This window comes from Caloramator mitchellensis (assembly GCF_001440545.1).
GTDB classification, from domain to species: Bacteria; Bacillota; Clostridia; order Clostridiales; family Caloramatoraceae; genus Caloramator; species Caloramator mitchellensis.
In genome coordinates this window covers 230,687-288,357 of the sequence record NZ_LKHP01000002.1, presented here as the reverse complement: position 1 = coordinate 288,357, position 57,671 = coordinate 230,687, and the positions used below count along the sequence as shown (strand labels likewise).

The 57,671-nt window shown below is 33.3% G+C and carries 67 protein-coding genes (2 of these 67 running past the window's edge); 59 read left to right on the top strand and 8 right to left on the bottom strand.

Annotated elements, in window-relative coordinates; translation table 11 throughout:
• The 4 genes from ABG79_RS03010 to hepT all read left to right on the top strand — a co-directional run.
• Positions 1-1,250 carry the 3' portion of an AAA family ATPase gene (locus ABG79_RS03010; protein ID WP_057976970.1) on the top strand. It extends 421 nt beyond the left edge of the window, so only the last 1,250 of its 1,671 coding nucleotides appear in the window; its start codon lies beyond the left edge, outside the window; the stop codon is at positions 1,248-1,250.
• A gap of 114 nt (positions 1,251-1,364) precedes the next feature.
• Positions 1,365-1,943: a Uma2 family endonuclease gene (locus ABG79_RS03005; protein ID WP_057976969.1), complete on the top strand. Its 579-nt coding sequence runs from the start codon at positions 1,365-1,367 to the stop codon at positions 1,941-1,943.
• Positions 1,944-1,999: 56 nt separating this feature from the next.
• On the top strand, positions 2,000-2,449 hold the full coding sequence (gene mntA / locus ABG79_RS03000; RefSeq protein ID WP_057976967.1) for a type VII toxin-antitoxin system MntA family adenylyltransferase antitoxin: 450 nt from the start codon (positions 2,000-2,002) through the stop codon (positions 2,447-2,449).
• Complete coding sequence (gene hepT / locus ABG79_RS02995; RefSeq protein WP_057976965.1) at positions 2,430-2,864, top strand: type VII toxin-antitoxin system HepT family RNase toxin; 435 nt, start codon at positions 2,430-2,432, stop codon at positions 2,862-2,864. The genes mntA and hepT overlap by 20 nt, the downstream gene beginning before the upstream one ends.
• 6 nt (positions 2,865-2,870) lie before the next feature.
• Here hepT and ABG79_RS02990 read toward each other — a convergent pair whose 3' ends face one another.
• Both ABG79_RS02990 and ABG79_RS12460 read right to left on the bottom strand, forming a co-directional pair.
• Complete coding sequence (locus tag ABG79_RS02990; protein ID WP_057976963.1) at positions 2,871-4,475, bottom strand: recombinase family protein; 1,605 nt, start codon at positions 4,473-4,475, stop codon at positions 2,871-2,873.
• Positions 4,476-4,643 (bottom strand): hypothetical protein, encoded by a 168-nt coding sequence (locus ABG79_RS12460; RefSeq protein WP_160318208.1) that lies wholly within the window; start codon positions 4,641-4,643, stop codon positions 4,476-4,478. It abuts the gene before it with no gap.
• Positions 4,644-4,838: 195 nt separating this feature from the next.
• Between ABG79_RS12460 and ABG79_RS02985 the strand changes: the two genes are divergently transcribed.
• The 5 genes from ABG79_RS02985 (at position 4,839) to ABG79_RS02965 (ending at position 8,261) form a co-directional block, all read left to right on the top strand.
• Positions 4,839-5,033, top strand: a complete 195-nt coding sequence (locus tag ABG79_RS02985; protein WP_057976961.1) for an AAA family ATPase — start codon at positions 4,839-4,841, stop codon at positions 5,031-5,033.
• Between the two features lie 71 nt (positions 5,034-5,104).
• On the top strand, positions 5,105-5,638 hold the full coding sequence (locus ABG79_RS02980) for a GNAT family N-acetyltransferase (RefSeq protein WP_057976959.1): 534 nt from the start codon (positions 5,105-5,107) through the stop codon (positions 5,636-5,638).
• Positions 5,639-5,684: 46 nt separating this feature from the next.
• Positions 5,685-6,167, top strand: coding sequence for a hypothetical protein (locus ABG79_RS02975; RefSeq protein WP_057976957.1), 483 nt, complete (start codon positions 5,685-5,687; stop codon positions 6,165-6,167).
• Between the two features lie 170 nt (positions 6,168-6,337).
• A complete protein-coding gene (locus tag ABG79_RS02970) occupies positions 6,338-7,774 on the top strand; it encodes a hypothetical protein (RefSeq protein WP_057976956.1) in 1,437 nt (478 codons plus the stop codon).
• A gap of 142 nt (positions 7,775-7,916) precedes the next feature.
• Positions 7,917-8,261, top strand: a complete 345-nt coding sequence (locus tag ABG79_RS02965) for a hypothetical protein (protein ID WP_057976955.1) — start codon at positions 7,917-7,919, stop codon at positions 8,259-8,261.
• A gap of 253 nt (positions 8,262-8,514) precedes the next feature.
• On the opposite strand, the gene ABG79_RS02960 is transcribed toward ABG79_RS02965, so the two are convergent.
• The gene (locus ABG79_RS02960; protein ID WP_057976954.1) at positions 8,515-9,618 is read right to left on the bottom strand and encodes a glycosyltransferase family 4 protein; all 1,104 of its coding nucleotides are present in this window, start codon (positions 9,616-9,618) and stop codon (positions 8,515-8,517) included.
• 122 nt (positions 9,619-9,740) lie between these two features.
• On the opposite strand from ABG79_RS02960, the gene ABG79_RS02955 reads away from it, so the two are divergent.
• From ABG79_RS02955 to ABG79_RS02940, 4 genes are read left to right on the top strand one after another with little or no spacing between them, the layout of a single operon-like run.
• On the top strand, positions 9,741-10,745 hold the full coding sequence (locus ABG79_RS02955; protein ID WP_057976953.1) for a CotS family spore coat protein: 1,005 nt from the start codon (positions 9,741-9,743) through the stop codon (positions 10,743-10,745).
• A complete protein-coding gene (locus tag ABG79_RS02950) occupies positions 10,742-10,927 on the top strand; it encodes a hypothetical protein (RefSeq protein ID WP_057976951.1) in 186 nt (61 codons plus the stop codon). Before ABG79_RS02955 ends, ABG79_RS02950 begins: the two co-directional genes overlap by 4 nt.
• Positions 10,928-10,939: 12 nt before the next feature.
• The gene (locus ABG79_RS02945; protein WP_057976949.1) at positions 10,940-11,794 is read left to right on the top strand and encodes a protein kinase family protein; all 855 of its coding nucleotides are present in this window, start codon (positions 10,940-10,942) and stop codon (positions 11,792-11,794) included.
• Positions 11,795-11,806: 12 nt separating this feature from the next.
• Positions 11,807-12,805 (top strand): CotS family spore coat protein, encoded by a 999-nt coding sequence (locus ABG79_RS02940; RefSeq protein ID WP_057976947.1) that lies wholly within the window; start codon positions 11,807-11,809, stop codon positions 12,803-12,805.
• Positions 12,806-12,858: 53 nt separating this feature from the next.
• On the opposite strand, the gene ABG79_RS02935 is transcribed toward ABG79_RS02940, so the two are convergent.
• The 4 genes from ABG79_RS02935 to ABG79_RS02920 all read right to left on the bottom strand — a co-directional run bounded on the left by ABG79_RS02935 (position 12,859) and on the right by ABG79_RS02920 (position 16,743).
• Positions 12,859-13,410, bottom strand: a complete 552-nt coding sequence (locus ABG79_RS02935) for a DUF5317 domain-containing protein (RefSeq protein WP_057976945.1) — start codon at positions 13,408-13,410, stop codon at positions 12,859-12,861.
• 3 nt (positions 13,411-13,413) lie between these two features.
• Positions 13,414-14,691: an HD-GYP domain-containing protein gene (locus ABG79_RS02930; protein WP_057976943.1), complete on the bottom strand. Its 1,278-nt coding sequence runs from the start codon at positions 14,689-14,691 to the stop codon at positions 13,414-13,416.
• A 222-nt stretch (positions 14,692-14,913) separates the two neighbouring features.
• A complete protein-coding gene (locus tag ABG79_RS02925; RefSeq protein WP_057976941.1) occupies positions 14,914-15,531 on the bottom strand; it encodes a hypothetical protein in 618 nt (205 codons plus the stop codon).
• Between the two features lie 96 nt (positions 15,532-15,627).
• A complete protein-coding gene (locus ABG79_RS02920) occupies positions 15,628-16,743 on the bottom strand; it encodes a glycosyltransferase family 4 protein (protein WP_057976939.1) in 1,116 nt (371 codons plus the stop codon).
• A 144-nt stretch (positions 16,744-16,887) separates the two neighbouring features.
• On the opposite strand from ABG79_RS02920, the gene ABG79_RS02915 reads away from it, so the two are divergent.
• The 12 genes from ABG79_RS02915 to spoIIR all read left to right on the top strand — a co-directional run bounded on the left by ABG79_RS02915 (position 16,888) and on the right by spoIIR (position 28,978).
• Entirely contained in the window at positions 16,888-17,877 is a 990-nt protein-coding gene (locus ABG79_RS02915) for a CotS family spore coat protein (protein ID WP_057976937.1), read from the top strand.
• A gap of 99 nt (positions 17,878-17,976) precedes the next feature.
• Positions 17,977-18,834, top strand: a complete 858-nt coding sequence (yabG, locus tag ABG79_RS02910; protein ID WP_057976936.1) for a sporulation peptidase YabG — start codon at positions 17,977-17,979, stop codon at positions 18,832-18,834.
• Positions 18,835-18,846: 12 nt separating this feature from the next.
• Positions 18,847-20,178 (top strand): N-acetylmuramoyl-L-alanine amidase, encoded by a 1,332-nt coding sequence (locus ABG79_RS02905; RefSeq protein ID WP_057976935.1) that lies wholly within the window; start codon positions 18,847-18,849, stop codon positions 20,176-20,178.
• 208 nt (positions 20,179-20,386) lie between these two features.
• Positions 20,387-20,644, top strand: coding sequence for a Veg family protein (locus tag ABG79_RS02900; RefSeq protein WP_057976933.1), 258 nt, complete (start codon positions 20,387-20,389; stop codon positions 20,642-20,644).
• A gap of 247 nt (positions 20,645-20,891) precedes the next feature.
• Entirely contained in the window at positions 20,892-22,448 is a 1,557-nt protein-coding gene (locus ABG79_RS02895) for a DUF3794 and LysM peptidoglycan-binding domain-containing protein (RefSeq protein WP_057976931.1), read from the top strand.
• Positions 22,449-22,626: 178 nt separating this feature from the next.
• Complete coding sequence (ispE, locus tag ABG79_RS02890; RefSeq protein ID WP_057976929.1) at positions 22,627-23,490, top strand: 4-(cytidine 5'-diphospho)-2-C-methyl-D-erythritol kinase; 864 nt, start codon at positions 22,627-22,629, stop codon at positions 23,488-23,490.
• Between the two features lie 3 nt (positions 23,491-23,493).
• Entirely contained in the window at positions 23,494-24,219 is a 726-nt protein-coding gene (locus tag ABG79_RS02885; protein WP_057976927.1) for a nucleotidyltransferase family protein, read from the top strand.
• A 76-nt stretch (positions 24,220-24,295) separates the two neighbouring features.
• Complete coding sequence (locus tag ABG79_RS02880; RefSeq protein ID WP_057976925.1) at positions 24,296-24,505, top strand: CLC_0170 family protein; 210 nt, start codon at positions 24,296-24,298, stop codon at positions 24,503-24,505.
• A 21-nt stretch (positions 24,506-24,526) separates the two neighbouring features.
• Entirely contained in the window at positions 24,527-26,074 is a 1,548-nt protein-coding gene (locus ABG79_RS02875; protein ID WP_057976923.1) for a spore germination protein, read from the top strand.
• Positions 26,061-27,155, top strand: a complete 1,095-nt coding sequence (locus tag ABG79_RS02870) for a GerAB/ArcD/ProY family transporter (RefSeq protein ID WP_057976921.1) — start codon at positions 26,061-26,063, stop codon at positions 27,153-27,155. The genes ABG79_RS02875 and ABG79_RS02870 overlap by 14 nt, the downstream gene beginning before the upstream one ends.
• Positions 27,152-28,294, top strand: coding sequence for a Ger(x)C family spore germination protein (locus ABG79_RS02865; RefSeq protein ID WP_057976919.1), 1,143 nt, complete (start codon positions 27,152-27,154; stop codon positions 28,292-28,294). The genes ABG79_RS02870 and ABG79_RS02865 overlap by 4 nt, the downstream gene beginning before the upstream one ends.
• 57 nt (positions 28,295-28,351) lie before the next feature.
• Positions 28,352-28,978 (top strand): stage II sporulation protein R, encoded by a 627-nt coding sequence (gene spoIIR, locus ABG79_RS02860; RefSeq protein ID WP_057976916.1) that lies wholly within the window; start codon positions 28,352-28,354, stop codon positions 28,976-28,978.
• A 57-nt stretch (positions 28,979-29,035) separates the two neighbouring features.
• Here the strand turns inward: spoIIR and ABG79_RS02855 are convergent, their stop codons facing one another.
• A complete protein-coding gene (locus ABG79_RS02855) occupies positions 29,036-30,148 on the bottom strand; it encodes an MGDG synthase family glycosyltransferase (RefSeq protein ID WP_057976914.1) in 1,113 nt (370 codons plus the stop codon).
• Between the two features lie 155 nt (positions 30,149-30,303).
• Between ABG79_RS02855 and sleB the strand changes: the two genes are divergently transcribed.
• The 34 genes from sleB to ABG79_RS02680 form a co-directional block, all read left to right on the top strand.
• Positions 30,304-30,984: a spore cortex-lytic enzyme gene (gene sleB / locus ABG79_RS02850; RefSeq protein ID WP_057976912.1), complete on the top strand. Its 681-nt coding sequence runs from the start codon at positions 30,304-30,306 to the stop codon at positions 30,982-30,984.
• A gap of 11 nt (positions 30,985-30,995) precedes the next feature.
• Positions 30,996-32,351: a germination protein YpeB gene (gene ypeB, locus ABG79_RS02845; protein WP_057976910.1), complete on the top strand. Its 1,356-nt coding sequence runs from the start codon at positions 30,996-30,998 to the stop codon at positions 32,349-32,351.
• Positions 32,352-32,435: 84 nt separating this feature from the next.
• Positions 32,436-32,618 (top strand): small, acid-soluble spore protein, alpha/beta type, encoded by a 183-nt coding sequence (locus tag ABG79_RS02840; RefSeq protein WP_057976908.1) that lies wholly within the window; start codon positions 32,436-32,438, stop codon positions 32,616-32,618.
• Between the two features lie 146 nt (positions 32,619-32,764).
• Positions 32,765-33,571, top strand: coding sequence for a glutamate racemase (murI, locus tag ABG79_RS02835; RefSeq protein ID WP_057977057.1), 807 nt, complete (start codon positions 32,765-32,767; stop codon positions 33,569-33,571).
• Positions 33,572-33,590: 19 nt separating this feature from the next.
• Positions 33,591-34,016 carry a YwiB family protein gene (locus ABG79_RS02830; RefSeq protein WP_057976906.1) on the top strand — a complete coding sequence of 142 codons (426 nt, stop codon included), beginning with the start codon at positions 33,591-33,593 and terminating at the stop codon, positions 34,014-34,016.
• 402 nt (positions 34,017-34,418) lie between these two features.
• Positions 34,419-35,321 carry a sigma-54 interaction domain-containing protein gene (locus tag ABG79_RS02825; RefSeq protein ID WP_057976904.1) on the top strand — a complete coding sequence of 301 codons (903 nt, stop codon included), beginning with the start codon at positions 34,419-34,421 and terminating at the stop codon, positions 35,319-35,321.
• Positions 35,322-35,426: 105 nt separating this feature from the next.
• On the top strand, positions 35,427-36,068 hold the full coding sequence (locus ABG79_RS02820) for an MBL fold metallo-hydrolase (RefSeq protein ID WP_057976902.1): 642 nt from the start codon (positions 35,427-35,429) through the stop codon (positions 36,066-36,068).
• A 118-nt stretch (positions 36,069-36,186) separates the two neighbouring features.
• On the top strand, positions 36,187-37,797 hold the full coding sequence (locus ABG79_RS02815) for a CTP synthase (protein WP_057976900.1): 1,611 nt from the start codon (positions 36,187-36,189) through the stop codon (positions 37,795-37,797).
• Positions 37,798-37,851: 54 nt separating this feature from the next.
• Positions 37,852-38,526, top strand: coding sequence for a glycosyltransferase family 2 protein (locus tag ABG79_RS02810; protein WP_057976897.1), 675 nt, complete (start codon positions 37,852-37,854; stop codon positions 38,524-38,526).
• Positions 38,527-38,828: 302 nt separating this feature from the next.
• Complete coding sequence (locus tag ABG79_RS02800) at positions 38,829-40,031, top strand: ArnT family glycosyltransferase (RefSeq protein WP_057976893.1); 1,203 nt, start codon at positions 38,829-38,831, stop codon at positions 40,029-40,031.
• Between the two features lie 33 nt (positions 40,032-40,064).
• Positions 40,065-40,457, top strand: coding sequence for a hypothetical protein (locus ABG79_RS02795; RefSeq protein WP_057976891.1), 393 nt, complete (start codon positions 40,065-40,067; stop codon positions 40,455-40,457).
• A 2-nt stretch (positions 40,458-40,459) separates the two neighbouring features.
• Positions 40,460-41,107 (top strand): fructose-6-phosphate aldolase, encoded by a 648-nt coding sequence (fsa, locus tag ABG79_RS02790; protein WP_057976889.1) that lies wholly within the window; start codon positions 40,460-40,462, stop codon positions 41,105-41,107.
• Positions 41,108-41,405: 298 nt separating this feature from the next.
• Positions 41,406-42,773, top strand: a complete 1,368-nt coding sequence (gene rho / locus ABG79_RS02785; protein WP_057976887.1) for a transcription termination factor Rho — start codon at positions 41,406-41,408, stop codon at positions 42,771-42,773.
• A gap of 195 nt (positions 42,774-42,968) precedes the next feature.
• Positions 42,969-43,184, top strand: coding sequence for a 50S ribosomal protein L31 (gene rpmE, locus ABG79_RS02780; RefSeq protein ID WP_057976885.1), 216 nt, complete (start codon positions 42,969-42,971; stop codon positions 43,182-43,184).
• Between the two features lie 48 nt (positions 43,185-43,232).
• Positions 43,233-43,808, top strand: coding sequence for a thymidine kinase (locus ABG79_RS02775; RefSeq protein ID WP_057976883.1), 576 nt, complete (start codon positions 43,233-43,235; stop codon positions 43,806-43,808).
• A 52-nt stretch (positions 43,809-43,860) separates the two neighbouring features.
• Positions 43,861-44,070, top strand: a complete 210-nt coding sequence (locus tag ABG79_RS02770; protein ID WP_200956782.1) for a DUF3006 domain-containing protein — start codon at positions 43,861-43,863, stop codon at positions 44,068-44,070.
• 106 nt (positions 44,071-44,176) lie between these two features.
• Entirely contained in the window at positions 44,177-45,091 is a 915-nt protein-coding gene (locus ABG79_RS02765; RefSeq protein WP_057976882.1) for a transposase, read from the top strand.
• Between the two features lie 416 nt (positions 45,092-45,507).
• On the top strand, positions 45,508-46,350 hold the full coding sequence (locus ABG79_RS02760; protein WP_242859297.1) for a DUF1385 domain-containing protein: 843 nt from the start codon (positions 45,508-45,510) through the stop codon (positions 46,348-46,350).
• A 13-nt stretch (positions 46,351-46,363) separates the two neighbouring features.
• A complete protein-coding gene (gene prmC / locus ABG79_RS02755; RefSeq protein WP_057976880.1) occupies positions 46,364-47,221 on the top strand; it encodes a peptide chain release factor N(5)-glutamine methyltransferase in 858 nt (285 codons plus the stop codon).
• 82 nt (positions 47,222-47,303) lie between these two features.
• Positions 47,304-48,380, top strand: a complete 1,077-nt coding sequence (gene prfA, locus ABG79_RS02750; protein WP_057976878.1) for a peptide chain release factor 1 — start codon at positions 47,304-47,306, stop codon at positions 48,378-48,380.
• A 9-nt stretch (positions 48,381-48,389) separates the two neighbouring features.
• Positions 48,390-48,998 (top strand): hypothetical protein, encoded by a 609-nt coding sequence (locus tag ABG79_RS02745; protein WP_057976875.1) that lies wholly within the window; start codon positions 48,390-48,392, stop codon positions 48,996-48,998.
• Positions 48,999-49,055: 57 nt separating this feature from the next.
• Positions 49,056-49,787: a ZIP family metal transporter gene (locus ABG79_RS02740; protein ID WP_057976873.1), complete on the top strand. Its 732-nt coding sequence runs from the start codon at positions 49,056-49,058 to the stop codon at positions 49,785-49,787.
• Between the two features lie 10 nt (positions 49,788-49,797).
• Positions 49,798-50,832: an L-threonylcarbamoyladenylate synthase gene (locus ABG79_RS02735; RefSeq protein WP_057976871.1), complete on the top strand. Its 1,035-nt coding sequence runs from the start codon at positions 49,798-49,800 to the stop codon at positions 50,830-50,832.
• 10 nt (positions 50,833-50,842) lie between these two features.
• Complete coding sequence (locus ABG79_RS12610; RefSeq protein ID WP_057976870.1) at positions 50,843-51,289, top strand: low molecular weight protein arginine phosphatase; 447 nt, start codon at positions 50,843-50,845, stop codon at positions 51,287-51,289.
• Between the two features lie 54 nt (positions 51,290-51,343).
• Complete coding sequence (gene rpiB / locus ABG79_RS12605; RefSeq protein WP_057976868.1) at positions 51,344-51,793, top strand: ribose 5-phosphate isomerase B; 450 nt, start codon at positions 51,344-51,346, stop codon at positions 51,791-51,793.
• A gap of 12 nt (positions 51,794-51,805) precedes the next feature.
• Positions 51,806-52,438: a uracil phosphoribosyltransferase gene (gene upp, locus ABG79_RS02720; protein WP_057976866.1), complete on the top strand. Its 633-nt coding sequence runs from the start codon at positions 51,806-51,808 to the stop codon at positions 52,436-52,438.
• Positions 52,439-52,446: 8 nt separating this feature from the next.
• The gene (locus ABG79_RS02715) at positions 52,447-52,890 is read left to right on the top strand and encodes a deoxycytidylate deaminase (protein WP_057976864.1); all 444 of its coding nucleotides are present in this window, start codon (positions 52,447-52,449) and stop codon (positions 52,888-52,890) included.
• A gap of 351 nt (positions 52,891-53,241) precedes the next feature.
• Positions 53,242-54,264, top strand: coding sequence for a glycosyltransferase family 4 protein (locus ABG79_RS02710; RefSeq protein WP_057976862.1), 1,023 nt, complete (start codon positions 53,242-53,244; stop codon positions 54,262-54,264).
• Positions 54,265-54,273: 9 nt separating this feature from the next.
• Entirely contained in the window at positions 54,274-55,428 is a 1,155-nt protein-coding gene (gene wecB, locus ABG79_RS02705; RefSeq protein ID WP_057976860.1) for a non-hydrolyzing UDP-N-acetylglucosamine 2-epimerase, read from the top strand.
• 205 nt (positions 55,429-55,633) lie between these two features.
• Positions 55,634-55,990: a hypothetical protein gene (locus tag ABG79_RS02700; protein WP_057976858.1), complete on the top strand. Its 357-nt coding sequence runs from the start codon at positions 55,634-55,636 to the stop codon at positions 55,988-55,990.
• A complete protein-coding gene (locus tag ABG79_RS02695) occupies positions 55,977-56,678 on the top strand; it encodes a F0F1 ATP synthase subunit A (RefSeq protein ID WP_057976856.1) in 702 nt (233 codons plus the stop codon). The genes ABG79_RS02700 and ABG79_RS02695 overlap by 14 nt, the downstream gene beginning before the upstream one ends.
• Before the next feature lie 15 nt (positions 56,679-56,693).
• Complete coding sequence (gene atpE / locus ABG79_RS02690; RefSeq protein WP_423230083.1) at positions 56,694-56,945, top strand: ATP synthase F0 subunit C; 252 nt, start codon at positions 56,694-56,696, stop codon at positions 56,943-56,945.
• A 42-nt stretch (positions 56,946-56,987) separates the two neighbouring features.
• Positions 56,988-57,467, top strand: a complete 480-nt coding sequence (locus ABG79_RS02685; RefSeq protein ID WP_057976854.1) for a F0F1 ATP synthase subunit B — start codon at positions 56,988-56,990, stop codon at positions 57,465-57,467.
• Position 57,468: 1 nt separating this feature from the next.
• A protein-coding gene (locus ABG79_RS02680; RefSeq protein WP_057976852.1) for a F0F1 ATP synthase subunit delta crosses the window boundary here: on the top strand, positions 57,469-57,671 show its 5' end (the start). Its footprint extends 352 nt past the window's final position; 203 of the gene's 555 nt are visible here — the first part of the coding sequence; its start codon is at positions 57,469-57,471; its stop codon lies off the right edge, out of view.

Genomic DNA, 57,671 nt, shown 5'->3' with positions numbered 1-57,671 from the left:
AGATAATTAGAAGAGAAATTGACAATGTTGAACTTTCTAAAAGCATATTGAATTTATGTGAGCTTTTATACAGGCATCACAATTCTAAAGTGGTGATATTAGTTGATGAATACGATGTTCCAATCCAAAGCGGATACATACATGGATTTTATGATGAAATAATTGAATTTATGAGGAATTTCTTAAGCGGTGGTTTAAAGGACAATCCTTATCTTGAAAAAGCAGTTATAACTGGCATATTAAGAATATCTAAAGAGAGCATTTTTTCAGGTCTTAACAATCTGAAGGTCAATACCATGCTCAACGAGCAGTATAGTGAGTATTTTGGCTTTACTGAAGGTGAAGTAGAACAGATTTTAGATTATTATGGTCTTAAGTTTAAATTTGGAGATATTCGAGATTGGTATAACGGTTATTTGTTTGGGAAAGATGTAATATATAATCCATGGTCAGTTCTTTATTATACAGCAAATTATAATGAAGGATTAAAACCATATTGGGTTAATACAAGCACAAATGACCTTGTAAAGATTCTCCTGACAAATGGCGGTCAAGAGATTAAGAAGGACCTTGAAGATTTGATTAAAGGTGATAAGATACTGAAAAGAATTGATGAGAACATTATATTACCTGATGTTGATAAAAGCTCTGAAAGCGTATGGAGTTTCTTACTCTATAGTGGTTATCTTAAGGCTAGCGATAAAAATTTAAAAGAAGGTAAGCTCTATTGTAACTTAACAATCCCAAACAATGAAGTAATGTATCTTTATAAAGAAGTTATTTTATCATGGATTACGGATAATATAAGTATTAATAGATTTGAAACAATGATTAAGAGTCTTTTGAAAAAGGATATAGAAACATTCGAGGAAATACTGAGCGATTATGTATTCAAAAGCGCAAGTTATTTTGACATAGAAAGAGAAAGTGAAAAATTTTATCATGCTCTGGTTTTAGGCATGCTAATTGCAACTGAAGAATATTATCATATTAAATCCAACAGAGAGAGTGGACTTGGAAGATATGATATAATGATGATTCCTAAAGAAAGCACTAACCCTGGAATAATAATTGAATTTAAAAAAGTGAATACAAGAAAAAATGAAACTCTTGAAACTGCGGCACAAAATGCATTGACGCAGATTGAAAATCAGAAATATAGACAAGAACTTGTCGATTTAGGAATAAAAGAAATAATAGAAATGGCAGTTGTTTTTGAAGGAAAGGAAGTTCTTGTTAAGATAAAATAAGCATAAGTGACATTCACTTGATTTCTTGACTTCTTGAATTGTTTGACAATTTATGTGTTTGTTTATCTTTTTAGTGTGGTAAAATTAAATAAAGGATAAATGTGGGGTGATGATATGGCACTTCCTAAGAAAATAGATTTTTATACTTATAAGGACTATATAAATATTGATGGTGATTCAAGAGTTGAGCTTATAGATGGTCAGTTTTTTGCAATGTCACCCGCACCATCAAGAATTCACCAGAAAATAGTGACTGAAGGAGCGAGAATTATTGGGAACTTTATAGCTGAAAAAGGCTTAAACTGTGAAGTCTATGTAGCACCTTTTGATGTAAGATTAATTGATGAAGGTGGAAGTGAAGATACCTGTAAAAATGTTGTTCAGCCAGATATTTCGGTGGTGTGCGATAAAAATAAATTGGATGATAAGGGCTGTAAAGGTGCCCCAGATTTTATCATAGAAGTTGTTTCACCATCAAATGCTTCAATTGATTATGTAAAAAAGCTTTATTTATATGAAAAGTTTAAGGTTAAAGAATACTGGATAATTAATCCTGATTCAAAAAACGTGCTTGTATATACATTAAATAATGAGGGACAGTATGGGGAACCACAGAAATATAGATTAGATGAGCAAGTTCAATGCAATTTATTTAAAGAGCTTGAATTTAGATTAGATGAAAAAAACTGGTGATGTGTTAATCCCTGAAAATAGATTTATATATAAAAATTATTTTTGGAGTGAAGTTAATGGTTCAAGGCAATTTATTTGAAGTTGAAACAATTTTAAAGGACAATATAGATAAACTGCTCAGTAATTTTGATATTAAATTAATTTATATTTTTGGTTCCTATGCAAAGGGAATCAATAAAAAGGACAGCGACCTTGATATTGCAGTTTTAATGGGGGAATATACGCCCCTTGATAAATTAAACTTAATTGGAGAGCTAATGGATATTTTTAAAAGGGACGACATCGACCTTGCCATATTAAACGATGCAAACGAGGTTTTAAAATTTCAGGTAATAAAATATGGTAAAAATGTCTATAAGGTAAGCGAAGAAGAAAGAGTTTTATTTGAAGCAAGGGCTATGGACGAATATATGGATATGGAATTTTTCAGAAGAAGGCAAAAGGAAATTATGGACATGGTCTTTATGGAAAAATGGGGTGATTTAAGTGACAAGAAATATAGTTGATTTGATAAATTTTAAAATAAGAGAACTACAGAAAAATTTATTACAATTAAAGCAGGTATCTTACGAAATTAATAAAGAAAATCTTAAAGAAGATATAATAAGATATTGGGGTATTGAGAGGGGAATACATATATGTGTAGAGTGCGTCCTCGACATTGCTAATATAATAATATCTTCTTTAGGTTTAGAAAGGCCTGATAGTTACAGAGAAACCATATTAACTTTGTATAAACAAGGTGTTATTCCTGAACAGTTTGCCAAACAAATTGTAGGAATGGCATCCTTTAGAAATATACTTGTGCATGACTACACAAGGGTTGATGAAGATGTTGTATTGGATATTTTAATGAATAGGCTTGATGATTTTGTGATGTTTATTAAATATACTACAAAATGGCTTGAAGAGAATTATTAAGGCAGGTTAATCCCCTGCCTCTTTATATTTAATATCAATTGTTTGGCTATCACCATCCCAATAAATTGTATCTATTATGTCCTTAAGAAGCATTTTCTTATCTTCAAAGGATGCACTTTCAAAGAGGGTTTCAAACCTTTTCACAGATTTTGCAAATTCCTCAATTTTCTTTTTCCTTGCAACTTCAAGTTGATGAGTATCTTTAAGTTCTTGAAGTTTTTTATTTAAGTTTAGGTTTTCCTTTGAAAGGGAGTCTATTTTTTGAAGAAGAATTTTAGATAAATTAGAATCATCCGTTAAAGAAAGAGTGTTTGTCAAATTATCTATAGACTTTTCATTTTGCCTAATTTGACTGTTTATAACTTCAACTTCATCCTTTAAGGACTTTGAAGATAAACTTTCTTGGTATTTTAAAAGTTCATTTATAAGCTTTTCCTTATCAAGGCTCAAGTTTTTTAGTGTTCCAATAACATACTCTTCAATTTCATCTCCCTTTGCATTTTTATTACTGCACCTTGTTTTTCCTGAGTTAAGCTTCATTGTGCAGGAATAGTAATGAGGTTTTTCTCCTGTTTTTTCGTTTAATACTCCATAGATAACCTTCATCGTGCTTTTGCACTTTGCACATCTTATGATGCCTGATAATAGACCAAACTTTGAGTTGCCAAGCCTTGGCGCTTTTTCTTTGTTCTTTTCAAGAATCTTTTGAACTTCAATCCAATCTTTAGCTTCAATTATTCCTTCATGTTTTGCAACTGCACACACCCAAAGACTTTTATCCTTTAATTCGCCTTTACCTTTTCTTTTATTATAGAGCAATAGTCCATTTATTCCATTAGGTTCACCGATTACAGTTATTCCTTTACTTTCTATATAGTCAAAAACCTCTTTAGTTGCTTTAACATATGCAGGATTATTAAGTATTGTTTTAATTTTCATCTTAACAAAATCAGTGCTGTTTTTTGTTTTAATGTTATTCTTTAATAGATATTTCTCAACTTGGCTAAGGGACTTATGCTTAAGATACAGTTGGAATATAAGTTTAACCATTTCAAGCTCTTCTTTAATAGGTTCAAGTTTAAACATCTTTTTCTGCTTGCCGTCCTTATCGTTATATATGATAGGGACACTTTTAAATCCTGTAGGGGTTTCCCCTCCGAGCCACCTCCCGCCCTTAGCAAGCTCCAGCATATTGTCCTTTATTCTTTCTGCTATAGTTTCCCTTTCAAGCTGGGCAAATACGCTTGCAATATACATCATTGCTCTTCCCATTGGCGAAGAAGTATCAAATTGCTCAGAAACCGAAATAAAATTAATAGTATATTTCTCAAGAAGCTCAATAAGATGAGCGAAATCAGCAATGTTTCTGCTCACCCTATCAAGCCTATAGCATATAAGCACATCAAATTTTTTAGCCTTAGCATCCTTTAGCATCCTTTGAAATTCGGGTCTTTTTACATTTTTACCTGAAAAACCTTCATCCTCATAAATTAAATAATCACTAATGCCCATCCTTTCAAGATAGTCCTTACAAATAGAGATTTGATTATCAATTGATTCGCCCTTCCCTGTGTATTTTGATTTTCTTGAATAAATTGCTGCAACCTTCAACTACATTTCCTCCTGTGCGTAAGCTTTCTTGAGAACTTCAATTAAATATTCAATTTCATCTGCATTCTGAGAAAATTTTGATTTGATTAGATTAAGAACTGCTTGTGTGTATAAGTCATTTAAACTTTGGCAGGAGAAATTAGGACTTTTTAATGTTATATTTGACATAACCCCCACCTAAAGGATTGCTAGGGAAAGTGGTTGTAAATTTGCTGGAATTAATCTAATATAAATATATAGAGTTTATTTATAAAATATTAATAACAAGATAAAGTGAAATGAATTTAATTATTTTTTGGTGGAAAAACGGAATCAAGAAATAAATAGCTGAAAATAGATTTTTAAAAATTTGGAGGGATTATGATGAAAAGGAAAATCCCTTTAGGAATTAGCGATTTTAAAAGCCTGAAATCAGATGATTATTATTTTGTTGATAAGAGCTTTTTAATTAAAGAAGTAATTGAAGATGGTGCTCAGGTTTTACTGTTTGCAAGACCAAGACGTTTTAAAACAAAGAAAGTATCCTATTATTTAAGTGACATTCACTTGATTTCTTGACTTCTTGAATTGTTTGACAATTTATGTGTTTGATTATATTTAGAGTGATAAAATTTTAAGGGGTGGTGGGAATGAAGGAGTTAATGATTGGCGATAAGAAGGTTATAATAAGGCCAATCACTGCTGATGATGCAGCGGCAATGATTGATTATATGAATGTAATCGGTGGGGAGTCAGATTTTTTAACTTTTGGTCCTGGAGAATTGAATATTACTCTGGAGGTAGAAAGAAACATAATTAAAGGTTTCTTAGAAAAGAATAATGCTCTATTTATAGTTGCTGTTGCAGATGGTAAAATAATTGGAGCACTATCTTTTAGTGGCGGTGGGAGGAAAAGGCTAGCCCATACAGGGGAATTTGGAGTGAGCGTTTTAAAGGAATATTGGGGAAAAGGAATTGGGCAAGAACTAATTAAATATTTGATTGACTGGGCGAAGGAGACAAAAATTATTAGAAAGATAAACCTAAGGACAAGAAGCGATAATGAAAGAGCTGTTCGACTTTATAAGAAGCTTGGATTTGAAGAGGAAGGATTAATTAGAAGGGATTTTATGATTGACGGAAAGTTTTATGATTCTTTGATGATGGGGATGCTTATAGATTAAAAATTGTGTTTAATAACAATAGAAACATGAGAAAGTTCATCCAACTTTGGTAAAAAGCGGTGATAGACTACTTAGGGAAATAAAAAAGTATCTTCCCGACCTATATAAAAATTTAATGAGAATTTATGAGTATATTGGAACACCAGATGAGGAAAGAGTTATTAGAGAAGAATATGAAAAGATAGATGGAATATCTATAGATTTTGGCGTTATGCAAAGGACACATAGAGCAGTTGTGATTCCAACGAACTTTGTCTGGGATGATATTGGAAGCTTTACTTCATTAGAAAGATTCCTTAGTAGAGATGAAAATGGAAATGTAATTTCAAACTGCGAATCGGCTGTTTTGGATGTAAAAAACACAACCATAATAGGCGAAAAGAGACTTGTTGCAGCAATAGGAGTTAAGGATTTACTTATTATCGATACCGATGATGTCCTTCTTGTTTGTCCAAAGGACAGGAGTCAAAGCATAAAGGATTTGGTTAAGAAAATATCAAATGTTGAAGAACTTGAGAGATTCATATAAAGATAAAATAATCTTCATTGGATTAGCCAATGAAGATTATTTTTTGAATGATTTTGCATTATATAAAACTACTAAAAATAATTATCATTATCATATTGACATTGCTGTGAGTGTTTGATAATATTATAACTGTGAACATGAAAATCATTATCAAATACGGAGGGATTTTAATGAAAAAAGTATTAATCTCAACTCTGCTCATCTTTGTATTACTATTCAACGTAGCATTTGCTGCAACACCGGCGCATTTTATGGCTACTGAAGGTAAGTATATTTTCCCACATGCAGTTACTAAAGACGGTTCAGACTGGTATGAAGGCAAGATAACAGCTACAGACTACGCAGTAATAATTAGCGCATTGAATAATATTCAAAACAATAATTCAACCTACGCGACTAAAGTAGCAAATACATATATTGATTTAGTTAAAGCGACTGGAGGGTTATTTATAAACGAAGATGGCTCTGTTGTTTCTGGCTATGATTATAGCAACAACGAATATCACAACCAAAACAAAACTGACATAGCATCTGTTTCACAGATGAGTTTGGCATTCTATAATGCATATAAGAATAATTCAAAGTTTAATTATGGTGTATTCCATAGGTCACATATGGCAAGTCTCCAAAAGTATATAAATAGCGCCAAGAAGTCAGAGAGAAAGACTAAAAAATATAAAAACGCTGTTGCAGAGTTAGCAAAGCTAAATAAAATGAGTGCAGAAGCAGCCAAATATCAGAAGGCTGCAAAGGATTTGGCTTTAAAGAATGCACAGGCTACATCAAATTATGTTTTAAACAATCTATATAAAGAAGGAAAATTCTATAACGATTCAACATTGCAAAGCATTAATTATTCAACAATGGGAAATGGATTATTAGCTTTATCTGTTCAATGGAATTTAGCTGATTCTACAAAAAAACAAAGCCTAAAGCCATTAGCGAAGGCGGCATATGATTTTATCTATTCAACATTTGATTCAGATTATAATGTATTTGTATTAAGTGGAGACAGGGCTAATGTTAAATTTGATTTGAAGGATTTTGGAACATTCCTATGGGGTGCTAAAGAGCTTTCGGATATATTAATTCAAAGCGGATATAGAACAGAAGCTGCAGAAATAATGCTTCAAACAAATAAGATGATAGAAAAAGTTCTTGTAAAGGGTGTAACATATAGAACAGAAGGAATAGCAAGAGAAATACAGGTTGTTAACGGAACAGTAAGTGCATCAAAGGACGAAATTAATGTAGGAAGACTTCACCAATTCCTATATGGGTTCATGAAGTGGAACGAAAGCAAGTTTACTGATTTCATAGGAACTCATGCTGAGAATGTAATGTTCATTAAAAATATGGTTATATATTCAGCAAAGAACCATGTTGATGCATATGCAGCAATACATGATACAAAATTTTCTGATGTGTCAATAAAAAATGATGCAAAGGAAACTCCATATATAGCTTGGTTCATAGTTAATGCTGATTATATATTAGAAAATCACAAACATCACCTTTCAAAGTCAGAAACTGCAACTTTAGAAAATGCAGTTTTGAAGAATTACAATTTCCTAATGAATAAAATATTATTTAGCAATGGTCAATAAATTTGGCGGCTGTTTTGACAGCCGTTTTTTTATGATTTTACTTGGTTTCTTTATAGGGTAAGTTAATATACTTATTTTAATCATATTATAATAAAAATGATATTCGAATATAATTTAATAAAGCAAATTTAAGGGGCGGGCTATGGGGGAAGATATTAAAAGAGAAGGACTAATATTTAAATATGATAGTTTTAAAGTCCTATGTGAAAGCGAATTAACACCTATAATAGATGTTTTATTAAAGTTATCACATATATCTGTTAACTTTGCGAATACGGCAAGTATAATAAAGAACATAACTATTAATGAAACTCATGAGGTTAAGGAGTTTCTTGATATTGTTTTTGATATAAGAAAACTTGCCGATAAACTTGAAGATGTAGTAGAGGATAGGATGGACATTGTAATTAAACTGATTAAATGCGGATTTTTCGATGCTCAGAATATTTTAACTGGGATTGAGGAATTAAAGGAAGACAAGAAATAAGGTAATTGGTATAAAATTCTATAATAAAAACAGAATAATAATTTATATACTTATCTTGCAATGTTAATTATATTAAGGCTCAATGTGAATTATATAAGAACCCCATAAAAGACTTTGGATTGACTGCTGCATTACCATTAACAAAAGCATAAAATCTTTTATGGGGCTATCTGAATAAAATTGTTTGATATATAATGTGTAGATACGAATACCACCTTGTCCCAATTGACAAACAACTCAAGAAGTCAAGAAATCAAGTGAATGTCACCAATGTTTCCTTTGCGGTTTTTTCCCAGGAGAAGTTTTTGCTGCGTTCATAGCCTTTTAATGAGTATTCAGCTTGCAGGGCAGGACAGGATAAAAGAAGCTCTATAGAATTAGCAAGCTCGCCGATATCGTAGGGGTTTATAAGTAGAGCGGCATCGCCTACAATTTCGGGTATGGAGGTTTGGTTAGAGGCAATAACAGGAACTTTGCAGCTCATAGCTTCTAACGGAGGCAGTCCGAAACCCTCGTAAAGAGATGGGTATACGAATATTGTGCAGCTATTGTAAAAGTAGGGAAGGTCCTCATAGGGAACATATCCAGTGAAAATAACTCTATTCTGTATATTCAACTCCTGGCTTAATTTCTCAAGTCTTGCTTTATCGTCTCTTGATTGGCCGATAATAACAAGTTTAATGTCCGAGCTTAAATTTTTCAAAAGCTTTGAATAGGCATAAAATAGCGAATCAACGTTTTTCCTTGGACTAAAGCCTCCGAGGTAAAGCAGAAAATTATCCTGTATATTATATTTTTCACTTAAGTAATTTCTAGAATATTCTTTATCAAGAGGGACAAAATATTTTTCAGCAGCAAGATAAATTACTTTAACCTTATCTTCGTCTATATCAAAAAATCTAAGAATATCCTTCTTTGAATAATTGGAAACGGTTATGATACAATCTGAGTTTTCAATTACTCTTGGCATTTGGGAGATGAATTTTTTCAAATATCCCTTACCTACAGTTTCAGGCATTACGTATGGAATCAAATCGTGTATTGTGGTGATTATTTTGCACTTTTTTTCAATAGGTATCCCCATTCCGTTCTGGGGAAGAAGGTATATATCAATCTTTTTATTCTCTAGACTTGATGGGATAAAATATTCTTCAAAAAACCTATGGTGTCTTTTAGAGGTTATACACGCTGTTACATTTTTATCCATCAAATCAATGTAATTATCTCCATGCCAGTAAAGCAAATATTCATTTTGCTTATCGATGCTGAGCATATATTTCAATAGGTTTTGAACATATGTCCCGATTCCTGTTCCTGCATACCAGTTATATCCCCTCGCGTCTATTGCAATCCTCATCAAATCACTCCTAATTAGCTTATATTTTATTTATATTACACAATTTAATATTTTGTGCATGGTAATCACACATTTTATAAGCTTACATATTATAAATTAGAATTTGTTTTTAAGTGGTGCCTATGGATGAATTATTTGAGATGATTCAAAATAAATATAATATAAAAGTTAATAAAATTGAGAAATTAAAAAATGTTTATAAAATCTATTCTGGAGATAAAGAATATTGCCTTAAGGTTTCAAAATATGATTTTGAACAGTTTGATTTTATTATTTCTGCTATAAAGCATCTAATAAAAAACGGGTTTAAAAGAGTTATTCCAATAATTAAGACAACTGAGGGGACAGATTTTATAAAACTTAAAGTTGGGTATGGTTTTTTAACACAGTGGATTAACTCAAGGACTGCTGATTTTAAAAATCCCATTGAGTTAAGGCATGCAGTTGAAACATTAGCAAACATGCACATTTGTTCAAGGGGGTTTGAACATAGAAAAGTTAAGGGAAGAAATTTATATGGCAAGTGGATTGATAAGTTCCAAAAAAGGCTAAATGAGATGCTTTATTTTAAATCTTTAATAGTTTCAAAGGATAATAGGAGTGAGTTTGATGATATTTATCTGAAATATTTAGACATCCATTATAAACAAGGATATGATGCAATAAAGAAACTTCAAAACTCAAATTATAGTGAAATTATGGAGGAACATAGAAAATATAAGGAGTTTTGCCACCACGACAGCGCCAATCACAATTTTCTTATAGATGAAAATATGAATTTCCACATAATCGACTTTGACTATTGTGTAATGGATACTCACCTTCATGATTTGGCAAGTATAATTATAAGAAGCTTAAGATATGGCAATTGGAGTATGGATATTCTTGAATATATAATAGATACCTATTCAAATTTTATTAATATAAAAGATGAAGAAAAATATTTAATCTGTTGTTTTATGAGCTTTCCACAGGATTTTTGGCAGGTTGGACTTCAGTATTATGTAGAGAAGCAGCCATGGGGCGAGGACTTTTTTATAAAAAAACTTAAAAAAACAACGGATGACCAGAAGGAAAGGTTTGAGTTTTTAAATGATTTTGAATCAATGTTTAAGGTGGTTGTATGAGTGAGGAAATGGAAAAAAAGATTCAAGACATCAAGGAAGACATTAAAAAGCTAAAGGAGCTTAAAAAACTTGAGAAAAAATATGAAAAGTTGAAAAGGGAAAAAGAAGAGATAGAAAAGGAGCTTGAAAGGCTCAATGAAAGGCAGAGAAAAATGGAAGATAGAAAAAAAAGAAGGCATTGATGGGGTGATGGGATGATTAGGGAAGTAAAATGCAAGGAATGGCAAATAGTTTTCGCAAGGTCTTTTGAAGAGTTTTTATATAGCAGGGGATTTCGAAATGTTTTAGAGATTAAATATAACAAAGAAGGCAAGCTATATACTATAAAGCAAAATAGGATTTATATTGAGGTGGAAAAAACGGATGGAAAGGTCTTTAAGTTTGATGGAGAAAAAAATATAATGGAATATTGCAAAATGCTTGCTGCATTTCATAATGCTGCAGAAGGGTATGTGCCACCAGCAGGGGTTAAGATAAACGTAAAATGGGGAAGAACGGTTGAAAAATTCAAGAAACAGTTAAAAGTAATGGAAAGCTTCAGGGATTCGTTAAAGGATAAAAAGGATTTAAATGAGTTTGAATCATTGGTAGCTAAGGATTTGGAGGATTTGATTAAAAGGGGAAAGGACGCAATGAGAATATTAAGAACTTTGCATTTTTTAAACAGGCTTGAGGATAGTATGAAAAATAGAGAGGTTTGTTTAAATAAGATTTCAGATAGAGCAGTTTCAAGGGGCAAGAAGGGATTAATTATAACCGACTTGTTTGAAGCAGGTTATAATATGATAGAAGAGGATTTAGCAAGGTTAATTAAAAAGGCAATTGAAAAGATGGAAAATAAGGGGACATTTAGCGATATAATAAAGGAATATACTGCAATGAGGCCGCTTGGACCTAATTCGGAGGAATATATTAAAGCATTCGTTTCCTTCCCATATAACAGTTCAAAACTAATTTCAAAATACTTAAAGGGAAAACAGTTAGAATATGATAAAAAATATAAAAAGACAAAAATGAAGGATGACTTGTGCAACCTTTTGGAGGTGTAAGGGGTGGATTGGATGGCTAAAGACAAAAGATTTCTTTCAACTTTTTCATTAGATAATAGATTGTTTGAAAAATTTGGCTTAGTAGTCAGCGAAGTTACACCCGTTAGAAGTGTATTTGTTTTATCCACAAACTGTGGAATAAAAATACTAAAAAAGATTAAGTATTCCACAGAAGATTTGAATTTTATATATAATTCGCTAAATAAAATAAGAGAAAATTACCCTTATGTTATTAATTTTAGATTGACTAAAGATGGAAGACCATTTATTGAATATGATGGGGACATATATGTTGTTTTGGACTGCGTAGAAGGCAGGGAGGCTATTTTTCAAAATCCAATTGATTTGAAAAAGTCAGCAGCAGCATTGTCGCAGTATCACGAAGCTTCGCAGAATATAGATTTCTATGAAAAAAGGTTTTTACAAGGTAAGATGATAAACAGATTCAGGGAAAGATATCATAATATTGAAAAGTTTTATGATATAGCAAGCATGCATGTTTTAAAGACTGAATTTGACATAATTTTTTTAGAATATGCGGATTATTATCTGGAACAGATAAAAGATGCTATAAATCAATTAGGAGAGTCAGGATATTTAAGATTTAGAGAATATGTTTTATGCCATCACGACCTTGCTCATCATAATATATTGATGGGAAATGATGATAATGTATATTTTTGTGATTTTGACTATTGCGTTTTAGATGTAAGGGTGCATGATTTGGCAAATATTATTAATAAGGTTGCTAAGGATACTAACTTTTCGATTGATTCTATTGTTATGCTTCTCGATAGCTATAATAAGCTAAATCCATTATCAAAGGATGAATTAAAGGTTCTTTATGCTCTTTTAGTATTTCCAAAGGATTTTTACGACATTTCAAGGGATTATTATTGCAGAACAAAGGATTGGGACGAGGATGAATATCTTGATAAGCTTATTAGAAAGGCTGGATATCTTGAAGATAGGGCAAGGCTTTTGAGGGGAATAAGAAAAATTTGGTTGTAGGTGTTTGTCCAAGAATTTATCTTGAAAAGCATCGAAAGTAAAAAATCCAGCATTTATGCTGGATTTCGTTTCATCTCTTTTATTATATAAAGTAATATTCCAAGGTATATCAAAATGTCTCCTATGCTGATTACATAGTGTAAAACATATTTAATTGGAATAAAGTCGCCAAATATTGCAAGCTTGGTAGTCTCATCAGCTACGATGTATAAACCTTCTGAAGATGCGTTAATCTGGTCAATCGATGGTGCAAGGCCTGCTTCGACAATTGCGTTTGGATTAACCGGCATAGCGCCACCGTTTGAAAAAATTGCAATTGCATTTAATAGAAAGCCTAATCCAAGTATAAGAATGGCAAAATTTTTACGATTTAGATAAACAAAAATAAATAGCAATAAATATTGAATAGAATAAATAATAATAGTTATAAGTCCGCGCTCTAAAATTCCTTTTCTAACAAGTGTAAATAAAATTACTTCCACTAAGAATGAAGCAAATGCGATGTAAATGCCCTTAAGATTTGAAACGTCCATGTTTCTTAAATCACCTTTTAAAAGATAACCTATGATTATTCCAAGAATCACTGAAAAAAGCATCGTAGTCATAATTTAACCTCTTTCTAAGCATGGATTGTTTTTTTCGCAAACTTTAAGGAACGTATCGACAATAAGTGGATGAAATTGTGTTCCTCTGTTTTTAATAAGTTCTGAATGTATCTCATCCCATGTTAATGCCTCTCTGTAGATTCTGTTTGTAGCCATGGCATCAACAGCATCGGCAAGTTGAAGTATGTAAACATCAAGGCTTAATTCATCTCCACCCTTTTTATCCGGATAGCCTGTCCCATCGTATTTTTCATGGTGGTGCCTAACTATTTCAGGTATATTTCCAAGGTCCTTAATGTCTGTAACTATGTTATAGCCTATTACAGGATGAGTTTTGATTATGTTATATTCCTCGTCAGTAAGTTTTCCCTGTTTATTTAAAATGGAATCGCTGATTCCAATTTTTCCTATATCATGTAAATAGGAAGCAAGTATAAGTTCTTCAATCTTGCTCTCGCTAAACTTAAGTTCCCTTGCAATCAATTCAACATATTTTGCGACATTTCTTGAATGACCTTCAGTATACTTGTCTCTTGATTCCAACGCGTGCATCAGCGCTTCAACAGTCTGCATATACTTTGATTTTGATTCTATGTAAAGTATGAATGAGTAACGGGCAAATAAAACAAGTATCATGACGACGATTATACCAATTAAATTGTTAGTTTTATAGAGGTAAGCAAGTAAATATCCTAAAGGTGCCATAGAAACAATGTTTAAAAAACCAAAATTAATATGTGATTTTAGAATTAATAAAAAATTGTCATTAGTTAAAATCATAATTAATATTGAAATTATTGACGAATTCACAAATAAAAAAACAATAATAGAAACTAAAAATTGTAGGCCTTCAGTCAAATGAAGATTATTTTTAAAAAAATTAGAAATATATAATGTAGAAATCGAAGTAAAATATGTAGAAATAGCATAATTTGATACGTTGAATAGTAGCTTATAAGGTGGAATATTAAATAAATGGTTAATTTTACCATCAGATTTATACATCCTAAATAACACACCCATACTAATTATAACCATTGACCAGAAAGTGTTAAATATGCTAACAACAGCTATTGCTATAGCAAAAGTTGTACTTACTAAAATATTTTTATATTCAACAGGTAAAGAATCCGATATAATTGCTAATAAAGAGAAAATAATAATACCATCAATGTTAATTGATGTAAATGTATTCACTTTAGCAGCAGAATAAAATAAACATATAGCTATTAAATAGATTAAAAACAAATACGAATAAAGTTTAAAATTATCTTTTCTCATAAAAATCCTCCTCTTCTAAGGCCGATTATAAAAACTTATTTCCATGAAAATATTGAACCACCAGCTATTGCTAATGTTAATAGAGCCATTAATGCAGGCCATATTTTCTTCATATCTGATAACCCCCTTTGCGCTTCGGCTAACAGGGCTCCGCTAATGCCTGTTGCGTTGCTCCGCTAAGAGGAAATGGAAAATAAAATATAATCGGCCTTATCCACACCACTATGCAGTTATCTTATCAATTCGTCTGTTGATTGCGTCGAGTGTTGCTCTGGCGATGGCTTCGTTTAAATCCTTTCTGACAACTGCTGAACCAACAAGTGCTTCTTCATGTCCGCCAACGAGGGAATTAACTATTACAGTGACTACAGAAACGGTGTTTGTAGTGTTGACGATGACATCCTGCACATCAAAGAGGAATTCTTGTCCAATAATTTTCTCTACTCCCTGCAAAGTTGCCTGTGCAATGAGTTTTTTTCTGTTTGCCTGCGTGTTTATTCCAACACCATCTATTGTATATTCGTTATTATCATATAATAGATTTACATTGTATTCGATTGTATTCAAAAGAGTTTTAACTGCAACGCTATGTAGTTTGATTCTCTTTGTGCTCATCATATCCTCAGATTGAATTACTGCGATGCTTATCTTATTTTTATCTATTCTAAAATCATACTTTGCCATCAAAGTAGATTCAATATCCCTAACTATTTGTTTTGGTGACCTTGAACTGTTGGCTATTATATGTATCTCAACAATTTCATTGTTCTCCGATACTACCTTTGAATTGATTACTCCTTCAATTTTATTTATAGTATCCTGAACGACTTGAAAGTCCATAAATTTTCCCCCCACCTCGACTTTTATAACTATATTAGCATACTTTTTATTACAACTCAACGGATAATAACAAAAACACCCCAAAAATTTGGAGTGTTATTTCGACAATTTATTATATGCAGATAAAGTTTCAACAGCAGTTCGTTTCCAGCAATAGAAGGAACTTTGAAATAATCCCTTTAAAGCCATTTCATTATATAAAGCATCATCTTCTACTAGCATAAGCATTTTTTCAGCTATTGAATATTCATCATATGGATTAATATAAAGAGCTCCGCTCTTTAAAACCTCCGGGATTGAAGTGGCATTAGATGCAACGACTGGTGTTCCACAGGCCATAGCCTCTAAAGGAGGAAGCCCAAAACCCTCGTAGAAAGAAGGATATACAAGCATCTTTGCAGCGTTATAGAAAATTGGCAGTTCCTCAACTTCTATAAATCCGGGGAATACAACATCGTTTTTTAATCCAAGACTTAATGCAAGGTCACGATAATCAAAATAAGAACGCCCTTTTTTGCCAAGGATAACAAGCTTAATATTGCCAATTTTATTTTTTATCAGGCTATAGGCCTTAATTAACCCTTTGATATTCTTCCGTGGGCTGAATCCACCAACATAAAGGATGAAATCTTCATCAATACAATATTTTTTTCTTATAAATTCTTTGCAGTATTTTTTGTTTAACGGGAAATATATATCCTCAGCTGCAAGATAAGTCACAAATATTTTTTCTTCGGGATAATTTAAAGTTTTTGCAATATCCATTTTAGAATACTCAGATACGGTTATGATGCCATCGCATAATGGAAGGATTTTTGGAATTTCCTCAAGATAAATCTTTAAATATTGAGGCCCAACAGTTTCTGGCATCTTATATGGAATCACATCATGAAGGGTTATTACAAATTTGCAGTTTTTTTCATAGGGAAGTCCTATTCCATTTTGAGGAACATGATAAATCTCAATGCCGGTGTCAGTTAATATGTTTGGAACATCGACCTGTTCCCAGAAAGTTTCTTTTTCACACTTATCGATTTGCTTGACATTAAAATTATCGTCAAATATTATATCGAAATTCTCACTTGGAAGAAAAACTAAGTAATCATTATTCTTATCCATTATTGAGATGTTTTTAATTAGCTGATATGTGTAAGTTCCAATACCTGTTCCTCTATACCATATGGCAGCTCTTGCATCAAATCCTATCTTCATAGCATCACCTAAACAATTTCTCATATTATAATATGGAATTTAGTCAATGTGTGTGAAGGCAAAAGTAAAAAAAGTCAAAAAGTCAAGAGGCTGGCATTCATATTATAGGGATGTTTGACATAAAAATTAATAGGGGGTGGAAAGATGGTTAGGGAAACAGAAATATCAACACAGTTTGGATTTGAAATAAGAGATATGATTCCACAAAGAGGAGTGTATCTAATTAAGACAAATAAGGGGAACAAATGCTTAAAAAAAGTTAATTATGGTCCACACAAGCTTATGTATATTTATAAGGCTAAGGAGCATATCATTAGCAATGGATTTGAAAAGATTGATAGAAACGAGCTAAGCCTCAAAGGACTTCCATACGCCCTTGTAAATGAAGACATTTATGTTGTGACGCAATGGATTGATGGAAGGGAATGCGACTTTAAGAACGAAACGGATTTAAAGCTTGCAGCAGAAGTTCTAGCAAAATTCCACAATGCAGCAAGAAATTTTACTCCTGAGGATAATTTAAAGGCAAGAAATGATATTGGAAAACTCCCTTTCACATTTGAGAAAAGGCTTATGACTCTTAATAAAATGAGGGACTTAGCAAGAAAGAACAAAAAAAAGACTGATTTTGATTTACTCTATCTTGAAAATGTAGATTTTTACATTGAACTTGCAAAAAAGGCATTAAAATTTCTTGATATAGATTGCTATAATAGGGTTTGTCAGAGGGATATTCAGGATAAGGTATTATGCCATCATGATTTTACCTATCACAATATTTTAATTAAGGATAATGGGGATGTGTATATCGTCGATTTTGACTATTGCAAAGAAGAAATACAAATATATGATGTTGCAACTTTAATGATTAAATCTCTTAAACGGTTAGATTGGGACAAGAGCAAAGCAAAATTAATACTTGATAGTTACAACGATTTAAAGCCCATAACAAGGGATGAATTAAACGTGCTTAAGGCTCTTTTGATGTTCCCGCAAAGATTTTGGAGGCTTGCGAACAGATATTATTATAAAGAGCCGGGTTGGAGTGAGGCAAGCTTCATGAAAAAGATGCGGGAAATACTCGAAGAAAAAGAAAACTACCTGAATTTCATTGAGGGTTTGGATATAATTTAAACTAATTCCAGCATTGCTGGAATTTTTTATCCTCTTTTTTAATGGCAAAATGTCCCGAACCACATATTATAATACTATAGTAATTGTAAAGGTGAAGCTATGAGTTTAAAAGTGGGGGATATAGTGGCAAGAAAATCCTATGGGGGAGATGTATATTTTAAAATAATGCAAATCATTACAAAGTCCGATGGGAAGCGAACCTATGTTTTAAAGGGAATAGAATTAAGAATTGTAGCCGATGCTCCTGAGGAGGATCTTATGCAGATAGACTCAAGAAAACTAAACGAATATGATGAAGTATTCAATAAAAAGGTAAATGCAAAAATTAAGAAGATTATACTGAGCAGAAAGAGCCCGTTTCATGGCAAAAGATTCGAAGGCAAAGAAAAAGAATTTTCGCAGGGAGGACGGTCGGGAAGAGTATTGCACATAGATGGAGACGAGGAATACATGAATATATGCCTTAAGGGATATAAGCAGCTTGGAATTAATGTAATAGTAAAATATGTTCCAGAGGTGCAGCAGTCCGATATTATTTTGCAGTTATTAAAAGAATATAAGCCAGATATACTGGTTTTAACAGGTCACGACAGCATTGTAAAGGGGGCGAAGAATTTACAGGACATAAATAATTATAGAAACTCGAGGTTTTTTGTAGAAGCAGTTAAAAAAGCAAGAGAGTATGAACCGGGCTACGATGATTTAGTTATATTTGCAGGAGCTTGCCAATCCTATTATGAAGCGCTTTTAGATGCTGGGGCTAATTTTGCAAGCTCCCCAGGGAGAGTTTTAATACATGCGATGGACCCGGTATTCGTATGTGAAAAGATAGCATTTTCTAGCATTAGTAAATTTCTATCACCAAATGAGGTTTTACAAAACACAATAACCGGAGATAAGGGCATTGGAGGGCTTGAAACCAGGGGTAAATACAGGGAATGCTCCCATAAGGTCTAAAGAGGTGGGAGTATGGATGATTTAAGGCTTTTATTAAATGGGAAATACATCGAACTTGAAATGGCTGTGCTTTATCATTTGTCAAGCTTTCAAGAGTTTTTTGAACTAGAAATAGAAACTTTAAAGGCAATTTCGGTATTGTTAAGAAGCAAACTTTGCCGTGGAATAAGAAATTTAATAGAGAATGAAAAAGTCAATGTTGAGTTAGACGAAAATAATTATATAAATCTAAATACAAAGTTAAAAGAAAAAATAAATAAAGCGGTTAGTGAAACTGAAGGTTTAATAGTTAAATATAACAATAAGATAATCGACTTTTATTATACTATGAACTGTTCTGGAGGAACAGCAAATTCTGAAGATGTTTTAGGAGTAAATATCCCCTATTTGAGAAGGGTTTTATGCAATAAATGCCCAAGGACTAAAAGGGAAGTTGAATTTGAAATTAAAGATATAGAAAATAAGTTAGGAATGCTTAATGGAAATTATAAAAATGAGATACCTAACTTTATGGAAAATGTTGAAAGGGATGAAACAGGAAGAATTATTAATTTAGATATAAGAACAAATAAGACATCTGGAAAGGAATTTGCTGAAAGGATGAATTTAAAAAGCAATAGAATCTATTTTATGCAAAAAAGCATCTCAATAAAAGAGATAGGAGATGGAATGGGGCTTGGTATATGTATACAAGGGGCAAACAATTTAGCAAAGGAGGGCTGTAAGTTTAATGAGCTTATAAAGTATTATTTTACTGGGGTTGAGATAATTAGATTAGATAAAGAATATATTTTAAACAATTTATATGATAAAAAAATTGTGATTGATGCAGGACATGGTGGAAGCGATTTTGGCAAGGTCAATGATAGTTTGATTGAAAAGGATATAAATTTAAAAATAGCACTTAAGCTTAAATATTTATTAGAATCTAAGGGTTGTATTATAATCTTAACAAGAGAAAAGGATGAGTATTTATCCCTGCTTGATAGGGTAAATATCATTAACAAAGAAAGACCAAACTTTTTTATTTCAATTCACCAGAACAGTTTCATAAACGACACAGTAAATGGTGCTGAATGCTACTGTTTTAAGGACGACGATTTAGCTTTAGAACTTTCCAAAGAAATACTTGAGAAGTTGAAAAATAAAGCGGGCATAAAAAACAGGGGAGTTAGAGTAGGTGACTATTATATATTAAGGGAAGGAAGAGTAAGCGGAATTGTATTGGAATGCTTATACTTAACGGGAAATGTCGATAGAGAAAAATACGATGAAGAGGGACTTGAAAAGATTGCTAAGGCTGTTTTTGAAGGTATTTGTGAATATTATGACGTAAGGGTATGATAAAAAACTTGTCAAATATGGGATAAGCCTATAAAATGAAGATAAACTTAAAAACAAAGAAATATTTAATTCTGATTAAAAAATAATATAAAAATATATTTTCTTGTGATATTGACAATATTAAAAAAAGTTGATAAAATATTTAACTTGCTATTGACGAAACACCCAATTTAGTGTAAAATAGTGTAGTGGAAAGAGGGTGTTTCTTATGAGAGGAAAAGAACAATTAAGTGCCATCAAAAAAGATATAGATGAGCATGTTGGTGAAAAAGTCGTTGTTAAGGCAAACAGCGGACGAAAAAAATTCACAGTTAAAGAAGGCATCCTTGAAAAGACTTATCCAAATATATTCATAGTAAGAGTTGAAGGAAATGACAATACAACACGAACTATATCATACAGTTATTCTGACATTTTGACGCAAACAGTTCAAATAATATTCAAACCAAAAAGCGTTGCAATGTGAAAATCCTGTTTTCAGGGTTTTCTTTTTTTATGCAAAAAAAACTTAAACTTAAGTGCCAGGCACTTAAGTTTAAGTTTTTAGGGGTTATGGGTTTGGCAGCTATTTTTAGGGGGATAAACAAAGGTTATCAACAAGTTATTATTATAAAGCAAATAAAAAATGTGTCAACATTTTGAAATAAAAAAGTAATATTTTTAATATTTGAAATATATATTATATTAGGTAAATTCGGGTGGGAGGGATTAAATTGTCCATAGAATATGTAAAGGATTTGATAAATTACGAAGAACTTTGTGGGGAAGGGCAAACACAGACGATGGTTCCTGCTGATTTAGTTTTATCAGAGAGGGACCCAGATGTTTATAAGGTTTTGTCCTGTGATGGAGATGTTTATATTTTATCAAAAGAGGTAGTTGAAGAAAGAATAATTGTAGAAGGAAAGGTAGTTTTTAAAGTTTACTACACTGCAAATGATGAAAATAAAAGGATTTATAAGGCAGAAGTTACTTCTAGCTTCACACACAATATTCAAGTCCCTGGCGCAATACACGACATGGGATGCAATGTGAAAGCTAAAATTGAACATATGGAGTATCAGATTTCAACAAACAAAAAAATTAAGTTGAGCGCAGTTATTAATTTGGAAGGTGTTGTTACAAATAAAAAGACAGTAGAAACTATCGTAGATATTAAAGGGCAGGATGTCCAAATCCTTAAGGATAGCTGCAGCATGGATGAATATGTAGCTGAGGCGGCAGAGCAGACAGTTGTAAAAGCACAGATTGATACTGTCCAGGATAAAGAAATAGCAGGAATTATAAAGAGCTATGTTTTTGTTTATAAGAAGGATGTTCAGGTATTAGATGGGAAGGTTCTTTTAAACGCTACTGCAAGGGCAAGGGTTTTAGTGGAAGGGAATAACGAATATTTTGCTCTTGAGCAGGATATTCCATTCAGCAGCGAAATTGAGATTCCAGAAGCTAAGCCTAATATGAAAGTTGATGTTAGGTGCAATGTTACGGATATATATACAGATATTGTTGAAAATGAATTGGGAGAAAGAAAAGCATTGTCAGTTCAGGCAACAATTGAGGTTAATGTTAAGGTATATGCTGAAAGGCATATTCAAAGTATTATCGATGCATATTCATCAAACTCAAGATATGAATTTGAAAAACAAAATGTCAGGTGGATTGGCTTTTATGCAGAGGCGGTTGATAATCAAGTATTAAAGGAGAGGCTGCAACTTCCAGATGATAGCGAAGCTATAGTTGATGTCAAATTTGTTGAAGCAGTGCCTGACGTTACTGAAGTTAAGGCAGTTGAGGATAAGGTTGTTTGTGAAGGCGTTTTAAGATGTGCTATGATTTATACAAAGGCAAACGAAGAAGCAGAACTTGAAGGATATGAAGATGAAATTCCATTTAAGTTTTCAGTTGATATGCCTGGTGCGAAGATTGATATGATGCCTAGGGTTTCTGTGAAACTTGAAAGCTTAAGTTTTGAAAAATTTGGAGAAAGAGAAGTAAATATTAAGGCTGGACTTGTTTGTATGGCTAAACTTTATAAGAAGCAGATGGCAGAAATATTAAAGGCAGTTGTTGAAATAGATATTTCAGAAACTTTAAAGAACATGCCAAGCCTAGTAATCTATACTGTTCAGCCGCATGATACACTATGGAAAATTGCAAAGAAATACTGCACTAAGGTGGAGGATATTGTAAAGCTTAACGATATTGATAATCCAGACTATATTGAACCAGGAATGAAACTTATAATTCCTAAAAAGACGTTTATGAGGTAAAAAAGAACATTATATAATTAAAATCCCATGAATGATTTTAGGCATATTGCAAATCATTCATGGGATTTTATAGTTTCTTACGAAAAAAATTACCCTAAATCATGAGATTGGCTATTTTATTGAAATTAACTGTAAAATATTGTATAATAAAATTTGAAACTTTTAAAAGGGTGATGATATGGATAAGGTTATGATTAGATGTCCTGCAAAGATAAATTTATCCCTTGATGTGGTTGGAAAGAGGGAGGATGGTTATCACCTTTTAAGGATGATAAACCAGAGCGTATCGTTATATGATTATATAACCGTAGAAAAAACAGATAGCAAAATCGTTTTAACGGCTAATAAAAATGATATCCCTCTAGATGAGTCCAACACTTGCTATAAGGCTGCGAAACTAATAATTAACAGGTTTAATTTAAAGGGCGGGGTGAGGATACATATTGAAAAGAATATTCCACATGGAGCAGGGCTTGGAGGAGGCAGCAGCGATGCTGCAGGTGTAATAAAGGCGATGAACCAAATTTTTGAGTTGAAAATGAGTTTGGATAATATGATGGACATAGGAGTTAAAATTGGTGCGGATCTTCCTTATTGCATTGTTAATAGAACAAGCCTTGCAGAGGGCATAGGTGAAAGAATAACACCTCTTGAACCAATTGAAAATTTCAATATAGTTATTGCAAAACCTAATGTAGCAGTTTCAACTAAGGAAGTTTATATGAATTTAAAACTTGATGAGGTATCTAAAAGGCCTGATATAGATAGATTAATTGAATATATAAAAAGAAGAGATTATAAAAGTTTAGCAAGTAATATGGTAAATGTTCTGGAAACAGTAACAATAAGGGAGTATCCAGTTATTGGAGAAGTAAAAAATATAATGCATGAATTTGATGCTTTAGGAAGTATTATGACAGGAAGTGGTTCAGCGGTATTTGGAATTTTTGAAAATGAAGAAAGGGCTGAGGTGTGCTATAATAGATTAAGGGATTACTTAAAGGAAGTTTATTTGGTTAAAACGGTAAATGAAGGGGTGTAAGAAATGGTTAATGCTTTGATTCTTGCAGGGGATAGGGGAGAGGAAGGATATTCAAAGGCTCTGCTAAAAATAAAGGGAAAATTTATGGTTGAATATCTTATAGATGCACTGAAGGCTTCTGGAACTATAAAAAACATTTATGTTGCCGGCGATGAAGTATTAAGGGAAATGATTAAAAATCTATATGACGGTTATATACTTTCAGATGGTGAGATGCTGGAGAATATTAAAAAGAGCATTAAGGAGATTGCTGATTATGAAACCCCTGTTTTGATTTGCACTGCAGATATACCGCTTGTAAGCGGAGAGGCAATTAAGGATTTTGTTGCTGAATGTGAAAATAAGAGTATAGACTTAGGATATCCGATAATCGACAAGATATTAAATGACGAAAAATACCCTGATGTTAAAAGGACCTATGTTAAACTTAAGGAAGGAACTTTTACAGGCGGAAATTTAATATATTTAAATCCAAATGTTATTGAACGTGCAACAGAAAAGGCTGCGGAGCTTATTGCATATAGAAAAAACCCGCTCAAGATGGGAAAGGTTCTAGGTATTTCATTTCTAATAAGGCTTGCACTTGGAATGCTGAGCCTTGAATCAGTCGAGAAAAAGATATGCGATATGTTCGACGTCAAGGGTAAAGCGATTTTAACAAAATACCCTGAGATAGGAAATGATGTTGATAAAATTGAAGATATAGAATTTGTAAATAGATATTTATAAAAAGCTACCTCTTAAGAGGTAGCTTTTTTGTATAGTTTTTTAAAAGAAAGAAAAACTAATAAAAGGAGTTGATGCTATGCAAGAGATTGTTAATTTTATTAAGGATAACTTTGATTTTAATGTTTTTATACTTTTTTTAATCACAAGCTATTTTTTATATATGGACAGCGTTGATTATAAAAATAAAAATTTAGAGAAGGAAAGAAAATTCTCTAAATTTTTTGCAATTTTTTATGTTGTTATTTCATTTATTTTATACTTGGCAACTAAAATATTGCCGTCCTAATTTTTGATGGGAGAGATAAATATGCTAAAGAGAAAAAAGGAGATTTATTATACATATACGCCCGAGAACAAGACTAAGATAAGCAAGAGCCTTGAGGAAAATGTGGCTCTTATAAAGACTATGCTAAAGGATTGTAATGATATAGTTTTTAGGGAATTTGAAGTTGGTGGAGACAATGGAGTCAAGATGTTTTTGTTTTACGTTGACGGAATGGCAGATAAGCTTTTGCTTGATGAATTCGTGTTAATACCCTTGATGATTAAATCAAGGGAAGTTTTACCTGATTTCAATGCCGTTAAACACAAACTATTTGAAGTTTCTAAGGATAATGCAATGACGGTAACTGATTTTAAAGAAGTGGAAATAATTGAAGAGCTTGTTTTGAATGTTTTGAGCGGTGAGACCGGCCTTTTGATTGATTATACAGATAGAGCTCTTGTAATCGCAACAAAGGCATGGCCAGCAAGAAGCGTTGCAGAACCATCTGCTGAAACTATAATAAGAGGGCCCAGGGATGGATTTACAGAAACGATGAGAGTTAATACTGCGCTAGTAAGAAGAAGAATCAGGGACCCACGATTTAAAATTGTGCAAAAGAAGCTTGGAGAAAGGTCGCAAACGGATATTGCAATAATGTATATAGAAGATATTGTGGATAAGAGGGTATTAGACGAGTTAAATAAGAAATTGGGAAAAATCAGCATAGATACAATTATGGATAGCGGATATTTAGAGCAACTGCTTGAAGATAAAGTTTTTTCGATATTCCCTCAAGCACAAACAACAGAAAGACCAGATGTTGTTGCTGCAGCAGTATATGAGGGAAGGGTGGGAATTTTAGTAGATAATTCCCCCTTTGCATTAATAGTTCCTGTCACTATAAATGCATTCCTTCAATCTGCAGAAGATTATTACAGTAGGTCAATAATTGCTACATTTGTAAGATTCATTAGGGTGCTTGCTGGTGGACTTTCTATACTTTCACCTGCACTTTATATAGCAATTACAAGTTTTCACCCGCAGATTATTCCATCTAAGCTTGCTCTTTCAATTGCAGCTACGAGAGAAGGGGTTCCTTTTCCAGCATTTATAGAAGCTATCATAATGGAGATTACATTTGAACTTTTAAGGGAGGCGGGTATTAGACTACCAAGGCCGATAGGTTCTACTATTGGAATAGTAGGTGGTCTTGTCATAGGTCAGGCAGCAGTTTCAGCAGGCATTGTAAGTCCCATTATGGTAATTGTGGTTGCAATTACTGCAATTGCAAGTTTTTCAATTACAAATTATGAGCTTGCAACAGCGCTTAGGCTTTTAAGATTTATATTTATGATTGGGGCATCGATATACGGGCTATATGGAATATCTCTTTGCTACATAGGCACTTTGATATATTTGGTAAACCTAAAATCCTTTGGGACACCGTATCTTGCACCTTTGGCACCGCTTTATTTAGAAGATATGGTTGATAGTGCATTAAAATTTCCTATTAAGTATATAAAGAAAAGGCCGAGGATGTATGATCCGCAGGATATAATAAGGCAAGGTGATGAAAATGGTTCCCAATGATGACAAAATATCAAGTTTTCAACTTGGGTTGTTAATTTTTCTAACTCCTATAGGAGTTGGCATTTTTACGCTTCCAGCTGTTTTAGCAAAGGATGTAGAGAACAATGGATGGTTTGTTCTAATTCTTGGAGGTTTAATAAATATTTTATTTTTATTTTTTATATCTGAAGTAGGCAAGAAATATGCTGAATTGGGATTAGTTGAAACATTAAGGACATTATTTGGAAAATTTATAGGAACTTTAATGGCATTGCCTATATTTTTATTTTACTTTCTTTTTACTGCGATTGAGATAAGGATGTTTGGTGAAACAACAAAGATGTATCTATTGTTTAACACACCACTTGAGTTTATTATGATTCCAATTTTTATTGTTGCATATTTGCTTGTAAGAATGGGAATAGAGCAAATTGCAAGATTTTTTGAAGCAATATTTTACTTAACAGTTTTAACATTTGTTTTTTTGTTTTTGCTTGTGGTTCCCAAGAGTGATTATAGCAATTTGCTCCCTGTTTTGAGGGTTGAACCATTAAAGATTCTAAAGGGGATTAGTGATAGCCTTTTTTCATATGCAGGCTTTGAGATTTTGTTTTTTCTTTTTCCTTTTATTCGAAAACCTGAAAAGGCTTTTAAAAGTTCTATGATAGGAATGATTTTTATCATATTTATATATATATTTATTGTAATTCATTGTTATGCAAGATTTGGGGCAGAATATACCAAAACGCTTTTATATCCTACTTTATCTTTAGTCAAAGCTTCAGATGTTCCCGGCGCCTTTTTAGAAGGAATTGAAGGGCTTTTGTTTTCACTTTGGATTATACTTATTTTTACGACTATCGTAACTTATGTTTTTGGATACATGATAGTTGGAGGGGATTTGATAAAACATAGGGAAAAGAAACATATAGCAATAATGATTATGCCGATTATATATATAATATCTTTGATACCAGATAGTATTGCAGATATTGTTGACCTTAGTGATAAAATGGTGCTTTATCTTGGATATTACACATTGTTTTTTATTCCAATTGTAATGTATATCGCTTCCTTGATTAAGGGGGTGAGAAAAGCATGAAGAAAGGTATGATTATTGGGGTGCTTTTAAGTTTGATGGTTATATCCGGGTGTTGGGATAAAATAGAGATAGAAGATAGATTGTTTGTTTATGCCATTGCAATAGATGAAATAAAACAAGATGCTCATACCCAGATAGAAAAACCATTCTATGAATTTCAAAATCAGAACTTAGAGGTTATTTTCATTGCCCCTAATCCATCAAAAATTGTTTCAGGCGCTCCAAAAGGTTTTGAAGAAATTAAAATTAAGGCGCAAAATTTACCTGAGGCCATAGGAATGGTTAGTAAAAAGCAAAACAGAAAACTTTTTTTTGGGCATACAAAATTAATAATCATTGGAGAAAATCTTCTAAAGGATAAAGATAAGTTAAGCGACTTTTTAGATTGGCTTGATAGGGAGCCTCTAAAAAACAGGTCCTCCTTTATTGTTGCGACTAAGGATATAGAGAATATTCCTGAGGTAACACCGAAACTAGAAAAGTTAGTAGCACCATATATCATAGGAATAATAGAAAATCAGTCAAGGGTTGCTACTATGATTAATGTTAGTTTAAGTGAATTTATATCAGACATAAAGATAAGCGGCGCGTCAATGTTGCCTATTGTAGAAAAGCAAAGTGATGAAATTACTATAAAAGATGTCGCACTGCTTAAGGATGGTAAGATGTTTGGAACAATAAGTGACAGATATTTGAGAGGATATTCAATTATAACAAACAAATTAAAAACAGGAAGAAAACTTTTTAAGTATAAGGATAAAATTTTATCATATCATTTAACAAGTTCAGCATGTGATTTAAATTTAAAAGAAAAAGATGATAAATTGCAATATAATGTAAAAATTGAGCTTGAAGGTGATATAGAGGAGTTTTTATTTAATGAGGATTTGTTAAAACCTGATGTTATTAAGGAGCTAAAAAAATCTATAGAAGAGCAAGTTGAACTTGAGATGAAGGAAGTTGTTAGATTTTTTCAGCAGGATATAGGATATGATTACCTTGAATTAAAGGATTGGACAAAAAAACACAAGTATAAATTATATAAAAAATACGAAAAGGATTGGGATAGAGCTTTTAAAAATGCAGAATTTGAGTTTGAAATTGAAACGTTTATTAGAAGAATTGGGGTTGTAAGGTGAATAAAATTCTAAAAAGTGGGAATGATAATAGCTAAGATTAGTAAAGGGGGACAAATTATGAAAAGGATATTGATGTTTATCTTAGCTGTTATCATTTTTGTTATGTTCTTGGGGATTGATACTTATAAAAACAATGGTTTTGATGAGAATCTAATTAGATTCCACGTTATTGCAAACAGCGACAGCCTAGAGGACCAAACTGTTAAGTTGAAAGTTAGGGATGAAGTTTTAAGGCAGGTTTCTCCATTGTTGACTAATGCAAAAGATTTTAATAAGTCTTATAAAATTATAGACGAAAGTATTGATTTAATTGAAGAGACTGCCAATAAGGTTTTAGTCCAGAATGGATTTAATTATAGGGCAAGGGCATATTTGGGACATTATAGTTTCCCTGTAAAAAAATATGGGGATGTAACTTTGCCTCCAGGAGAATACACAGCGCTAAGAGTGGTTTTAGGAAAGGGAGAAGGGAAAAATTGGTGGTGCGTAATGTTTCCCCCTTTGTGCTTTATAGATATTACAAGAGGCAAGGTGGATAAAAAGAGTGAAGAGATGTTAAAAAGAGCGCTTGAGGATGCAAGCATAGAGACATTTAATAAGCCGAATAAGATTCAACTAAAATTTAAAGGTGCTGAAGTTTTTTCAAGAGCAATCGAGAGGATTAAAGGTTCTGCAAGAAAATAAAATAGCTGTCTTAAATAGTGATTTTTGTATTACTATTTGAGACAGCTTTGAATTTTGCTAGCGGCTTGATAAATCAATCAATAATTTTGCAATATCTTCAACAGCATTTGGTTTTGCTTTTTCACTTGCCATTTCTTTCATGTGGGTCAACCGTTTGGAGCTTCCTAAAAGTTGCTTTAGTGTTATTGTAATGTTTTCAGGTCTTTTTGAATAAGCAGCAATTCCGCAATTTAAGAGGTATTCTGCGTTTTTTTCTTCCTGCCCAGGAATTGGCGATATTAATAACATTGGTAAATTTTTAATTAGAGCTTCTGTAATTGTAAGGCCACCAGGTTTTGTTATTATTAAATCTGAAGCTGACATAAGTAAGTTTATTTCATCTGTATATCCGAATATCTTTGTTTTCTTATTGCATATATTTGATAAGTTTAGCAGCTGATTTTTGAGCCTTGCGTTGTATCCTGCAACTGCTATTATTTGAATGTCTAGGGTGCTATATATCAATGATTCAAAAACGCTTTTAATATTTCCTATACCAAGTCCACCTCCCATAATAAGGATGGTGGTTTTGTCTTCAAGCCCGAGCAAATCCCTCGCCTTATTCTTTTCAATTGCTTGAGCAAAGTCGTTGCAAATGGGTATTCCAAGTGGATGAATAGATTCGCTTGGGACTCCAAGGTTTATAAGGTCGTCTATGAAATCCTCGTGGGGTATTATATAGGCATCAATATAATCCTGAAACCAAAATGGATGTGGTGCATAATCGGTTAGGATTGCGGCTGTTTTTATTTCTGTTTTACCCTTCTTTTTTAGTATAGACATTATCTCAATGGGGAACGGATGAGTGCATAGAACTAAATCAGGGTTTATTTCCTCCAATAGGCTTTTAAATTTAATTGAAAATATATCGTGAATTAGATTGGAAATGGCTGAAACAGCATCCTCGTTTTCGGAAAAATAATAAAGTTTTCCGTATAGCTTAGGGGTTTTTTTGAGGGATTTTAAATATCCGCCAACTATTAGTTTATCAACAATTGGATTTATATATTTCAGGGTATCTACTATCTCAAATTCAATATTTGGATTGTTCTCGGCATAGTATTTTTTTAATGCTTCGGCTGCTTTTTGATGGCCTTTTCCCGCTGAAACGGTTAGGGCAAGTATTTTCATCATTATCACCTCAAAGTCATTATATAACCTTTTTTTGATTTAGTCATTCGTTATTACAATAGCTTAACATATATTTCAAAAAATCTTTAAAACCATACATATTATTGAAAATTATGTAAAAAATATCTATTAGAATTGTTGTCTGGAGGGATAATATGAAGAGGGTAGTTCAAATGGTTCTTCCGCTTTTAATAGTATTTTTTATTATTCAAATTTTAATTCAATATAATTCATCTGTTTCAGCAGCTGCATATAAATTGGGTTCAAAGGGTGATATGGTTAGTAAGATTGAAACAAAATTAAAAAGCCTTGGGTATTTTAAGGGAACGCCTGATAATTACTTTGGAAGTGATACAAAGGAGGCAGTAATAAAGTTTCAAAAGGCAAGAGGTTTAAAGGTGGATGGAGTAGTTGGTTCAGCTACTTTAAATGCCTTGGGAATAAGCACATCCAATAATACTGCTTCAAGGGGAAATAAAATACAAAGGTCTGATGTAAGCCTTTTAGGAAGAATTATAAACGGTGAAGGAAGAGGCGAGCCATATATTGGGCAGGTTGCGATTGGGGCTGTAATAGTTAACAGAACAAGGGACCCAAGATTTCCTAAGACTATCGCAGGTGTAATTTATCAGCCAGGTGCTTTTACTGCTATTGCAGATGGGCAAATAAATGCAAAATTGGAGCCAATGCCACAAAAGGCGGCTAATGATGCTTTAAATGGTTGGGACCCGTCAGGTGGGGCGATATATTATTATAACCCTGCTAAGACGACAAATAAGTGGATTTGGTCTAGGCCAATTATAAAAAAGATAGGTAAACACGTATTTTGTAAATAGGAGGTGCAGGTATGTTTAATAAAAGGTCTTTTCTTGCAATCGTAGTTTCTATAATAGTTGTTGGAACATCTACATATAGTTTTTTGCTTTATCTCGATAGAAAGGAATATAGAAATTATCTGCAGGCACAATATCAAAGAAGTTTATACGATTTGATTTCAAATGTCGATGGTATTCAGGTATCCCTATCGAAAGCCCAGGTCACTGCAACGCCCAAACAGGCTCTTATATTGTTTGGGGATATATGGAGGCAGGCAAGTATTGCTCAGGATAAATTAAATTCTCTCCCAATTTCTCACCAGGCAATAGGCCAGACTACAAAGTTCTTAACTCAGGTTGGTGATTTTTGTTATTCTTTATTAAAGACTGTAAACTCAGGGCAAAGTTTGACTGAAGCAGACATGAATACTGTTGAAAAGCTTACGGATTTTGCTGGATACCTAAATGTTCAGCTTCATGAACTTGAAAGAGAAATAAGCGCTGGAAATATCGACTGGACTGAAATTAAGGACCAGGGTTCATCCACGTTTAATAGGAATCTTGCTGAAACTGTAGATGTGAAATTTGAGAGGATTGCAAAGGAGCTTCAGGAATATCCTACGCTTATTTACGATGGTCCTTTTGCTGAAAATGTGTTAAATATTAAGCCTAGGGTTTTAAAGGAGAAGGAAGTAAGCCTTGATGAGGCTAAGAAAATAGCAGCAGATATTATTGGAAAAGAAAGAGTAGCTTCAATTTCGCAGTATAGCGACAAAACAAGCGATAAGGTCCCAACATATGCTCTTTCTGTTAAGGTTAGAGGAAGAAAAGATGGAGATATAAATATAGATATTAGTAAAAATGGCGGACATCTTGTTTATATGCTTGATTCAAGAAGCGTTGGGAAGGAAACAATAAAAATAAAAAAGGCAGTCGATATAGGTATAAAATTTTTAGAAAAACATGGCTATAAATCCATGATTCCTACGTATGCTCTAAAATATGATAATGTTGCTGTAATTAACTATGTGTATGTTCAGGATAAGGTTGTTATTTACCCTGACCAGATAAAATTGAAAATCGCTCTTGATAATGGAGATATTGTGGGTATTGAAGCACAGCATTATATGATTGCACATACAAAAAGGGATATTCAAAAGCCAAGGATTTCGGTTGATGAGGCAAGGAGCAATGTTTCAACAAAGCTTGCTATAAAAAATGTAAGACTTTCTATTATTCCTATGGAGTCTATGAAGGAAGTGTTCTGTTATGAGTTTTATGGTGAATATAAAGGAGAGAAATACATAGTTTATATAAATGCAATGGATGGAACCGAGGAAAGAATATTAAAGCTTATAGATACTCCAAATGGGGAATTGACTATGTAGCTTACAGTAATGTTATTATTTGCATGATTGCAATTACAATTTCGGGGGATAATATAAGTAAGGAACGAAACAGGGGGGATTGAAATGAGCAGAAGGCATGGAATTATGTCTGATGCTTTAAAGTATGAGCTTGCAAAAGAGCTTGGCGTTGATGACATCGTAAGAAGAGAAGGCTGGGGTGGAGTTCCTTCAAGAGAATGTGGTAATTTGGTTGCAGCAGCAATTAGGTATGCATCAAGAATGGCAGAAGAACAGAATCATAGATAGTATATGGGTGCTATTTGCACCCATATATTTTTTGCTTTACAAAATATATCAGTTGATTTAAAATTACTTAAGTTAACTTTTGAGGATTAAAAATGTATAATATAAATATAATTATTATATAGCAGTAGAAAAGGCAGGGGATGAAATTGGATACACGACCTATAGGGGTGTTTGATTCAGGAATAGGTGGATTAACTGTTGTAAAAGAAATTATGGATACATTGCCTAACGAAAATATAGTTTATTTTGGTGATACTGCAAGAGTGCCCTATGGTTCAAAGTCAGCAGAAACTGTTACAAGATTTGCAAAGCAGAACACGAGGTTTTTATTGACGAAGAATGTAAAGGCAATAGTTGTTGCATGCAATACCGCATCGGCATTTAGTTTAGATGAATTGCAAAATGCTTTTGAAATTCCCGTAATAGGGGTTATAAAGCCGGGCGCAAATGCTGCAGCAAAGGCATCGAAAAATAAAAGGATTGGAATAATAGGGACGGAAGGGACTGTAAACAGCAGAGCCTATGAAAAAGCAATTATAAAGCTTTTGCCAGATGCTAAGATTTATGCATATCCATGTCCATTATTTGTTCCAATTGTGGAGGAAGGATGGGCGAATACAAAGGTTTCTTATATGGTGGCTGAAGAGTATTTAAGCCAATTAAAAGAGAAGCAAATAGATGCCCTTGTTATGGGATGCACTCACTATCCGCTGCTTACAAAGGTTGTGGATGATGTTTTGGAACATAAAGTTAAACTAATTAATCCAGCCAGGGAAACGGCACTTGAGTTAAAAAGAATATTGAATGAAAATTGTATCGAAAATACTATCGATAACAGCGCCGAATATGAATATTATGTCAGCGACAATCCAGATAAATTTAAAAGAGTAGGCGGAAACTTTTTAGAACATGATATAATAAACATAAGAAAGATTGATATAGAAAAATTCTAAAGCCCAAGGGGATGAAAATATGAAGAAAAAAGCATTGATTTCAGTAAAAAATGTGCAAAAGATAGATGGAGAAAAAGAAGTGATAGAGCTTATTACTGAAGGCGAATTTTACAAAAATGACGATAAATATATAGCTGAATACGATGAATCGGAACTTTCAGGACTTGAAGGGACACGAACAACTCTTATGCTTGAAAAGGATAAGGTAAGCATAATAAGAAGAGGCACGACCAACTCCGACCTTGTATTCAAACGTGGTCAGAGCGTTGTTAGCTTTTACACCACCCAATTTGGAGTATTGAACATTACAATAAGACCCCGAACTGTCCAGGTCAACGTCGACGAAAACGGCGGCAACGTAAAACTCGAATACGAAATCAACAGCAACGGCGATGGCTTTATCGACAACTCCCTCGAACTAAACATCAACCTACCTAAAAACTAAAGGGCCTTCACCCTTTTTTTATTGGGGACGGTTCTCAATTTAATCAACTCTACGACAATTAGGACAAATTCCTAGGGACGGTTCTCAATTTATTTAACTCGACAATAATTAGGACAAGTCATCTTGTTATTATTTTTACTTTACTAAAATAATAAGTAAAAATGTAGTTTAAATATATATAGTTGCAACCAAATGTTTTTAATTAGGGAGACCCCTTAAAAAAATTAATCAATATAAATGTGATTGAAAAATTAAGATTAGGTCTATAAATAGATTGTCTAAATTTTCAAAAACAAGAATAATTTGAGAACCGTCCCCATGGGATAAAATTTTTGCAGATAGAAATAAATTGAGAACCGTCCCCAGGTTGTGGTATTATAACTACAAACAGGGGTGATGAAAATGGAGTTTGTAGGGAAAAGTAAAGAGACAATAAAAATTAAGGAGTATGCTGAGAAAATCGCAAATTCGGATTCGCCTATTTTAATATATGGAGAGACAGGAACGGGAAAAGAGGTTTTGGTGGATTATATTCATAAAGTAGGCAATAGAAGAAATAGGCCGCTGGTCGTTCAAAATTGTGCAGCTGTTCCTGCTAATCTTTTGGAGAGCATTTTGTTTGGAACTACAAAAGGAGCATTTACTGAGGCTACAGATAAGAAGGGGCTGTTTGAGGTTGCCGATGATGGAATTATTTATCTTGACGAGTTGAATTCCATGCCAATTGAGCTTCAAGGAAAAATTTTAAGGGTTTTGGAAGATGGGATGGTTAGAAGAATAGGAGGCTTAACTGAAATTAAGGTTGATGTAAGGGTTATTGCATCTGTAAATACAGAGCCGTTTGAGTGCGTAAATAAAGGTTTTTTGAGAAGGGATTTATTTTATAGATTAAATGTGTTTTATTTAAAACTTCCCGAGCTTAAGGACAGAAAAGAAGACATAAAGGAACTTTGTGAGTATTTTATAAAATATTATAACGAAAAATTCAAAAAACATGTTAAAGGAATTAGCAATGAGGTTGTAGAAATATTTTATAGATATGATTGGCCGGGCAATATAAGGGAGCTTAAAAATGTTTTAGAGTCGGTTATGAATTTTAAAGATGGAGGAGTTATCACTATTGAAGATGTTCCAGAGCATTTGATCGTTAACGAAAAAGGTCTTGCCGAAATGATTGAGGAGTTTGAAAAGAGCAAAATAGCCGAAGCATTATCTTTAAACGATTATAATATTTCAAATGCAGCAAAATATTTAAAGATTCCGAGGCAGACGCTGCAATATAAAATAAAAAAATATGGCTTGTGAATAATTTTGTAGAAAAAATATCAAAATAAGGAATATATAAATTTTAGTATTATTTTCTGCACATAGGTATATATATATTTTAAGAATTTATTGAGGAGGGGTTTTATGCGTATTAAGTGGCTTGGTCATTCGTGTTTTAAAATAACAAATTCAAAGGGAATAAGAATTTTGACTGACCCTTTTGATGATAATGTTGGTTATCATCTACCACAGGTTGAAACGGATATAGTTACTATGAGCCACCAGCATTTTGACCATAATTTTGTTGACTGCGTTAAGGGGAATTTTGAAGTTGTAAACAAAGTGGGTAATTTTTATGTGAAGGATATAAACATAACTGGAGTTCATACATATCACGATGAGGAAGGCGGAAAGAAAAGAGGAGACAACATAGTTTATGTATTCGAAACTGATGGGATGAGGATTTGCCACTTAGGAGATTTAGGGCATATTTTAACTCCAGCACAGGTTGAAATGATTTCCAAGGTAGATATTCTTCTGATCCCTGTTGGCGGTATTTATACTCTTGATGCAGAGAAGGCTAAAGAAATTGTTTCCATTTTAAGGCCTAAAATTGTTATTCCAATGCATTTTAAAACCGATGTTTTAAAATTCAATTTAGACCCAGTTGATAATTTCACTGCATATTTTGAAAATGTTGAAATACTAAAGGGTCAAGTAATTGAAATTAAGCAGGAAGATTTAGCAAGAGAGGATTTAAGAGTCGTTGTTTTGAATTACAGATAATTTTAAAGGGGTGGGTTGTCTACCCTTTTAATTTTTATAAAAAATTAATTAATAGCAGTTGATAATTTGAAAAATTTGCTGTAAAATATCATAGTTAATATTACAAAGGAGGGGCGTTATGGCAACGAAATATATATTTATAACAGGTGGAGTTACGTCGTCGCTTGGAAAAGGTATTACCGCAGCATCCCTTGGAAGGCTTCTGAAATCTAGGGGTTTAAAGGTGTCCATTCAAAAGTTTGACCCTTATATAAATATCGACCCAGGAACCATGAGTCCATATCAGCATGGTGAGGTTTTCGTCACCGATGATGGTGCAGAAACAGATCTTGATCTCGGTCACTACGAGAGATTTATCGATGAGAACTTGTCTAAAAATTCCAATGTCACTACCGGAAAAATCTACTGGTCAGTAATTCAAAAGGAAAGAAGAGGGGACTACCTCGGAGGAACAGTTCAAGTTATCCCACACATTACAAACGAAATCAAGCAAAGAGTATATAGAGTTGCAAAGGAAAGAGATGTCGATGTTGTTATCACTGAAATAGGTGGAACTGTCGGCGATATTGAAAGTCTGCCATTTTTAGAGGCAATCAGGCAAATCAAATTCGATGTAGGAAGGGACAACGTCCTATTTATCCATGTTACTTTGATTCCATATCTTGGCAAATCGGGCGAACTAAAAACAAAGCCAACTCAGCACTCAGTTAAAGAGCTAAGAAGCATCGGTATCCAGCCAGATATAATTGTCTGCAGAACTGAAAAGCCTTTATCAATTGAAATAAAGGAAAAGATAGGTTTGTTCTGCAATGTTACAGCTGAATCCGTAATTCAAAATATTGATGCTGACTCTATTTATGAAGTTCCACTTCTTTTGAATGAAGAGGGGCTTGACGAGCTTGTTGTTAAAAAATTAAAGATTAACTGCGGTGAAGCAGACCTTATGGAATGGAAGGACATGGTCAATAAACTAAAGAATCAAAAGGAAACTGTTAAAATTGGGCTAGTTGGAAAATATGTTGAGCTTCATGATGCGTATATGTCTGTTGCTGAAAGCTTAAGACATGCTGGAATAGCTAATAATTGCGATGTTAAGATAGAATGGATTAATGCAGCTCATGTTGATATGGAGAATTATAAGGATGTGTTAAAGGATGTCGATGGTATATTAGTTCCTGGTGGATTTGGAGATAGAGGAATTGAAGGAAAAATTCTTGCTGCAAAGTATGCAAGGGAGAATAATGTTCCATACTTTGGAATATGCCTTGGCATGCAAATTGCAGTTATTGAATTTGCAAGGGATGTTGCTAAATTGGAAGGTGCAAATAGTTCGGAAATCGACCCTGATACAAAATATCCTGTGATTGATTTGATGCCAGAGCAAAGGGATGTAGATGAAAAGGGAGGAACCATGAGGCTTGGAATCTATCCCTGCAAGCTTGATAAGGATACATCCTCTTATAATGCTTACAAAGACGAAATAGTTTACGAAAGACATAGGCATAGATATGAATTTAACAATGAATTTAGAAGCAAATTGACTAATTTAGGGCTTGTTATTGCTGGAACCTCACCGGATGATAGGCTAGTTGAAATTGTTGAAATTAAGAACCATAAGTGGTTTGTTGGAGTTCAATTTCATCCTGAGTTCAAGTCAAGACCAAATAGACCGCATCCGCTTTTTAGAGATTTTGTTAAGGCATCTTTTGAAAATAGGCGTGCAAAATAATGCGCGCCTTTAATATTTTTTGGGCTTTTTGGGAAAAATAGATTTGGTGATGTTATGAAGGTTTTAATTATTATCCCAGCATACAATGAAGAAAGAAATATTAAGAGGGTAATTGAGGATTTGAATAGATTTTATTCGAGCAAGGATTTGCTTGTTGTGAATGATGGTTCTTTTGATGGAACTTCAGAGATTGCAAAGCAGTGCGGCTGCAGGGTTATTGACCTTCCATGCAATTTAGGTGTAGGAGGAGCAGTTCAAACTGGTATTAAATTTGCAAAAGAAAATGGATATGACGCAGCAATTCAATTTGATGGAGATGGGCAGCACAGGGCTGAGTATATTGATAAATTAATTGAGGCTTTAAGCTATGCTGACCTTTCGATAGGTTCAAGATTTTTAGGTGGAAATAGCTTTGATTCAAGCCTTTTTAGAGGAATAGGCATTAAGTTTTTTTCGCTACTAGTTTCTATTCTGACCGGTAAAAGGTTTACCGACACGACTTCTGGTTTTAGAGCTTTTGGTAAAAGAGCTATTGACCTTTTTTATGATTATTATCCTGTCGATTATCCAGAGGTTGAGTCTATACTTTATGCAAATTCAAACAAACTAAAGATTGCAGAAATTCCAGTTTTGATGAATCAAAGGATTGAGGGAAGGTCATCTATAACTCCAGTAAAGTCCGTTTATTATGCACTTAAAGTTACCCTTGCGCTTTTATTAAAGCCATAAGGATGTGAATATATGGTTTTTATAATTATATTACTATATTTTACAATTATATTTTATTTTTCTAAGAAGAGGTTCATCGAACTTCAGTTTTCTTTGTGGCTTTTAATCTATGGTAGCATTTTTTTAATAGTATCTTATTTCTACACAAATTATACTTTCTTGATTTATTTCCTATTTCCTATATTTTACCTTCTTATAATTATTTCTAAACTTCAGAGGCAAATAATAAGGCTTGTTCAGGAAGTTGGGATTTTAAGACATTACCTTGGTCAAATTAAAAACGATTAATTGGGTGAATGGTTGTGAAAAAGAGATTTATATTGATTTTTTTGTTTGTTGCTGTTTTAATCTTTATTTCTGCCCTTTACGGGAATAAATTTTATCTTGGCAGTTTTGCATCTATGAACAACGATGATGTCAAGTATATAAGAAGCGGTATTTATATTTTAAAAAAGGGAAGCTTGATTTATAAAAGTAAGAATTTTAACACTGTTTATATCATGCCTGGATTACCTTTTGTATTGGCAGCTTTTTTTAGATTTTTTTCTGTTTTAGATGGTGTTTTTGCGTTTAGGATTTTTCAGGATATACTTCAGGGTATTTCAGCTTATTTGATTTATTTGCTTGCCAAGGAAGTTTTTGATGAAAAGGTTGCAATAGTTGCGCTGATAATAGATATTTTGTATCTTCCTGAGTATTTTGTGCCTCAGGTGGTTCTAAATGAGTGCATTTTTAAGTTTTTATTTTTGCTGAGCATTTATTTTGCGATTAAGGGGACAAAAACTTATAGTTTCAAAAATTATATTCTAAGCGGTCTTGCTTGGAGTCTGAGCCTTTATTTTAAACCTGTTGTGGCACTTTTTCCAATCATTATCGCTCTGGTATGGATTAAAAAGAAAATCGATTTCGCTTTTGCGTTGCGGGTAAGTTCCGCTATTGCTGTTATTTTTATCGCTATAATGATGCCTTGGTGGATAAGAAATTATAATCTTTATGATAGGTTCATTCCTTTTACATTATCAAGCGGAAATCCTATGCTTCAGGCTACTTATTATAATTATGACAATAGTATTGATTTTATAGAATATGAAACTGGCGATGATGAAATTGAAAATGACAAGTATGAGCTTTATCTAACAAGGGTTAGATTTTATTCACAATCAAAAAAATTTGGGTGGCGATATGTTTATTGGTATTTGATTAAAAAAACTACATATTTATTTACAAGGCCGTTTTACTGGAGAGATGTTTTTGGAGTTGGTTTAAAATATGTTGCTTTTGTGCATAATTTTATAATGTTAACCGGAATTTTGGGGATATTATTTTCAAGGAAGAATATTTTAAGTGATTTTTTGCTTTATATATTAATATATTTTGTATTAATTTATATTCCTTATTTTACTTTTTCAAGATATGGATACCCATTAATGCCTATTTTAATTATCTTTTCGGCATTCCTTCTACAAAAAATATTTTTTTTCGACATTAGCAGGAATTTTAAATGATTTGTTGAATATTTTAATCAGGGAGGTGAAGTTATGTTTATTAGCCCTACTTTTAAAATGGTAATAAAATGCAGCAAATGCGGAAAATATGTTCCATTCAATATAGATTTATTTAGAGCAAAGTCATCAAGCTGTTTAAAATGCAGCTGTGGTCATGATGTCTTGAGCTATGAACTAAGAAATGGTGAATTGCATTTTGAGATAGACTGCGTTGTTTGTGAGAAGAAGCATAAATATAGATATAAGGTAAAAGAGCTTGTAGAAAAGCCTTTAAAGGTTGTAAATTGTCCTTTCAGCGGTATTGAGATTGCTTTTGCTGGTAAACACAATAATGTTGATGGTATAATTAAAAGATATGAGAGCGATTTTGAGGAATTTTTAATTTCACTTGGATTTATGTATAAATCAAGGTTAGGGAGGGTTTAATAATGAAGTTATTTATCGACACTGCCAATGTAAATGAGATTAGAGAGGCTGAAGCATGGGGAGTTATTTGTGGAGTTACGACTAATCCTTCTTTGATTGCAAGGGAAGGAAGAGATTTTGTTGAAGTTGTAAAGGAAATTACAAGCATAGTTGATGGACCAATAAGTGCTGAAGTAATTAGCCTTGAACACGAAGGAATGATTAAGGAAGCAAGGGAACTTGCTAAGATACATAAGAATATAGTAATAAAGATACCTATGACAATTGAAGGCTTGAAGGCTGTAAAGGTTTTATCTAAAGAAGGGATTAAGACAAATGTTACATTAATTTTTTCATCAGCTCAGGCGCTTTTAGCAGCAAGAGCAGGAGCAACATATGTTAGCCCATTCCTTGGAAGGTTGGATGATGTAGGAATGGACGGAATGTATCTGATTGAAGAGATTGTAAATATATTCGATAACTATGGAATTGAAACGGAGATAATAGCTGCAAGCATAAGAAACCCAATTCATGTTGAAAAGGCAGCTCTTGCAGGTGCTCACATTGCCACAGTTCCATTTAATGTATTACAACAAATGACTAAACATCCATTGACTGATATAGGAATTGATAGATTCCTTAAGGATTGGGAAAAGGTTCCTAAGAAGTGATTACGCCCCCCAAAGTCGTATGATTTTGGGGGATAATTTTTAAATAATTTTTACTTTACAAAATTTGTTTTTTTAATTAAAATTATATTACTAATGTGCGAGTCAACTTCAATCATGTAAATCAATTTCTGTTTATCATATAGGTTTCCAGGTCCATAATTTTTTCAGCAATTGAAACCTATATTTTGAGTTGGATGGATTTTGTAAGGGAAATATAAATGTAAGGAAAACTTTTAATTCATTTCGTTTATTCCCAATGGTTTTAAATAAATTTAACACGCGAACTAGGAGGTAAATTATGGAATTTGAGGAATTAAAGACCAAATCGCTGGAGGAGTTAAGGGATATAGGAAAGGATTTGGGCATTAAATCAGTAACAAAGTTTAGAAAAAGTGAGCTAATAGAAGAGATTTTAAAAATTCAAGAACAACCTGAGGATGAAGCTAGTAAAGAGATTTCTATAATCATCCCTGAGGTTGAAAAAGAGCTTGAGGTTATGAAGCTGCATGATATAGATGCTGATAAGAGGAATAGATTGCAGGAGCTTTTGGTGGATTCTGATACAGTTGAAGGGATTTTTGAACTTGTTGAAAATCAGTCCTATGGATTTTTGAGGCTTGATAATTATCAGCAGGGTTTAAGGGACGTTTATGTTTCGCCTTCGCAAATTAGGAAGTTTAATTTAAGAACCGGCGATAAGATAAGAGGTAAGGCAAGGATTCCAAACGAGTCTGAAAAATATAGGGCGCTTTTGTATCTTCAGGAGATAAACGGATTTCCGCCTGAAAAAATAATTGGAAGAAAATCATTTGAAAATTTAACACCAATTTATCCAACCGAAAGACTGTCTCTTGAAACTTCGGGCAACGAACTTGCAACAAGGTTAATTGATATTTTAGCCCCAATTGGACGAGGCCAAAGAGGACTTATTGTTGCGCCTCCTAAGGCTGGAAAAACTGTTCTTATGAAAAAGATTGCTAATGCTATAACAAGAAATCATCCTGATGTGATATTGATAGTTCTTTTGATAGATGAAAGACCTGAAGAAGTTACTGATATGCAAAGGTCTATTCAGGGAGAGGTTGTTTATTCAACATTCGATGAAGAGCCGGAAAATCATACAAGGGTTGCTGAACTTGTGTTGGAAAGAGCAAAGAGATTGGTTGAACTTAAAAAGGATGTCGTTATATTAATGGACAGCTTAACAAGGCTGTCAAGGGCGTATAACTTAACAATATCACCAACGGGAAGAACATTATCAGGTGGTTTGGACCCAGGAGCGCTTATTCAGCCTAAAAAATTCTTCGGTGCTGCAAGAAACATAGAAGAGGGCGGAAGCTTGACAATACTTGCAACAGCGCTTATTGAAACCGGCAGCCGTATGGATGATGTTATATTCGAAGAATTCAAGGGAACCGGAAACATGGAAGTTCATCTTGACAGAAAACTGCAGGAAAGAAGAATCTTCCCGGCAATTGATATAAACAAATCTGGAACGAGAAGGGAAGACCTGCTATTAACGCCTGAAGAATACAACTGTGTCCTTGCAGTGAGACGTGTTTTAGCTGTTGAAACATCACAGGAGGCTACGGAGAAGCTTATTCACGCTCTATTAAAAACCAAGAACAACAAGGAATTCGTCCAACTATTCCCCAAGCTAATTTAAGGCTTGGGAACCCTTGGGGACGGTTCTCAATTGATTAGCATCTGACACAATTTGTATGCATTTGCAATAATAGAATATAAAAAGTAAAAAGTAGTTGATAAAATATGTTTCGTATGTTATAATTTTAAAGGTTAATAGGGAAAGTATATAATAACAATTATATTTCCATAAAGTTATTAGAAAGAGGTGAAGCAGATGAGAGAAGGTATTCATCCAAATTATACTCATGAAGCAGTAGTTAAGTGTGCATGTGGTAACACTTTTGTAACTGGATCTGTAAAGAAGGAATTAAAGGTTGAAATTTGTTCAAAATGCCATCCATTCTTCACAGGAAAGCAAAAGATGATTGTTGAAGCTGGTGGAAGACTAGAAAAGTTCATGAAAAAATACAATATCAAGCACGAAGAATAATATGCTGACCGGAGTTCCGGTCTTTTTCTTTTAGAGGGAGGGTATGCTATGTATGGGCCAAAGGACCACGGATGGATTGAGATTATTGTTGGACCAATGTATTCGGGTAAAAGTGAGGAACTGATAAGGAGAATAAAAAGAGCTAAAATAGCAAGACAGAAGGTTCAAGTTTTTAAACCATCTATCGACATAAGATATAGTATTACAGAAGTTGTTTCGCATAATGGGGATAAAGAAGGTGCGTATTCTATTGAGAAGGCTTCTGATATATATAGGTTTATTGATGAGGATACTGATGTAATTGCAATCGATGAGGTTCAATTTTTTGATGATGAAATTGTCGAGGTTTGCAAGAAACTTGCTGATAAGGGAAAAAGAGTTATTTGTGCTGGGCTTGATATGGATTTCAGGGGAGAGCCCTTTGGACCAGTGCCGCATTTATTGTCTATAGCAGAATTTGTTGATAAAATACAAGCTATATGTGTGGTTTGCGGAAATCCTGCGACGCGCACCCAGAGGCTTATAAACGGGCGACCTGCTAAATACACCGACCCAATTGTTCTGGTTGGCGCTAAGGAAGCCTATGAGGCTCGCTGTCGCAAGTGTCATATAATTTTGAAATAGGGACGGTTCTCAATTTATTCTTACATAGAAAAATTTGTTTAGGGGTATCGTTATGATGGGCGTTATTGATAGGTTTGAAGGTGAATTTGCTGTTATTGTGTGGGACGAAGGTGAAGTTGAAAATGTTAAAAAAGAACTTTTGCCTGAGGCAGCAAGGGAAGGCGATGTAGTTGTTTTTGCTGGAGATTATTTTATAGACTATTGTGAGACGCAAAAGAGAAAAGAGAAAGCTAAGAAATACTTGGACTTATGGGAAGATTAGGCTTGAATAGTAGATATAAACATTTTCTATAATTATTTCAAAAACTGAATAATAATATATAATCTGGGCATACTATGAATGAAATTTTAGGAATGGAGTTGATAGTATGCCCAGAGTTGCAAGAGTTAAGGCTTATGATGCTGTTTATCACATAATGTCAAAGAGCATTTCTGAAGTCGATTTGTTTAGGGATGATAACGATAAAAGAGCTTATTTTGATATTGTAAAAAAATATCAAGGTAAATACGAGTTTAAAATTTACGCTTATTGTTTAATGACAAATCATGTCCATCTTATCGTAGATTCAAACGGTTATGATATTTCAAAAATAATGCATGGTATAAATTTGCGTTATGTTCAATATTTCAATAAAAAATATAAGAGGCATGGACATCTTTTCCATGATAGGTTTAGGAGTATTGCTGTTAAGGATGATAGATATCTTATTACGCTCTCTGCTTATGTGCATAATAATCCACTTGCTATAAAAGAATATAGGGAAAACTTAGAGGCATACGAGTTCTCGAGTTTAGGTGTTTATCTTGGATTGACTCATGATAAGTATGGCGTTTTAGATGAAAGTTTTATTATGGGTTTGTTTGGGAAGAATGTTAAAAGGGCAAGAGAAAAATATTTTGAGTTTGTTAATATTTGTAACGAAAAGAAGATGAAAAAAATTATAGAATTTGAGGACCAACCTGGTGAGTATAGAAGCGAGAGGATAATTTTAAGACGTGAATATTCAGCTGAAGATATAATTAAGTTTATGGAAGAGACAATAGGGCTTGATAGAAAAATGCTGCATATGAAGTATAATAGGAAGGCTACGGAATATAGAGCTTTAGCTGTATTTTTAATGAGATGTTTGTGCGGGTATAAATATAAAGAAATTTGTGAAGTTATAGGTGGTGTAACGCTTTCGAGGGTATCCAAGCTTTGCAATATTGGTTATGAATTGATTATGACAAGGGATGAGTATAAGGATTTGATAAATAAATTTTTGGATAGAAAAATTATATGAGGCTTTCACCAGAATTAAATATATATGGAATAGAGAAGCAATATTTCATATATCAAATTTGGGGTAAATTAGTAAAATAGAAAATCAAACTTTTTGCGGAATTTGATTTTTTGAACTTTGTTCTTAAAGTGTAATTTGAGTCTTTTATATTTGGACAAGATATACTATAATTAATAAATACAATTTATTATGTTACGAATTGGGTTGGAATATAAGTGGACAAGCTACGAGTGATCCGAGTAAAGCTATAGACGTATGATGTTTTGATGCGTATGTTGATTGAAATTGTGAAAATTTTTGTAGATATGGATAAATTGAGAACCGTCCCCAAGGAGGTTGAGGTTAAATTGAACAGAGACGAGAATAAATTGAGAACCGTCCCCATAGGTGGGCAAGCTGTGCTTGAAGGGGTAATGATGAGAGGGCCAAAGAAAATTGCAGTGGCAGTGAGAAAGGCAAACGGTGAGATTGAGGTTAAGGTGGAGGATAATGTGCCACTGTATAAGAGGCATAAGTTGCTTAGTTTGCCTATTATAAGAGGAATGGCGGCGTTTGTTGATTCGCTTGTTGTAGGGGTTAGGATGCTTAGCTATTCGGCTGAGTTTTTTGAAGAAGAGGAAAGCAATCTTGAAAGGTTTATGAAGGATAAATTGAAGGGCAGATACAAGGATTTTGAGATGGGTCTTAGCCTAGTTATTTCAATTGTTTTTGCTGCACTATTGTTTTTTGTTTTGCCTACATTTGCAGCTGGGCTAATAAAAAGTCCTGGAAGGGTATATACTAACATTCTTGAGGGAATCATAAGGCTTTTAGTTTTTTTAGCTTACATTGGACTTATAAGCAAATTAAAGGACATACAGAGAGTTTTTCAATATCATGGGGCTGAGCATAAGAGTATTTATTGTTATGAAAATGGATTAGAGTTAACCGTTGAGAATGCAAGAAAATTTACAAGACTGCATCCAAGGTGTGGGACAAATTTTCTTTTAATAGTTATGATAATTAGTATTTTTATATTCAGTTTCTTTGGGTGGCCTAACTTTTTGATAAGAATACTGTCAAGGATTATTTTGATACCAATTGTAGCTGGAATATCCTATGAGCTTATTAAATGGCTCGGAAAATCAGAGAGCAAACTATCTAAAATTCTTGCATATCCAGGGCTTATGCTGCAAAACCTAACAACAAGGGAGCCGGACGATAGCCAGATAGAAGTTGCAATAGAAGCTATAAAACGCATTTTACCAACTGAAAATTAAGGCTGGTGATAATTTGACTATTATTGAGGCGATTAAATATACAAAGGAAATTTTAAATAAACACAACAAACAGGAACATGAGGCTGAAATACTGATAGGTCATGTATTAAATAAAGATAAACTTTATTTATATTGCAATCCTGATGAAAAACTAACTGATGAGCAAAAAAGTAAACTTGAAAATGCATTAAGTCAAAGGATAAGTGGAAGACCCTTGCAATATATAATAGGATATTGGGAATTTTACGGCAATAAATTTCTAGTAAAGGAAGGTGTCTTGATTCCAAGACCTGATACCGAAGTATTGGTTGAAAAAGCCCTAGAATTAATTAAAGATATTAAATGCCCAAGAATAATCGATATAGGTTGTGGAAGTGGCGCTATTTCCATTAGCATTGCAAAGGAAAGGGACGGTTCTCAAGTTTTTGCTGTCGACATAGAGGATGTCCCACTTGAACTTACAAAGCAAAACGCAATTTTAAATAAAGTTGATGATAGGGTAAAAGTCGTAAAGTCAAATCTACTATCAGCTTTTGACGAAAATTCTTTTGAATCCTTCGACCTTATAGTATCGAATCCGCCCTATATAAAAGATGAAGAAATAGCTACATTGATGGATGAAGTTAGAAAGTTTGAGCCAATCACAGCGCTCTCTGGAGGAGTTGATGGGCTCTACTTTTATAGAGAAATAACATCTCAATCAAAAAAATTCCTTAAAAAAGGCGGTTTTATTGCCTATGAAATTGGGCACAATCAAGGTGAGGAAGTAAAAACAATTCTATATCAAAATGGTTTTGATGAAATAAAATTATATAAGGATTATGCAGGACTTGATAGGGTTGTTACAGCACTGTGGCAAGGCAAAATGTAAAGCTAATGGCACTAATATTTGCTTTTTTTTGTGATAAGAATTATAATAATTATTTGGAGTTTATTGATGGAGGGTTAAAAAGATGCAAGGAAAGCTTGATTTCATTGAGGAAAAATATGAGGATTTGTCAAGAAAGATTAGCGACCCTGAAGTTATTGCAGATAATAATTTGTTTCAGAAGCTATGCAAAGAGCACAATTCCATAGAAGAGATAGTTTTAAAATATAGAGAATATAAAACTATTTTAAAAAGAATAGATGACGATAAAGAATTATTAAACGATGATTTGGATAGGGAAATGAAGGAACTTGTTGAAGAAGAATTAAAGGAACTTCTTGAACAGAAGGAAGTTGTTGAAAAAGAGCTTAAAGTTCTGCTTCTCCCTAAGGACCCTAACGATGATAAAAACGTGTTTATTGAAATAAGGGCTGCAGCAGGCGGCGATGAGGCTGCACTTTTTGCTGCAGAGCTTTACAGAATGTATACACGATACGCAGAAAGACACAACTTTAAAACAGAACTTGTATCAACAAGCCCTAACGACCTTGGAGGATATAAAGAAGTAATATTCATGATTAAGGGTCAGGGTGCATATTCAAGGCTTAAATACGAAAGTGGAACCCACAGAGTTCAAAGAGTTCCAGTTACTGAAGCCGGCGGAAGAATACACACATCAACAGTTACGGTTGCAGTTTTACCAGAAGTTGAAGACGTTGATTCAAATATAGTAATTAATCCTAACGATATTAGAATAGACGTATTCCGTTCATCCGGACATGGTGGACAGCACGTTAACACAACTGATTCAGCTGTTAGATTAACTCATATGCCAACTGGAATAGTAATCTCGTGCCAGGATGAGAAATCTCAGTTAAAAAATAGAGAAAAGGCCATGAGAATACTTAGAGTTAAGCTATATGAAATGGAGCTTGAAAAACAAAGAAGCCAGATTGCAGCAGAGAGAAAGAGCCAGGTTGGAACTGGTGACAGAAGCGAAAGAATCAGAACCTACAATTTCCCACAGGGTAGAGTAACGGACCACAGAATTGGACTTACTATATATCAATTAGAAGCATTTTTGGATGGAGAAATTGACGAAGTAATCGATGCCCTTATAACCGCAGACCAAACAGAAAAATTAAAGGAGGTCGGGGAATAATCCCGCATTATGAATTCAATTAAGAAGAATTTAAAAAGGGAACGGGCTAATATAAAAAGGAATTACTTTTTATCGTATTTTATTTTAATATTGATTGCTTATTTTACCTACATGATAATAAACCTTCAGCTACTTACTGGCTGGGAGGTTTATTTTACTATATTCTACGCAGTTGTGATTGAAATTCTTCTTATAGTCAATATTATCAAAACCTACGTAGAAACCAGATTTAAGTTTGAAATTGCCGATAACAGGGTAAAAATACGCAGTTTTTTAAGTGAACCATTTTCTTTCCAAACTTCAAAGGTTGTTTATGTAGATGTCGTCCAGGGTAAAAATATATTTGACATTATAATAGTTCTTAATAAAGTTAAAAGGAATAAAAAGCTAATAAGTCTTAAGGCAAGTGCCGAAAAGGAAAGCAATTTAAAAAGAATTTCAAATTTTCTCAATCAAAAGTATGAAAATGATGATTTTTATTACTATATCATCAAAAATGGTGGATATAAGAAATTTAATTATTTATTTAAATTATATAAGAACTGTTTTGAAGCTGAATTCTCAAGAATGGCAATGGAATATGTAAAACAATTTATGGAAGAATATAATTTGTCGTAATATATTTTAACTCCCTAAAATAAATTAATAAAGAAGAATTTTTGGGGAGATGAAAATTTGGATAATATATTATTTATTACCTTAATAGGAACGTTAGTTTGTGCAGTTGGAACCACTTTTGGTGCTCTTGTTATTGTTACTATAAGAAAATCAAATAATATTTTTATGTCGTCTATAATTGGAATTGCAGCAGGGCTTATGCTATCCGTTGTCACTTTTGATTTAATTCCCGAAGCTATTGAAACAGGAGGGCTTGATACCGCTCTTATTGGAACAATTATTGGAATTATTTTTGCAGTTATGCTTGACTCATTTCTTCCACAATTTAATATTGTAAAAAGATACGGAAGGCATTTTAAAACTGCACTTTTATTAGCACTTGGCCTTGCAGCCCATAATTTTCCAGAAGGGCTTGCAATAGGAACGGGATTTGTGGGAAGTATTAGCCTTGGGACAAAAATATCTCTTGTAATTGCTTTTCATGATATTCCAGAAGGTGCAGCAGTTGCGGCACCGCTTATAAATAGCAATCTCAAGAGCTGGCAAATACTATTAATAACTGCCTTAACTGCACTCCCGACAGCAGTAGGGTCGTTTGTTGGAGCAGTTCTCGGTAATTTATCGCGATTTTTTATATCATTGTGTCTTGGTTTTGCATCGGGAACAATGCTTTATATTGTAGTTGGAGAATTGATACCAGAGAGCAAGGAGTTATTTAGAGGCTTTATTTCAACCCTTTCTACGCTACTTGGTATTTTGCTTGGTCTAATTTTAGTATCTTCCCTTTAGGAGGCAATCTATGGATACAAAAGTTTATTATATAAACGAAAGAGATACAGAAAAAATAAAGGAAGCAGCGCAAGTTATACAAAATGGAGGACTTGTCGTCTTTCCAACAGAAACGGTTTATGGGCTGGGTGCTAATGCACTAAGCCCTGAAGCATGTAAAAAAATATTTATTGCAAAGGGAAGGCCGCAGGATAATCCATTAATCGTCCATGTTGCTGATTTTGATATATCAAGATATGTTGAATATATCCCTGAAAACGCAAAAAAACTTATGGAAGCATTCTGGCCGGGACCTTTAACAATTATTATGCCTAAATCTAATCTTATACCCGATGTTGTAACTGCAGGGCTTGATAGCGTTGCGATAAGGATGCCGGAGAATAAGCTTGCAAGAAGGCTTATAGAATTCTCAAACTGTCCTATCGCTGCACCAAGCGCTAATATTTCAGGAAGACCAAGCCCAACGAGTATTGAACACTGTATCGAGGATTTGAATGGAAGAGTTGATATGATAATAGGCGGCGAGAGGGCAAAGGTGGGGCTTGAATCAACGGTTGTAGATGCTACAGAGGGGACAATAACCATCCTAAGACCAGGTTTTATTACAAAGGAAGACCTTGAGGAAGTTGTTGGAGTCGTTAAAATTGACCCTGCCATAAAAAATGAGGATTTTAAGCCAAAATCCCCTGGGATGAAGTATAGGCATTATGCTCCAAAATCTCCTTTAAATATTATAATGGGTGATTTGAATAAAGTTGTTGATTATATAAATGAAAATGTGTATAATATGAAAAAGCAGGGCAAAAAAGTTGGAGTTATGATGACTGATGAGACGATAGAAAAGGTTGATGCAGAAGTAAAGATTAGCCTTGGAAGCATTGAAAGCCCTGGACTTATCGCAGCAAATCTTTTTGATGCGTTAAGGGAATTTGACAAGATGGAAGTTGATTTTATATACTCTATTGGATTTGAAGAAAGAGGATTGTTTGCGGCAATTATGAATAGGCTCAAAAAAGCTGCAGGAAACAATGTTATTTTTGTTTAGGAGGTTGAGTATGAAAATACTTTTCGTATGCACAGGGAACACATGTAGAAGTGCAATGGCAGAAGGTATTGCTAAACATTTGTTAAGTAAAGAAAATCTTTCAGCCGAAGTTTCCTCTGCAGGAGTATTTGCAACATTTGGAACATCAGCCTCTGAAAATGCTATTTTAGCCCTTGATGAGATAGGCATTGATATTTCTAAACATATTTCCAAACCTTTAACAGAAGAAATGCTAAAAGAAGCTAATTTAGTCCTTACGATGACTTTGGGTCATAAAAACGCGATTCTATCAAAATATCCACAATTTTCAGATAAAGTATATACACTTTTTGAATACATAAATGAAGATAAAGACGTTTTAGACCCATTTGGTGGAAATTTAGAAGTTTATAGACAAACTGCTAATGAAATTAAACAAGCTATTGAAAAAATTATCAGTAAAATAAAGGAAAGTTAAGGGCGTATTATCGCCTTGGCTTTCCTTTTTTGTATATAAAAAGGAGGAGTGCAAATGAAAATTGCAATAGCATCTGACCATGGTGGACTTAGTTTAAAGGAAGTTATTAAAAAACATCTTGAAGGAAGAAAGATTGAAGTTGTTGATTTTGGGACAAATTCAACTGAATCCTGTGATTATACTGATTTTGCCCTTTCAGTTGCGGAGGCTGTTGCAAAGGGAGAGTTTGAAAAGGGAATACTTGTTTGTGGAACAGGAATAGGTATGTCGATTGCAGCAAACAAAGTGAAGGGTATAAGAGCTGCACATGTTACAGATACTTTTTCAGCAAAGGCTTGCGTTGAGCATAACAATGCAAACATTATGACACTTGGTGAGAGAATTACAGGTCCTGGACTTGCAATTGACATAGTTGAAGCTTATTTATCTTCAGAATTCCAAGGTGGAAGACATCAAAGAAGAATCGATAAGATATCTGATATTGAAAACAAATATATGAAATAAGGGGGAGTTATAATGGACAAGAGAGTTACAATAATTGACCATCCACTAATACAGCATAAACTGTCAATAATGAGGGATAAGAATACTGGTTCAAAGGATTTTAGAGAACTACTTGAAGAAATTGCTATGCTTATGGCATATGAAGTTACAAGGAATTTCCAACTTGAGGAGGTTGAAATTGAAACTCCGATTTGTTTGACTAAAGCAAAGATGCTGACAGGAAAAAAGGTTGCTATTGTTCCAATCTTAAGAGCTGGGCTTGGAATGGTTGACGGAATGCTAAAGTTAATTCCAGCGGCAAAGGTTGGGCACATAGGTCTTTATAGGGACCCAGAGACTTTGAAACCAGTTGAATATTACTGCAAGCTTCCTTCAGATATATCGGAAAGAGATATAATACTTGTTGACCCAATGCTTGCAACAGGTGGTTCAGCGAGCGATGGAATTCACCTTTTGAAGGAAAAGGGAGCTAAAAATATTAAATTAATGTGCTTGATTGCAGCACCGGAAGGAATTGAAGCAGTTTTAAATGACCATCCGGATGTTGAGATATATGTTGCTGCAGTAGATGAGTATTTAAACGACCATGGCTATATAGTTCCTGGGCTTGGAGATGCTGGTGATAGAATATTTGGAACTAAGTAGGTGAATTTATGAGGCCTAAATGGGATGAATATTTTATGGAAATTGCTGAGGTTGTAAAAAAGCGTTCGACATGCCTAAGACGTCAGGTAGGGGCGATAATAGTCAAGGATAATAGAATACTAACAACAGGATATAATGGAGTTCCTCCAAAAATGAGTCATTGCGAAGAGTTGGGATGCCTAAGGCAAAAGTTAAACATTCCTTCGGGACAAAGACACGAACTTTGCAGAGCTTTGCATGCTGAACAAAACGCAATTGTTCAAGCTGCAAAATATGGAATTTCCATTGAAGATTCAACAATATATATAACAAGTCAACCTTGTATCATATGTGCAAAACTTATTATCGCATCGGGAATAAAAAGAATCGTTTACAGCGGGGACTATCCTGATGAACTTTCAATGCAGATGCTAAATGAATCAGGGGTTGAAGTTGTAAATTTAAAGTATTAATATTTAAAGGGCTGGGCACTAAATGGTGCCCAGCCCTTTTTAGGGACGGTTCTCAATTTATTTTACTCTGAGATAACCTAGGGACGGTTCTCAATTTTATTTTATCCGAAAAAATTTAGACAAGACTTCCTAAATACTTTTTAAAGTTAAATTTTCATAAATAAGAATTAATTGAGAACCGTCCCAAAAACGATCTGATTAAAATGATGCAAGAACGACATGGATGTCCAATTTTTTCAGACGAGATAAAATTGAGAACCGTCCCCAAAAATTTTTTAAAAACTATATAATAATTGTAATTTTTTTGATAAAATTATTCTGAATGAGTTTTGAAAAATGGGATGTGATGTAATGATTTTGTTTATATTAGTTTTTTTGACTGCCTTTGCAATTTCAATTGCATTGACACCGATTATAAAAAAGCTTGCGTTTAAGATAAACGCTGTAGATGTGCCAAAGGATGAAAGAAGGATTCACAATAAACCCATTCCTAGGATTGGTGGAGTTGCTATTTATATTGCGTTTATTGCTGGGATATTGATTTATTCAACATTGGATAGGCATGTTTACGGAATTATAATAGGTTCAACAATAATATTTATAGGTGGATTTATTGATGATTTAAAAAATTTAAAGCCTAAGTATAAATTATTTTTTCAAATAGCAGCAGCTCTTGTTTTGATATTTTTTGATGTTAACGTAAAGTTCCTAACGATTCCATTTGCTGCAAATGGGGAATCACTTTATATTGGCTATATTGGAACGGCAATCACTTTTTTATGGGTGGTTGGCATTACAAATGCGTTAAATCTTATAGATGGGCTTGATGGGCTTGCAACAGGAGTTTGTTTTATTTCTGCAATATCCCTTTTCTTTGTGTCATTGATTAGTGGAAGGTCTATTGCTGTTATTATGACTCTTGTATTGTCAGGTGCCTGTCTTGGTTTTTTACCATATAATTTTAATCCAGCTTCGATATTTTTAGGAGATAGTGGGGCACAGCTTTTGGGTTTTCTTCTTGCAGCTATCTCGATTCAAGGGGCGATTAAGTCGGCGGCAGCATTTGCAATTGCAGTTCCTATAATAGCCCTTGGTATTCCAATTTATGATACATTGTTTGCAATGATTAGGAGAAAAATAAATAATAGACCGATATCTGAGGCTGACAGAGGCCATTTTCATCATAGGCTACTTGATATGGGGCTCAATCAAAAACAAGTTGTTCTTATAATGTATTCTGTCAGCATCGTTTTTGGAATTGTTTCGGTGCTTGCAATGCTTTTAACTGCTAAAAAATCCTTTGCACTTTTAATTATTATTTTTGCCGTAACTTTGTCATTTGCAATAGAGTTTGGACTATTAAGTAAGAAATGAGGTGTTATTTTGAAAAAGATTAAGGTTATGACGATATTTGGAACAAGGCCAGAGGCAATTAAAATGGCTCCTCTTGTTAAAGAACTTGAAAAAAGAGAACAATTTGAATCCATTGTTTGTGTTACAGCGCAGCACAGGGAAATGCTTGACCAGGTTTTGGAGCTTTTTAAAATAAAGCCTGATTATGATTTAAATATAATGCAGCAGAGGCAGTCACTTTCTGGCATCACAACAAGGGTATTAGAGGGCTTGGAAGAAATATTTAAAAAGTCACAGCCAGATATAGTTTTAGTTCATGGGGATACGACAACTACATTTGCAGGAAGCCTTGCAGCCTTTTATAACCAAATAAAGGTAGGTCACGTTGAGGCTGGTTTAAGAAGTTTTAACAAATATTTCCCATTTCCAGAGGAAATGAATAGAAAACTGACTGGTGCGATTTCGGATTTACATTTTGCTCCAACCAAAACTGCAAAGGAGAACCTTTTGAGAGAGGGAGTTAAGCAAGAAGATATATTTGTTACGGGAAATACTGTTATAGATGCAATGAACACAACTGTTGAAAAATCATATAGATTCGAAACTGAGGAATTAAATGAAATAAATTATAAGAATAAAAAAGTTATAATGGTTACTGCCCACAGAAGAGAAAACTGGGGAGAGCCGCTTGAAAATATTTGCACTGCTTTAAGAAGAATTGCTGAAGATTTTGAAGAAGTTGAGATAATCTATCTTGTTCATCTTAATCCAGCCGTAAAGGAAGTTGCTTATAAAGTATTAGGCGATGTGCCTAGGGTTCATTTATTGCCACCTCTTGATACTAAGGAGACGCATAATCTTATGAATAAAAGCTATATGGTTGTTACAGATTCGGGTGGACTTCAAGAAGAAGCACCTCACCTCGGAAAGCCAGTTTTAGTTCTAAGAGATGTTACTGAAAGACCAGAAGCGGTTTCAGCAGGAACAGCAAAGATAATTGGAACGGACAAAGAAAATGTATATCAAAATATTAAAAATTTATTAACAGATAAAGAAGCATATAACAAGATGGCAAATGCTATTAATCCTTATGGAGATGGAAAGGCTTCAGAAAGAATAGCTGATTCAATCCTATACTATTTCGGAATATATAAGAAAAGACCTGATGAGTTTAATAGCTTTTAGAAAATCAAAGAAAAACATATAAAATAAAAGGAATCTATCAATGGATTGGTTATTTTAAGCAATAATCAAAAAAATCACCATAATTATAAGAATAACAAAGTTGTCTTATGTCGATAAAGTGCTAAAATTAGAATATGTTGAATAAATCTTACCGATATCTTTATGGATATCGGTTTAAATTTTTTGTTTATGGTGAAATATACTTATGAAAAACTTAAAAACTTTCGGGATATTATTATCTTCTATTTTAATTGCTTTGATATTAATCGATACAAAATGGGCTAAGGATTTTATATTTGGATTTTTATTGGAGATGTTTAATTTATTTAACCAGCATTTTTCTTTGAATTTAATTTTAAAAAAACAAAGGAATATCATTGCGACCCACTGGCTGCTATATATTACAAGATATTCATTATATGGAGGCTTATTTGCCTTATATGTTTTTAAAACAAATCCAAATGTATTGATTATATTTATTGGAATTTTTGCTGCTAAGGTTTTTGGAATTTTACTTGAATTAAACAGGCTAAAAGGGGGTGGAGAGTGTGTCAGACGCTAAGCCAGTGTTTGAGTTATTTGTTTTAGGACAGCATATTCCCATTAATCAGTCGATTATTTTTCAATGGACAATAATGGTAGCAATGATAACAATATCTTTTTTTCTAACTAGAAATATGAGTATGATTCCTAAGGGTAAGCAGATTTGGGCAGAGTATATGGTTGAATCAGTTAATAATTTGGTGAAGGAGAACATGGGTAAAAAGTATTTAAAATTTGCTCCCTACATAGGGACTTTGGCAATTTTTCTTTTGCTTATGAATTTGTTTGATTTATTTGGCTTTAGGCCTCCTACCACCGACTATTCAGTTACACTTGGACTTGCAATAATATCTTTTATAATTATTCAAGTTAATGCGATAACTAAGAATGGAATCATAAATTATATTAAAGCCTTTTTTCATCCATTTTCATTTATGTTTCCTTTAAATATTATTGAAAGGTTGGTAGTGCCTATTTCACTTAGCCTAAGATTATTTGGGAATACATTAGCAGCAGTAATTATAATTGAGTTGTTATACCAAGCGCTGAATAAGGCAACTGAGGCTTTAAATATAAACATACCATTTTTACAGGCGATTATCCCAATACCTTTTCATTTGTATTTTTCGATATTTGATGGTGTAATTCAAATGGTTATTTTTGTGATGCTTACAATGATATTTATCAAAATAACAGCAGAACACTAAAAGGAGGAGTTTAAAATGGCAATTGATACTAAATCATTAATTATGGGACTTATAGCAATAGGTGCTGGCATAGCAGCATTAACTGGTTTTGGTGCAGGAATAGGAACTGGGATTGCAACAGGAAAAGCAGTTGAGGCAGTTTCAAGACAACCAGAGGCTAAGAACGATATAATATCAACTCTTATCATAGGTAGCGCATTCTCAGAAGCGACAGCAATATATGGACTGCTTGTTGCAATAATTCTTTTATTTGTATTTGCAAAATAAAGGGCTTGCGTTTAGCAAGCCTTTAGGCTAAGAGGTGATATCGTGTCGGTAGAAAAATGGACGGTTCTTTTTACTATATTGAACACTTTTATACTATATTTATTCATGAAAAAGTTTTTTTTCGATAAAGTTAACGGCTTTATGAATAAAAGACAGTTATCGATTGAGGATAAAATTAATCAGGCAAATAAAAATTTTGAAAAAGCAAATGCAATACTTTTAGAGTATGAACAAAAATTAAAGCAGCTTGAGATAGATGGAAAAAATATTGTAGAAGATTATAAGAAAAAGGCAATAAGGCTTTATGATGAAATGATTGAAGATGCTAAAAAAGAGGCAGAACTTATAAGAGATAGAGCAAAGAGGGATGCAGATAGAGAAATAGAAAGGGCAAGAGAGGAAATTAAAAACAGAATAGTAGAACTTTCATTAATTGCAGCTGCAAAGGCAATAAATGATGAATTAAACGAAGAAAAACATCGCAAACTTATTATGGATTTTATAAATAAGGTAGGGGTATAAGATGAGAGATGTAGCATCGTTAAAATATGGATATGCCCTATACGAAGTAGCGCTTAAAGAAGACAAGCTTGATGAATACCTCGAAGACTTAAAGGGTATACTTGATGTTTTTAAGGCTTCACCTGAACTTTTAGAATTTTTAAGGCATCCTGAGATAACATTGCAAAATAAGCTTGCTGTTTTGAGCAATGTATTTAGGGGAAG

Bases quoted from the DNA above. Each gene is read 5' to 3' on its own strand.
- ABG79_RS02885 (WP_057976927.1), top strand. From the start codon at position 23,494: ATGGTTAATGCTTTGATTCTTGCAGGGGATAGGGGAGAGGAAGGATAT.
- ABG79_RS02710 (WP_057976862.1), top strand. From the start codon at position 53,242: ATGATTTTGTTTATATTAGTTTTTTTGACTGCCTTTGCAATTTCAATT.
- ABG79_RS02955 (WP_057976953.1), top strand. From the start codon at position 9,741: ATGGATGAATTATTTGAGATGATTCAAAATAAATATAATATAAAAGTT.
- ABG79_RS02900 (WP_057976933.1), top strand. From the start codon at position 20,387: ATGAGAGGAAAAGAACAATTAAGTGCCATCAAAAAAGATATAGATGAG.
- ABG79_RS02915 (WP_057976937.1), top strand. From the start codon at position 16,888: ATGGTTAGGGAAACAGAAATATCAACACAGTTTGGATTTGAAATAAGA.
- ypeB (WP_057976910.1), top strand. From the start codon at position 30,996: ATGTTTAATAAAAGGTCTTTTCTTGCAATCGTAGTTTCTATAATAGTT.
- mntA (WP_057976967.1), top strand. From the start codon at position 2,000: ATGGTTCAAGGCAATTTATTTGAAGTTGAAACAATTTTAAAGGACAAT.
- ABG79_RS02985 (WP_057976961.1), top strand. From the start codon at position 4,839: ATGAAAAGGAAAATCCCTTTAGGAATTAGCGATTTTAAAAGCCTGAAA.
- spoIIR (WP_057976916.1), top strand. From the start codon at position 28,352: ATGAAAAGGATATTGATGTTTATCTTAGCTGTTATCATTTTTGTTATG.
- ABG79_RS02950 (WP_057976951.1), top strand. From the start codon at position 10,742: ATGAGTGAGGAAATGGAAAAAAAGATTCAAGACATCAAGGAAGACATT.
- ABG79_RS02830 (WP_057976906.1), top strand. From the start codon at position 33,591: ATGAAGAAAAAAGCATTGATTTCAGTAAAAAATGTGCAAAAGATAGAT.
- ABG79_RS02810 (WP_057976897.1), top strand. From the start codon at position 37,852: ATGAAGGTTTTAATTATTATCCCAGCATACAATGAAGAAAGAAATATT.
- yabG (WP_057976936.1), top strand. From the start codon at position 17,977: ATGAGTTTAAAAGTGGGGGATATAGTGGCAAGAAAATCCTATGGGGGA.
- ABG79_RS02775 (WP_057976883.1), top strand. From the start codon at position 43,233: ATGTATGGGCCAAAGGACCACGGATGGATTGAGATTATTGTTGGACCA.
- ABG79_RS02935 (WP_057976945.1), bottom strand. From the start codon at position 13,410: ATGACTACGATGCTTTTTTCAGTGATTCTTGGAATAATCATAGGTTAT.
- ABG79_RS02875 (WP_057976923.1), top strand. From the start codon at position 24,527: ATGCTAAAGAGAAAAAAGGAGATTTATTATACATATACGCCCGAGAAC.
- ABG79_RS02920 (WP_057976939.1), bottom strand. From the start codon at position 16,743: ATGAAGATAGGATTTGATGCAAGAGCTGCCATATGGTATAGAGGAACA.
- ABG79_RS02960 (WP_057976954.1), bottom strand. From the start codon at position 9,618: ATGAGGATTGCAATAGACGCGAGGGGATATAACTGGTATGCAGGAACA.
- ABG79_RS02735 (WP_057976871.1), top strand. From the start codon at position 49,798: ATGGATACAAAAGTTTATTATATAAACGAAAGAGATACAGAAAAAATA.
- ABG79_RS02865 (WP_057976919.1), top strand. From the start codon at position 27,152: ATGAAGAAAGGTATGATTATTGGGGTGCTTTTAAGTTTGATGGTTATA.
- ABG79_RS02855 (WP_057976914.1), bottom strand. From the start codon at position 30,148: ATGAAAATACTTGCCCTAACCGTTTCAGCGGGAAAAGGCCATCAAAAA.
- rho (WP_057976887.1), top strand. From the start codon at position 41,406: ATGGAATTTGAGGAATTAAAGACCAAATCGCTGGAGGAGTTAAGGGAT.
- ABG79_RS02700 (WP_057976858.1), top strand. From the start codon at position 55,634: ATGAAAAACTTAAAAACTTTCGGGATATTATTATCTTCTATTTTAATT.
- ABG79_RS03005 (WP_057976969.1), top strand. From the start codon at position 1,365: ATGGCACTTCCTAAGAAAATAGATTTTTATACTTATAAGGACTATATA.
- ABG79_RS02925 (WP_057976941.1), bottom strand. From the start codon at position 15,531: ATGGACTTTCAAGTCGTTCAGGATACTATAAATAAAATTGAAGGAGTA.
- sleB (WP_057976912.1), top strand. From the start codon at position 30,304: ATGAAGAGGGTAGTTCAAATGGTTCTTCCGCTTTTAATAGTATTTTTT.
- ABG79_RS02905 (WP_057976935.1), top strand. From the start codon at position 18,847: ATGGATGATTTAAGGCTTTTATTAAATGGGAAATACATCGAACTTGAA.
- ispE (WP_057976929.1), top strand. From the start codon at position 22,627: ATGGATAAGGTTATGATTAGATGTCCTGCAAAGATAAATTTATCCCTT.
- upp (WP_057976866.1), top strand. From the start codon at position 51,806: ATGGACAAGAGAGTTACAATAATTGACCATCCACTAATACAGCATAAA.
- ABG79_RS02945 (WP_057976949.1), top strand. From the start codon at position 10,940: ATGATTAGGGAAGTAAAATGCAAGGAATGGCAAATAGTTTTCGCAAGG.
- ABG79_RS02760 (WP_242859297.1), top strand. From the start codon at position 45,508: ATGAGAGGGCCAAAGAAAATTGCAGTGGCAGTGAGAAAGGCAAACGGT.
- ABG79_RS02965 (WP_057976955.1), top strand. From the start codon at position 7,917: ATGGGGGAAGATATTAAAAGAGAAGGACTAATATTTAAATATGATAGT.
- rpiB (WP_057976868.1), top strand. From the start codon at position 51,344: ATGAAAATTGCAATAGCATCTGACCATGGTGGACTTAGTTTAAAGGAA.
- ABG79_RS02880 (WP_057976925.1), top strand. From the start codon at position 24,296: ATGCAAGAGATTGTTAATTTTATTAAGGATAACTTTGATTTTAATGTT.
- ABG79_RS12460 (WP_160318208.1), bottom strand. From the start codon at position 4,643: ATGTCAAATATAACATTAAAAAGTCCTAATTTCTCCTGCCAAAGTTTA.
- ABG79_RS02940 (WP_057976947.1), top strand. From the start codon at position 11,807: ATGGCTAAAGACAAAAGATTTCTTTCAACTTTTTCATTAGATAATAGA.
- ABG79_RS02815 (WP_057976900.1), top strand. From the start codon at position 36,187: ATGGCAACGAAATATATATTTATAACAGGTGGAGTTACGTCGTCGCTT.
- ABG79_RS02980 (WP_057976959.1), top strand. From the start codon at position 5,105: ATGAAGGAGTTAATGATTGGCGATAAGAAGGTTATAATAAGGCCAATC.
- ABG79_RS02795 (WP_057976891.1), top strand. From the start codon at position 40,065: ATGTTTATTAGCCCTACTTTTAAAATGGTAATAAAATGCAGCAAATGC.
- ABG79_RS02970 (WP_057976956.1), top strand. From the start codon at position 6,338: ATGAAAAAAGTATTAATCTCAACTCTGCTCATCTTTGTATTACTATTC.
- ABG79_RS02825 (WP_057976904.1), top strand. From the start codon at position 34,419: ATGGAGTTTGTAGGGAAAAGTAAAGAGACAATAAAAATTAAGGAGTAT.
- ABG79_RS02715 (WP_057976864.1), top strand. From the start codon at position 52,447: ATGAGGCCTAAATGGGATGAATATTTTATGGAAATTGCTGAGGTTGTA.
- ABG79_RS02765 (WP_057976882.1), top strand. From the start codon at position 44,177: ATGCCCAGAGTTGCAAGAGTTAAGGCTTATGATGCTGTTTATCACATA.
- ABG79_RS02840 (WP_057976908.1), top strand. From the start codon at position 32,436: ATGAGCAGAAGGCATGGAATTATGTCTGATGCTTTAAAGTATGAGCTT.
- ABG79_RS02870 (WP_057976921.1), top strand. From the start codon at position 26,061: ATGGTTCCCAATGATGACAAAATATCAAGTTTTCAACTTGGGTTGTTA.
- ABG79_RS02930 (WP_057976943.1), bottom strand. From the start codon at position 14,691: ATGAGAAAAGATAATTTTAAACTTTATTCGTATTTGTTTTTAATCTAT.
- ABG79_RS02820 (WP_057976902.1), top strand. From the start codon at position 35,427: ATGCGTATTAAGTGGCTTGGTCATTCGTGTTTTAAAATAACAAATTCA.
- ABG79_RS02770 (WP_200956782.1), top strand. From the start codon at position 43,861: ATGATGGGCGTTATTGATAGGTTTGAAGGTGAATTTGCTGTTATTGTG.
- prfA (WP_057976878.1), top strand. From the start codon at position 47,304: ATGCAAGGAAAGCTTGATTTCATTGAGGAAAAATATGAGGATTTGTCA.
- fsa (WP_057976889.1), top strand. From the start codon at position 40,460: ATGAAGTTATTTATCGACACTGCCAATGTAAATGAGATTAGAGAGGCT.
- ABG79_RS12610 (WP_057976870.1), top strand. From the start codon at position 50,843: ATGAAAATACTTTTCGTATGCACAGGGAACACATGTAGAAGTGCAATG.
- atpE (WP_423230083.1), top strand. From the start codon at position 56,694: ATGGCAATTGATACTAAATCATTAATTATGGGACTTATAGCAATAGGT.
- rpmE (WP_057976885.1), top strand. From the start codon at position 42,969: ATGAGAGAAGGTATTCATCCAAATTATACTCATGAAGCAGTAGTTAAG.
- ABG79_RS02745 (WP_057976875.1), top strand. From the start codon at position 48,390: ATGAATTCAATTAAGAAGAATTTAAAAAGGGAACGGGCTAATATAAAA.